Genomic DNA, 57671 nt, shown 5'->3' with positions numbered 1-57671 from the left:
GACTATTCGAAGCTGTTCGCTATTGGAGCGGTGAAGGCGAGGGACATCGAGACAATGGCAGCATTCGCCAAGCTCCTGCATGAAACCTTGCATGGAGAAATGGATCTGCATCGACAATATGCCTCAAGATTTGGAATAACGAATGAACAGCTGGAAGAAACGAAACCAACTCCGATTAATATAGCTTATACCAGTTACATGTTAAAGGTTGCACAAAATGGTTCATTAGAAGAATTGATTTCGGCATTATTACCATGTATGTGGAGCTATTGGGAGATCGGCAAAATGTTAGCTAAGGACTATCAAGGTGCTAGCAGCCACTATCTATATGGTGAATGGGTAACCATGTACGCTTCTGATGAGTTTGGCGCCCTGGCCCAGTGGCTGATCAACCTATTAGATCAGTTAACCGATGGAAAGCCTGAATGGGAGTTAGCGGTCCTTGAAGAACATTTCCTAACTACTTCCCGTTTTGAATACATTTTCTGGGATATGGTTTATCAGGGGGGCGAGTGGCCTGTCTAATTCGTCCATGTTACAAATCAATGATCTTTCGTATTCATTCGGTCCTGGTAAGCCAATTTTTGAAAAGATTTCACTTGATGTAAAAGCAGGAGAATTTGTATCCATCATTGGGGCGAGTGGTTCTGGAAAAAGTACACTATTTAAATTGGTGAATGGGCTGCTTGAACCGGATCAGGGACAAATTTTGATTAACGGCGGAAAAACTGGCAAGCGGTTAGGCAGTGTCGGCTATATGCCGCAAAAAGACCTGCTTTTACCATGGAGAACGGTCAACGAAAATGTGCTGCTTCCCTTGGAAGTCACAAAGGGAAATAAGAAAACGAAGTTACTGGAAGTAAGAGAGTGGCTGGCTCGTTTTGGGCTGGCTGATTATGAAGATGCGTATCCTAATGAACTGTCGGGAGGAATGCGGCAGCGTGCCGCCTTTTTACGAACGCTGATGACAGGAAAAGACCTGTTATTATTGGATGAACCGTTTGGTGCACTTGATTCGATGACGAAACGGAACATGCACAGCTGGTTATTAGGATTATGGGGCGAGCTGCAAAAGACGGTCCTGTTCATTACCCATGATCTAGAAGAAGCTATTCTTTTAAGCGACAGGATTTACGTTCTTAAAGTAGATGGAATTCAAGAATGGAAGGTTAATTTGCCGAGACCGAGAAGTTCAGAACTAATTTATCAAGAAGAATTTATCAGGATGAGAAGAGAACTGGAGTGGCTGATTCAACATGAAAACAACTAGATTTAAAAAATGGACAAGCGATTACGGTTTATTTTTAATTGTGATCATCCTCCTGATCAGCCTCTGGCAATGGGTGGTGAATCGAGGACTCATTCCAGCCTTTATTTTGCCATCACCTTCAGCGATTTGGGGATCATTAATAGAAAACCGTGAGCTGCTGTTTGAAGAACATTTGCCAGCCACACTGAATGAAGTACTGATTGGGTTTGCGATTTCTGTTGCTTGCGGCACACTTCTAGGAATCGGCATGCACTTTTCACGTCCGTTAGAGAAGGTGCTTTATCCGTTCCTAGTTATTTCTCAAACGATCCCGCTGATTGCGATTTCTCCGATTTTTATCATGTGGTTTGGGTATTCCATTTGGAGTAAGATCGCCGTCACCATTTTAATAGCATTTTTCCCTATTGTTGTAAGTACCTATGATGGGTTGAAATCGGGTGGTCAAGAGTATCGTGAATTATTGTTAACGATGGGGGCGAACCGCTGGACGATTTTTAAAAAAATTCAGGTGCCTATGGCCCTGCCGTCATTTTTATCAGGATTGAAAATGTCGGTTGTGTATTGTGTCACAGGGGCAACGATTGGCGAATGGCTTGGGGCGAGCCAAGGACTGGGGTACTTCAGCCGGCGCATGTCTGGGAGCTTGCAGGCAGATGCTGTGTTTGCTGCTATTTTTCTATTATCTTTACTTGGTATTATCTTATTTTTATTAATCAGTTTTATTGAAAGACAATTATTGAAAAATAAATACCACATCTAAGAGGGGAAGTAAGTAAAATGAAAAAGGTTTCAATAATCATACTAGGTTTGATGCTGCTAGTGTTAAGTGCTTGCGGGAAAAATGACGACAGTGCTGCCGAAAAGAAAGGCGATCAGAAGCTTGAAAAAGTGACATTGATGCTAGACTGGTATCCGAACGCTGTCCATTCGTTCCTTTATGCAGCCGAGGAGAAGGGTTATTTTAAAGAACAGGGCCTAGATGTTAACATCGAAATGCCGGCAGATACAAATGATCCGCTAAAACTAGTGGCAGCAGGCCAAATTGATATGGCGTTAAGCTATCAGCCACAGGTACTTGTCGCTCGCGGCGAAGATATTCCCGTTCAATCGTTTGGTGCCATTGTGCGTCACCCGCTTAATCAATTGATGGTGCCGGCTGATAGTGCGATCAAATCACCTAAGGACTTAGCAGGTCAAACGATTGGTTATCCATCGATTCCTTTGGATGAAGCAATTGTACAAACGATGGTAAAGTCTGATGGGGGAGATGCTTCAAAAATTAAGATGGTCGATGTTGGCTGGGATTTAATTCCTGCCATGGCAACAAAGAAAACAAATGCCCTTATCGGCGGTTATATTAACCATGAAAAATTGCTGCTTGATAAAGAAGGCCATCCAATGCGTACCTTAAATCCTGCTGATTATGGTGTACCTGATTATTATGAATTAGTTCTAGTCGGCAGTGAGAAGGAACTAAAGGCAAAGCCTGATGTGTTTAAGAAGTTTATGACAGCAATTGGAAAAGGTCAAAAATATGTTCAGGACCACCCGGAAGAGGGCTTGTCAATTTTACTTAACCATGAAGACAAATCATCGCCTTTAGAAAAGGACATTGAGACCAAGAGCTTAGAAATTCTCTTGCCGCTCATGGACGCAAAGGACCAATCATTCGGCTACCAAGACCCGCAAACCTGGGATCATGTCGCCAAATGGTTAATTGACAACAAAGTAATCAAATCGGGTGTCAAAGCAGAAGACGCATTCGTCAACTTTTAAACTGTGAATAGATAAAAAAAGGTGACAGGCACCACCCTTGGTGGTGCCTGTCACCGATATAATGTTTGGTAGTGTGGTCGTGTTATTAAATTCATTAGGTAAGCTGAATTCTTTGGATTCGGCTTTCTTTTTTTGTTTAGGAAGTTGATGATGGTGTTGGCACTTTGAATACCTACGCCATGACCGTAGTAACTGTCATCGCCAAAGTAGATCACATTTTCAGCACGCCAATGAGGCTGTTTAGGATCAAAGTCAGGGTTGTTAAAATGTAAAACGTCTCCAGGCAGAAACTCATCACTATAAAATTGATAAATAGGAAGATCTTCATCAAATTGCCAATCCATTAAGTAAAGCCTGTCAAATAGTGCATCAAACTGTTGGCGCCCAATTGAATAAAGGGTTGCGAGATATAATACAATTGCAATGCCAGTGGAGCATTCAGTTGCATATAGCTTCCCGTTTTTGAGGATATCCAAAATACCTACAGACGGACTCACTCCTTCCTTTAGTAAGAATCCTCCGTTCATTAACCGATCCCAATAGGTTTTATTACAAAATGCATAAGTGAAAGTCGTAAACTTTATACCGCTTTTGTTCAATTCGCGGGCTGCTTTCATCGTATTCGTACGAAATAGAAGTTCAAATTTAAGCTGATTGAGCGTTTGATACTCAAATGTGGAATAATATTTAGCCATTAAGTTAAGAATCTTTTTTTCTTCTGGTTTGGTAATTCCTTTAAGGTCTCCAGGTTCGGCAATCTGATGATTGATCTTTATCATTGGAACCCTCCCAAATACAAATATCGATTCCTTCTAAAGTATGAAACTTCAATAAAATATATTTGTTTATCATGAAATTTACTGTGGCATAGTGCAATTTTTGCTATGAACAAACGGTGTCAATCTTGTTCTAGGTAAAAAAAGGCAATATGGTTGAATTATAAAGATATATATCATACTCTTAAAAAAAGTATTATAAGTGGACTGTTACCATTCGTATTTTTTGAGGGGGGATTGGGTAATGATGAGACGGAAGAAAATAATAGGGACTGATTTGTTAAGTTCATCACTTTCACTCGGTGGTGTGGCATTGGGAAGTAAGTTAAATGAGGAAGAATCTTTCAAATTAATGGACTACTACGTTGAGCACGGAGGCAATATGATCGATTCCGCACAGGTATATGCAAATTGGCTTCCAATTGAATCAAGTATTAGTGAAATAACCATTGGCAAATGGATGAAATTAAGAAATAATCGGAATCAAATGATTGTGACAACTAAAGGGGCTCATCCGTATTTGGAGTCAATGGATATTCCCCGGTTAAATTCGCAGGAAATTATTAAGGATATTGATGAAAGCCTAAGAAGGCTTCAAGTTGATACGATTGATTTATATTGGCTGCACCGGGATGATCCCAATAAAAGTGTCGGGGAAATTCTTGAAACACTAAATGAACAGGTTAAAGCGGGGAAAATCCGCTATTATGGCTGTTCCAATTGGACAACAGAACGTAGCGTAAAATCCCAGGAGTATGCATCCGGGCATGATATACAAGGCTTTTCGGGAAACCAAATGATGTGGAGTCTTGCAGCAGCTGACCGATTAAAATTGGCAGATCCAACTCTTGTCATTATGGATAAGGAAATGAAGCAATTTCATCTAGCAACAGGGTTATCGGCAGTTCCCTATTCATCCCAAGCACAAGGCTTATTTTCCAAACTCGATTCAGGCAGTCTAACTTTCAATGAAAGTCAAATAATGCCTCTATATTACTCAGATAAAAATCGTAACAGACTAGAACGAGTCCGAAAGATGGCGATCGATCATTCACTCTCAATTACCCAAGTGGTGTTGGGCTATCTTTTATCACAGCCGTTTTCTACCATCCCTATTATCGGCTGCTATATGGTCGAACAATTAGATGAGTGTCTGCTAGCGGATATGGTTCACTTTACCAAAGATGAATTGGAATTTTTGGAGAATGATGTTTAAAGAATCCCAAAAGTATTACTTGGGATTTTTATATTTTAGGTGAGATTTTTTCATTAAAATTGTCTGTTTTGACCAAGAGTGTGGTTAATCCAACAAGGTATAATACGAATATATCTGGCTTGGTATCGTCAATAGCCTTATAATTTAAAACAGAAAAGGATGATATTCTGATATGGGAATACAATTACTTTTACTAAGTACGTTGATGTGGAGTTTTGTTAGTATATTTGTGAAAGCAGCTTCGTTTTCACTGGACAGCTATACGATTACGTTTTTTCGCTTTTCATTGGGAGTCGTTTTTTTGCTTTTATTTATTTTTATCAGTAAGACTAAATTCAAGATTACATGGAAGTCGAAATGGATTTGGTACGGAGTAGTTGGAAAAACCATCAACTATCTCTTTGAAAATTATGGTGTTTCAATTGGACATGCGTATGAACAGATTCTTGTCATTCCTTTTTATTACTATTTTCATGTTGCTCTTTTCTGTTTTTTATTTCAAAGAAAAAACAACTTACCTCTCTTTGATATCGGTAGCATTTTGTGTATTAGGTATCTCTCTGATTAGTATGAACGGTCTTACCATGAGCAAATTATTAGAGTTTGATTTTTATTTAACACTCATATTTGCAATATCTGCTTTGGGTGCTTGTTTTCATTTTGTCAGTCAAAAAATATTAATTGAAAAAATGAATGCCACTGATATGAATCTATCAATCTTCCTATGGTGCAGTCTGGTTACTACGGTTCCAGTTCCGTCTCAGTTCCAATTGCAAGGGGAATTTAATGCTATCTCTGTTTTATCCTTGACTGGTTTAGGCTTTATTACAGGCATAAGTTTCTTGATTTATGCAAAAGCATTAAAACAAGTTTCATTCATGGTCGCATCTATACTCGGTAATGCCAGCATTATATTTACTCTATTTTGGTCATGGTTATTTTTTAAAGAACCAATTACCATTTATATTGTTATCGGATCATTGTTATTTTTAGTAGGTATGTTTGTATTAGCCTTACCTGGAGCAAGGGTGTCAAAGCCTAAACAAATCGCAAATGTCAGTTAATTTAGTAACGCTTACATTTGTAATTTTCTAACTAATTTAAATATTTCGATTGACAAAGACTATTCAGATAATTTACTATAAGTTTAAGGCTAAAACGTTATAGTTAAACGTTTTAGCTAAAAAGGAGACTCTCATGACGAGTATTAAAGAGATTGCAAAGATAGCCGAAGTTTCCGTTGGGACAGCCTCATTCGTTTTAAACGGAAAAGGAGATCAAATGAGGATTTCCAAGATGACACAGGAAAGAGTTTTAAAAATAGCAAAGGAATTAGGCTACACTCCTAATATTTCTGCACGTCGTCTCCGTAGCAGTGACGAAAAAGTTCTCCCTGTTATAGCGATGCTTTGGACCAAAAATGCTCGTTCTACTCTTATCAAGCGATTCTTGGATGGCATTCAAGATAAATCATCCTCGAGAGAGCAAAATAGGGAGTTTGAGCTGTTGATCCAGCCATATGAAAATGGCCATTTAAATAAAATAAGCAGTTTAAAGACAGGGACTCGTTTTAACGGGGCTATCATTGTAGGTGCTACGGAAGCGGACATGGATTATTTAGAGACTAATGATGTAAATGTCCCAATTGTTTTTTATCAAAGAAAATCGAACAAATTTAGTACCGTTTATGCGGATAGCTTTAGGGCAGGAGAAAATGTTGCCGATGTTTTTATGAAAAAGGGCCATCGAAAAGTAGGGTTAATGGTTCCAAGATTATCTAACCAGGCTGTTACTCTGAGAAAAGAAGGCTTTGTTAGTCGTGTTACCGAGCATTCCTTGGAACTTTCCTCCGATAATATTTTAATAGGAAGCTTTTCCGAAGAGGGAGGTTATCAATCTGTTAAGGAATGGTTAACTACCAAAAAAGAATTACCAACCGCAATCTTCTCTTTATGTGATGAAATGGCAGTAGGAGCATTATCTGCTTTCCATGAAGAAGGAATTGGAATTCCTGAGGATATTGAAATGATTAGTCATGATGATTATGAAATTACCAAATTTACGATTCCAGCTTTGTCGACTGTTCATTTACCAGTTGAAGAAATGGCAGCCCAATGTATGAGGACCTTGCTTGATTTGATAGAAAAACGGGCAAAAGCGCCGATTCATTCAACTTTTGAATCCCCAATTGTCTTTCGGAAAAGTTGTGAAGCCCCCTCATAAACCAAGAAAATGGGGGGGGAGTTTGGCTAATGCTAAAACGTTATAGCAAATATAGCAAAATTTATATTTTCGGCATTGGAGGATGGGATACTAAGGTATCCAGAGAAAAGTGGTCGACCAGTTAAGAATTCTAACCCAAACGCTTAATTATATCTTACATAAACCAGTAATCGAAAAAACTTAGTTTACTATCATGATACCTTACAAGAATAGAAGGGAGTTTGAAAATGCTGAAGGTAGCTGTAGTAGGAGTCAATAACATTGGAAAAATTCATTGTAAGACCTACAGTGAAAATCCGGATGTCAAGCTAGTGGCTGTATGTGATCTTGTCCAAGAACGAGCAGAACAAATGGCTGGCCAGTATGGTATAAAATATTTTACTGATATGAAAACCATGCTGGAGAACGAAGAAATAGATGTAGTAAGTATTGCTACAGCCGGCGAAGAAAATGGAGGCCATCATTATTTGCCCGCGATAATGGCCATTGAAGCAGGAAAGGATATCCTGGTCGAAAAGCCTATATCCAATAATATCAAAGATGCCAGAGAAATGGTCCGAATGGCTGCGGAAAAAAATGTCCGCTTGGCATGCAATTTAAATCATAGCTCAGTCCCAGCAGCTTATAAAGGGAAAGAATTAATAGAAAAAGGAGAATTAGGACAGTTACTATTTTTAAATATGAAGCTGGCGATTCAAAATGTGAAAGAAGCAACTCCTTGGTTCCATATGCGTGCTCTCCATCCACATTCGATTGATGTCTTGCAATACTTCGGAGGAGAAATCAGACGTGTGCAGGCTTTTATGACAAAGGCACCTGGCCGTAGTAGCTGGTCAACCGCATCGATTAATCTTGAATTTGCTTCAGGTGCAGTAGGACATCTAACAGGAAGTTATGATGCTTCTAGACGTCATCCAATTGAATATTGTGAGGTGGCTGGGAATAAGGGGAGATTTGTCATTGACAATGTATATGAGAACTTGACTTTCTATCCTCATCAAAGTGATGAGCTATTAGTCATACGCAATTCAATCATGACTGGGGTAGGCAGTTTTAATCAAACCTTTAAGAATCGTCTTGATTGTTTCATTAAAGAGGTAAAAGAAGGTGTGGCGCCAGATAAAATTCAAGCATCTGGAGCTCATGCATTAGCCTGCCAGGAAGTAATTGAAGCTGCAATACGGTCTCAGATGGAAAATGGAGCTGTCATCGAAGTACCGAGAGTAAGGGTGGAGGCTGTGAAATAAATTATAGAAAAAATGCCCGGAAAAATATTAATTCGGGTACACCCTGAAAGGTGGTGGGACAGCAGTATTTTATATCCATATTCAAGAACAGTCCATTCGTCACCTTCAATGGTCCTTACTTTACAATAATGAAAGAATATAAGGGGAGATTAAATGGATATTACAATGACTGCCAACCAAATTGAGTTTTATCGGAAGAATGGCTTTATACAAATTAATAACATTTTGACAAAAGAAGAACTCGATGAGTTGAGACAGTATGTGGACGAATCAATGGAAGACCACAATCCATTGGCGCGAGAATCTCCAGATCGGAGCGCTTATTTTCGAGTTCTAAATCAAAAGGTCAATAGTTGGCGGGATCATGCCGGAATGTCAAAGTACAGCTTCCACCCCCGTTTCTCTAATATAGCCCTGCAATTGACCGGAGCAAATGGAATTCGATTCTTCCATGATCATATTCTTTTTAAGATGCCAGGTGATTCCAAACCTACTCCATGGCACCAAGACTTTCCCTATTGGCCAATGAATGAACCTGGTGCACTGTCTATTTGGATTACACTTGATGATGTAAACGAAGAAAACGGCTGCATGATGTTTGTTCCAGAGTCCCATAAGGCAGGAAAGTTCCAACCAATCAATTTGGCAGAGCCTGAAGATTTGTTTCAATTTTCAAAAAATACAGAGGTGAATAAACAGACGCCAGTCATTTGTCGATTAAAGGCAGGAAGCTGCACGTTTCATGATGGCTTGACTTTTCATTATGCGCATGCAAATCAGACAAACAGACCAAGGCGGGTTTTAGCCATTATTTTTTACCCTGAGGATACCACTTTTAGCGGTAAGAATCATATCGTCACCAATGAACTTGAATTGCAGGAGAATCAACCGATTAAAGGCAGATTATTCCCGTTGCTTGCAAGAACAGCGGACTGATTAAGATATCTGTTCATTCGTTGTGTCCTTGTAAAATTCAGAACATTCAGATGTATATTGATTTTTGAAAACGATCGCATCTTAGAGGATCTATACATAAGGCTTTAGAATGAAGAAAGTAATTATGGTGTGATCAATCTAAGGGGGAAAGAAAATGAAAGCGTTTAAAATGAAATTGGCTAAAGTTATGGCAACAACAGTAGTACTTGGAACCATTTTGGCTGGCTGTAGCAGCGGGGAAAAAGCATCCTCCGAAAAAGATGGACAGGTTACACTGACAATTGGGATTTCTGATACTTCTAATACTCCAGGTTTTAAGGCGGTAGTAGCGGAAATTGAAAAAGAATTAAATATTAAAACAGAAGTTGAAATTCGCCCCGGCGGTCCTGAAGGAGAAAATATTGTTAAAACGAGGCTGGCAACAGGCGAAATGACGGATCTGATTGTATTCAATTCGGGATCGCTTTTGAAGACAATCAATCCAGAGCAAAACTTGGTTGATTTATCGAAGGAGCCTTTTATGGATACAGTTATGGATACCTTTAAAGGGACAGTTTCCGATAAAGATAAAGTATGGGGGGTACCATTTAATACAACCTCAGCAGGAGCATGGCTCTATAATAAAAAAGTTTATGAGAAATTAGGTCTATCTGTTCCGAAAACTTGGGCTGATCTGATGGCGAACAATGAAAAAATTAAACAAGCCGGCATTACTCCTGTGATAGGATCTTTCGGTACAAGCTGGAACTCCCAGTTAATTCTCCTTGCAGACTACTATAATGTCCAGGCATTAGAACCGAATTTCGCTGAAGACTTTACGAACAACAAAGCAAAATTTGCCAAAAGTCCTGCTGCATTACGAGGATTCGAGAAGCTCGAAGAAGTTTATAAAAAGGGCTTTATGAATAAAGACTTTAACACCCTTACCTATGATCAAGCCATTCAGATGTTAGTAGAGGGCAAAGGAGCGCAATGGCCAATGTTATCATCTGCTCTGGCAACAATGGAAGAGAAGTTTCCTGATAAAGTGAACGATATCGGAATATTTGCCCAGCCAAGTGATAAAGCAGATGTAAACGGTTTAACTGTGTGGATGCCAAGTGGTATCTTTATTAACAGCAAGTCAGAAAAGATTGAAGCTGCTAAAAAGTGGATAGAATTTTACATTTCTGAAAAGGGTCTTGCAGCCTATGCATCTAAATCGAAAGCTGTTGGTCCAAGCGTAATCGAAGGTTCAAAAGTTGCCGACGATGCATACGAAGCGGTTAAAGATATGCAGCCATACTTCGATGAAGGAAAAGTTGCTCCAGCCCTTGAATTCGTCTCACCTGTAAAAGGTGCTAACTTGCCACAAATTGCTGCAGAAGTTGGCGGTGGAATCACAAAAGCCAAAAAAGGTGCAGAAATGTACGATAAAGACGTTGAGAAGCAGGCAGTACAGCTAGGACTTCCGGGTTGGAAATAAAATGGGTTCTCATGTAGATCTTTCTTAGTCAGAAAGAGAACTCTGCTGTAAACGCAGGGTTCTCATTTCTACGGATATAAGGAGTGATGAAAATGACGAAAATCAACAAGCATATGTATTCTTATTTCTTTATCATACCAGCAGCGATCATTTATACTGTACTTTTTTTATCACCAACCATCATGTCATTTTTCTTTAGTTTAACAAGATGGACACTAATAGATTGGGAATTTATCGGCCTTGATAATTTTAAACAATTTTTCTCTGAGCCATCTTTAATGATCGGGTTTAAAAACACATTAATTTATGCCTTCTTAACATGTGGCATTAAAGCGGTCCTTGGCCTTCTGCTGGCAGTATTCCTATGTTCGAAAATCAGGAATAAAAATCTCCTCAGGTCTGTTGTTTTTTTTCCGACCCTTCTAAGTACCATTGCCGTTGGGGTTGTCTTCAGTGCAATGATGAATCCTACGACCGGAATTATTAATAAGGGGCTTGATGCAATTGGAATTACTGGACCCAATTGGCTAGGTGACGCCTCGATTGCACTATTTTCTGTAATCTTAGTAGATGTGTGGAAAGGAGTTGGAATTGCAACTGTAATCTTTATTGCAGGAATTATGGCTATTCCTGTCGAGTATTATGAAGCACATAAAATTGATGGCGGAAATTCTTTTCAAGAATTCTTACATATTACATTACCGCTATCCCGTCCAGCGTTGAATACGGTCATCATTCTTGCTCTTATCGGTGGTCTGCGTACATTTGACTTAGTATGGGCGATGACTGGCGGCGGACCAGGATTCTCCACTGACTTGCTTTCTTCAATTATATATAAGCAATATGCTGGCGGGTTTTATGGTCTAGCTACTGCAGGAAACGTACTCTTGTTCCTATTCGTCGGTATAATTGCATTTCCTATCTCCAAATTACTTAATCGGAAAGAGGTGGATCTATGAGCCTGGGAATCAAGCAAGAAGGTGCAGAAGTATTGGGACAGTCCTATAACATTGAAACCAATTCTACAGTTATGAAAAAAAAGAATTTCAAACTGCTATCGATTGAAGTATTTGCTGTTTTTGCAGCTATTGTACTATTTGGCATTCCGTTTTACTTTGTCATTATTAACTCGTTTAAAGATGTTTCAGAATCCGCAGCTCTTAGTCTTGCCTGGCCAAGTAGTTTTCATATCCTTGAAAATTATCGGGCGGTATTGACCGCTAATAATGGAATGGTGCTAAGGGCATTTTTTAATAGTTCTCTCATTACGGTTTTATCTATTACAACGATGATTTTTGTATGCTCAATGGCCGCGTTTGTACTTGAAAGAAGAAAGGGAAAGCTTTCTGGTTTTTTTAATTCAATGGTCTTGGTAGGATTAATGATTCCTCCTGCGATAGTTCCAACGATTTGGGTGCTTCAAACTACTGGATTATTTAAAACTTTTCCCGGCATTGTCCTACTTGAAACGGCACTTCATTTTGCATTTGCATGCATGCTTTATAAGGCTTTTATGTCCACGATTCCAAGGGAACTGGACGAAGCAGCTCTTATGGACGGGTGCAGTTCGTTCAAACTGTATTTTAACATCATTCTTCCACTCTTAAAGCCTGTTACATCAACGATTATTGTTTTATCATCGATTCAAATTTATAACGATTTTGAAAATATGTTATATTTCTTCCCTGGTGCAGAAAATGCAACCGTTCAGTTGACCCTTTATAATTTCAAGGGAATGTATGGAACACAATGGAATCTGCTATTTGCTGATGTATTACTAATTTCAATTCCTCCACTAATCCTATTTATTTTCTTTAATAAAAAAATAGTTGCAGGTATGACTGCAGGCGCGGTTAAAGGGTAAGAGGCGATCTGAAAGACTGGGCATAACCTGGAACTTTCAAAAGTAAGGTTCCGAGTCCATTAAGAAGCTTACAAATGTCCGCATTGACCATGTGCATGGCGAAATAAACCAAGAATAAAGAACTGAAATGTTCTATTCTTAATTTGTAAGCGATTTCTCACCGTGGTTTTCAACCAAATAAAAATATAATCATATTTATAGGAGGAAGATTGATATGAAATTAGGTGTAAATTCAGTTTTATTCGGAGGATATGATTTAAAAACAGCAGTGGAATACATTAAATTTACTGGATACCAGGGGATTGAGCTTGCCTCTATCGTTGGTATGGCTGAGCATTTGAGCGATACAGCGAGTGATGCTGAGTTAAAAGAGATTTATAAACTAGTAGGAGAAGCTGGCTTAGATCTTTATTGTGTCGAAGCAGCAACCAACATCTTAATTCCAGAAAATCGGGAACGGACAAAAAGAGTTTTTGAAAGAGCTGCAAAACTAGGAATTCCAATGGTGACTGTTGGAAGCTCAGGTGTGTCTGACGATGAAGAAAAAACAGTGGAAAGCATTAATGCCATTGAAGAATTGGCTCATGCAGCTGGTGATTGCGGCATTCGTTTCGCCTTAAAGCTTCATTATGGACAAAGTATTTACAATACAAAGACAGCTCTTCGCCTTATGGAAGAAGTAAAACATCCGGCGTTAGGATTAAACCTTGATGCTACACATGTTGGCCGTGTTGGTGATAACCCAATCGCTGCTATTGAGGCACTTAAAGATTATATCATTCACGTACATATTCGTGATACGTTTATTGAACAATTAAAAATTGCTGAACCAGAGTTTCAAATTGCCGGCAGAGGAACTACTCCGTTGAAGGGGGTTGTTGATAAGATGGTTGAAATCGGTTATGAAGGAGCAACCGTTCTTGAGATCATCGGTGCCAAAAATTACGAGCTGCCAAAAGTGGCTGCAATCGCTGCAGAAAGCCATGGTTATTTAAGTAGGTTGTTCCAGGAAGCAAATGAAAAGAGGGGGAATGTAGTATGCTAAAAGTTGCTGTTGTGGGTGTAGGAAATATCGGAAAAATTCATTGTCGTTATTATAGTCAAAACCCAGATGTTAAGTTGGTTGCTGTTTGTGACTTAATTGAAGAAAGAGCATTAGCTATGAAGGAACTGCACGGTGTTAAGGCTTATACGGACATGAAAACAATGCTACAAAATGAAGAGATTGATATTATCTCAGTTGCTACTGCAGGAGAAGAAAATGGTGGTGACCATTTTGCACCAGCTGTTATGGCGATTGAAGCTGGCAAGGATGTTCTAGTAGAAAAACCGATTTCTAATAATATCGAAGAAGCCAGAGAACTTGTTCGTTTAGCTGCTGAGAAAAATGTCCGTTTAGTATCAAACTTGAATCACCGCTTCGTTCCTGCTGCTTATAAAGGAAAGGAACTGATTCAAAAAGGCGATCTCGGTACTCTCTTATTTTTAAATATGAAGCTGACCATTCAAAATCCGAAGGAAACAAGCCCGTGGTTCCATCTTCGTGCTTTGCATCCTCACTCAATTGATGTGTTGCGTTATTTTGCAGGCGATATCACTCGTGTACAAGCGTTTATGACCAAAGCTCCAGGACGCAGCATCTGGTCTACTGCTTCTATTAATCTGCAATTCGAATCAGGAGCAGTTGGTCACTTAACAGGCAGCTATGATATGGCAGGCCGCCATCCAATCGAGTACTGTGAAGTGGCTGGTAATAAAGGAAGATTTGTAATCGATAATGTCTATGAAAACTTCACATTCTATCCACATCAAAGTGATGAACTCCTTGTACTTCGAAATTCTATCATGACTGGCGTGGGCAGCTTTAATGAAACCTTTAAGAACCGACTTGATCATTTCATTAAACAAGTGAAAGAAGGGGTAGCACCTTCTGAGATCGAAGCTTCCGGTGCAGACGCACTTGCTAACCAGGAAGTGATTGAAGCTGCCATTCGATCTCAACTTGAGAATGGTGCTGTAATCGAAGTTCCAAAAGTAAAAAAGGGAATTTTACAAAGCTAAAAACGTTGTTTCGCTAGAAAGGGGATCAATGGATTGAGAATTAGAAGCAGTCAATATATGAATGAAAAGGAATTTCCGTTTTGTATCCGCTCCTTTACTCATACTGAGGACAACATGCCGCCCGTTCATAGCCATGACTTTGTAGAATTGGTTTATATAGCTGATGGCGAAGCGAAGCATAGTTTTGAAGGGGAGCTGTATGATATTTCTGCAGGGGATGTCTATATTATTAATCCTGGGGAAGTACATACATATGTAATTCAGCCAGGAAATAAATTGGAAATCATCAATTGCTTGTTTATGCCTAGCTTTATTGATGAGTCCTTACTTAAGGAACTGGGAATTTCCGATTCGATGGACTACTTTTATGTTCACCCCTTTCTAGATAATAATGAACGCTTTCATCATGGATTGAATTTACGTGGGCAGGATGCAGCAGATGTATTGGCTCTATTAAATAGAATGGCAGAAGAGTACAAAGGTTTACGAAAAGGCTATTCAACTTTAATTCGACTGCAGTTAATACAGTTACTTGTTCAATTATCAAGAATCTATGAGGAGCAAATACATTATAAAGAACCGACTTTTGTGCGTCATCAGGAAAGAAGAATACTCGTGCAAAGAATATGTGGATATTTGGAAAGACACTATCATCAAAAACTAACGCTAGCCATTCTTTCAGATTTATTTAATATAAGTTCCCGGCATTTAAATCGGATATTTAAAGAAGAAACTGGAAAAACAGTGATCGAGGCACTTCATGTTATACGAATAGAACGGGCGAAGCACCTGCTGATTGATTCGGATGATAAGGTAATTAGCATCGCAATGGAAGTTGGATACGATGACCCTGCGTTTTTCACCCGGCTGTTTTCCCGAAAAGTAGGTGTCTCACCAGGGAAGTATCGTGGAGAAAGTATCAATAATATTGTGGAAAGTTTAGTGAATTAGGGGATCTCGAATTTAATTTATAAATAAAGGAGGAGAATGGAAACTATGAAAAAACCTAATGTTATCTTATTCGGTATTGATAGTTTAAGAAGGGATTTCATGAGTAGTTATGGTTACCACCGCTTGACTACTCCTCATATTGATAAAATTGCGAGTGAAGGTGTTCTTTTTGAAAATCATTTCAGTCCAAGTATCCCGACAACACCCGCTTATGCAGCGATGCTGACTGGCATGGATTGTTTTGGGACTGATGTGGTTGCGCTGCGCCATGAAGGTCCACTTGGTGGCCATGTTAAAACGCTTGCTGAAATACTGGGGGGAAATGGTTACAATACAACATGTGTTGGTTTCACTGGTAACCCATCGTCTAGGGGATTTGATCATTATCTTGACTACGAGGCATGGATTCCTGATGAGACAGGACGTTGTCCTAAAGCGGAAAATTTGAATGCAGTTGCTATTCCTGAATTAAAGCGTTTGGCAGGGGAGGAAAAACCATTTTTCCTATTTCTTCGTCATATGGATCCACATTCGCCATATCTTCCTCCACGTCCTTTTGAGAGGATTTTCTATGATCAAAATGAATTTGATCCGGAAAATAAGTCAATGGACCCTGTATATAATTTTAAACCACATGCTGATTTCATGAAATCTTGGATTCCTAATGGAGTTACGGATGAGAAATATGTATGTGCCCAATATGAAGGTGCCATCGCTTATATGGATATGTGCATCCAAAATATCTTTGCTTCACTGGAAGCCCTTGGAATTGAAGAAGAGACATTGATTGTCATCACTTCTGATCATGGTGAGACACTATACGAACATGATTGTTATTTTGATCATCATGGATTATATGACAACATTTTAACCGTTCCGCTTATTCTGAAATTCCCTGGTAAGGTTCCAAAAGGAAAAAGATACCCAAATGTCACCATGATTCAAGATATTACACCTACAATCCTTGAATTGTTAGAGATCCCTACTGATATTCAATTCAATGGACAAAGTCTTGTCAGTGTCACTAAGGGAGAAGAGGCTAAAAGGATCACTGAGTTTTACATCACCGAGTGTACCTGGATGAGAAAACATGGCTGGCGCACTCCGGAATGGAAGTTGATCCAGGCGTTAGAGCCAGATTTCCATTTCAAACCAGAAATTGAACTATATAATTTAATAGAGGACCCAAAAGAGAACAATAATGTAGCAGACAAGCATCCAGATGTAGTGGCACTGCTTCAGGAGAAGATGGAAAATTATATTGCTGGTCGTGAGCAGCAAACTGGCAGAGTTAATCCAATGTATACGAATGTGAATTACCATGGGAAGGGTGGAGGTCCAATAAAATCCTCCGAAGAGGCCTATGAAAAATTGTACCTTGGCACATTAAGAAGTGCCAGAGGGCTGCAAGAAAAGGAAAAAGAAATACAGAAGCAGTAATATTAGAGAAGAACAGGTAGAGAGAGTGCTCAAAATCATTTTGACACTCTTTTTCATATTTTACTTTTTTAAGCCAGACAATAATAACCTATCCGAGGAGCGGATAGGTTATTATTGTGATGCTCAGGAGTGAATCTTCTGATCTAACCTTTCCCGTAAAGGGTTTGCATGCCATTCCTCCCATGTTAAATTGAAATTGGCAAGTATCTTCTCAATGCGCTTACGGAATGGCAGGCCATCATCGCGGAGCTGAATCATCATTGGATCTTCTTTACCTTGTAACATTTCTTGAACCCAATTATCTAAGTCCTTTTCGAATTGGTCAGCAAGATCAGGATTAACATCTGCAAGGTTAATTGTTTCTTCAGGATCATTCGCTAAATCATATAGTTCTCTAGGTGGGCGGTTAAAAACTCCGCTATCGAGAGTGCGAATAAATTTATGTTTTTTTGTCCGTATTCCCCTTGCAGCCTGCCAGGCACATTCACTTAAATAAATTTTCTTTTGGGTGCCATCAGCATGACCAAGAATGGCAGGCCATAAGCTTTTGCCATCGATTTTCCCGTGAATAGAAAGTTTTTCTTGTAGGTTCGGACTTTGTTTTGTGACCGCTTCCAAAATTGTTGGCATCAAATCAACCTGTTGTATAAAGCCGTTAACTTTTTTTCCTCCCGGAATCTTTTCAGGCCATCTCATGATTATAGGTACTCGTACGGTAGTATCATAAAGTCCACAGTGATCCCAGTAAATATCATGTTCTGTTAAACTCTCACCGTGGTCTCCAAATAGGATGAGCAAGGTATCATCTTTGATGCCTAGGTCTTCTAAGTATTCATCGATTTCCCTCAAGCGGTCATCTAAATACCTGATTTCAGCATCATATAAACAATTGATATATTCAGCGTCGGTCACAGGACCAAGTAAATCGAAATGATGATGTTTAAAAAAAGGATAGGCCAAATGATTATATGCTTTATCCATACTGGTATTCATAGAATCATAAGGATCTTTATCCTTATCATAAAAAGTAGGAATATATTCTTCAGGCGGGAGATATGGCGTATGTGCATCCCAATAATGAAGGAATAAGAAAAAGTCTTCTTCTTTATGTTCTTTAATCCAAGGCTTCGCCAATTGGTTAATGGTCTTGCCATCGATCCACCGGTTGCCGCCCGCGCTATTAATATAGTAACGGAATCCTCTTGCGAACCATTCTTTTAACTGGTATAGGTTGTCCACAGCGCCTGTTGTAAACCCTGCTTCCCTTAGCATAGTAGGCATCCATTCTGTGGATTTCGGAAGGGAAGTTAACTCTGACCCATGTGATACTACACCAGTCCGTAGCCCTACTTTACCCGTAAAGATAGAGGTATGAGCAACTTCTGTCGGAATATCAGAGGCAAATCCATTTTCAAAAAGTACACCTTCAGAAGCGATTTTATCCAAGTACGGACTTGTAGGTTTGTTATAGCCGTAACAGCCTAATCGATTTGCTCTGAGTGAATCAAGGGAGATCATGATTATCTTCAAGATGTTTTCCTCCTATGTACAGGTTTGTCAATGTCTTTATCATACTTATATATTAATTTCTATTACTATAAATTTCCTTGTTTATCAGGACAAAGAGATGGTCAATCGGGCCATATCGGTATATATACACTTTATTTAGGAGTAGCCTCTTTTCCATTTTGCCGGATTTTCTGGTCTCTTCTTCGGAAAGCAATATGTGTGGACCACATAATCAGTAGTGTTGATACACTTCCGCCAAAAATTAAAAGCAAACCTGGAAATTGCTGTACTGTGAAATAAAAAATGACACCTCCAGCAGCCATCATGATGGTTGAGTATGGTGAAATCACCATAAAAGAAAAGGCCGTTTTTATTACTTGGAGAACGGAAAGTTCGAAATGAACGAAAACAGGCCAAACGTAGAATATTGTCAAAACATAGACAAAAGTAAGCATTAAGAGAAAATAGTGAACCATCGTCATATAAATATTAGACATTTGTTGAACAAGCTTGATATCGAGATATAAAATAAATCCAGCCAGAAATAGGATGTACCCCAGTATATTGCTTTTTATAAACTCCTTTTTGTAGAGATTCCAAAATGTCTTAAAAATTGGTAGATCCCAATCCTCCAAGAACCATTTACGAATCACTCCAAACATGGCTGATGTCGCCGGAAAAAAACCAAAAACGACCAGGCCCAGTAAAGAAAAGATAATCCAAAGAAAATTTAAGTATGCTAGATTAAGAGCAATAGCAAAAATTTTTAATAAACCGCTTAATCCACCCATTTAAATGTTTTTCCTCCCACAATTATTTAATTTCACCTAAAGCGCTTTCAATAGGAATATATTTTAATATAGATTATATCAAAAAAATGGTTTTTTTTAAAAGAATTTTCTGAATAATCACAACGAAATACCTGATGGTAGTAATTAAAACAAGACAGTATCCTCCTCAAAAGGACACTGTCCACGAACGGTGCCTGTCACTATTAACAACACTGTCTCTATTTACACCAATGAAATCATGAAAAACTTTAAATAAGAAAGTCAATCAGATTTACCTTTTTTACTTATTTCTGTTTGGTAGATCTTTGTTGCAATGATACCCAAAATGGTGGTATTGATTGCATATCCAATGAGCATTTCGCTGGCGGCAATCAGGTTGGATATGGGACCGATGGATGTAATATCACCGTAACCAGTGGTCGTAAAGGTAGTAATGCTATAATATAAGAAATCATTGGCTTTGAGGGAGGTCCCCTTAAAGGCAATCTTTCCTCTTAGCTCGAAGATTAGCTGATATAAATTCGCATACGAAAGGATTATGCTAAATAGTAGCAGACCAATGAAAAAAATAATTGAAATCAGCGAATCGTCCGTTTTCGGAACTTGTTTAATGAAAAGGAATAGGTACCAGAACGTTAACAGATAAATGATAAAAACGATTACTAAAAATAAATAAATCAATTCCTTTTCCTTAACAGGAAAGAATAACAAACAAAATAACAGGAGATTCATTAATATATACAAAATCACTTTATTAAAGTTAAATAGCTTAAGTTTTAAAAAGGAAGTCTTCATTACAACCTCATAATGACTAATTTGAATGATTTTAGGTATATGTTTTACTTTTAAACCATTTATTATCCTACGCACTATATTTGAAGCCATTAAAAAGCGCCCCCACCTATTTAAGAGGAAGGGGACGCTTTTTTCACTGGTTTATAACTCGTAAGATTTTTATTTTTCATTAATTTAACATACATAAGAAAGAAGACAAAGGCACTTAAACCACGTAATACAGAGATGATTTCCATCGATATTCGCATATTGCTGATTTCAAGGAGCCAAATGCCGGCTTGTGGCGCAACAAAAGCAACAAAGGATAAAAGAACATTATATGTAGTAATGCAATAGGTTCTCTTTGCCTCGGGGGACTGCTCCAGCAATAGGTTGAACAACAGCAGGGTAGTACCGGAAACGAAAAAGCCAGAGGTCATCGACACAAATGTGATATAGAAAACATTGGTTGACAGGATATTTAACACCGGAGCAGTAGCCATACCCACCGCAACCCACACAAGTACCAAAGTGTTAGACTTTTGTTCCGCCCATTTTTTCCATAAAGGGAAAGAGAAAATTTGTACCAGCTGATTGGCAACAGAAAAAATACTAATCCAAAGAATGGTAGCATGTACATATCTGACATTATAAATATTAAATAATGCCCATGCGATTTGCCAGGTGAAGTTAAAACATAATGCGGAAATCAAGAACCACTTATACCCTCGGTCTTTAAAAATCGACCAATCCATCGAAGCTGCCTTTTGCCGGTCTGCTGGTTTTATCTGGTGTTTTTCTCGATGTTTCATGAGAAAAAATACTTCTAGTAATCCAAATAGGAAAGCTATAAGGAACAAAATTTGATAGGCCCAGGCATGATCCGTTTGACTTTTCATCACAACTCCAATGATTAAAGTTGTAACCATTCCAACAATCGTCAGCAGACGATTACGATCACTAAAAAAAGCTCCTCGGCGTTTTTCTTCTATCATCCCGCTAATCAAGGTTTGCCATCCGATGTTTGAGATGGTGCCAGGGACATTCATGAGTGCGACAATCATTAAAAATGTCCAAGCTTGATACGAGGAATGAATAAAAATCACCCCTGCCAGCAATAAAAACATAATCCTCGCCCAAAGAACAGACGTGGCAACTGTTTTCTTTTGTAGTTCCAACCGATTTAGTAGAACGGCTGCCGGTATGGTCATTAATAGTGCAACTAAGGGAGGCAGAGAACTAATTAACCCCACTTGATAATTACTAGCACCTAGAATAGAGATTGCGAATATTGGGAAATAATTGCTGGCAAGATTCACAGCAATGGTTGACACCATACCATGATAAATACTTACCTTCTCGTTATACGTCCTCATAGGCGGGTCACCCGATTTCTTTTTTAATTCCTTAGATATTATACATGGAAACACTAACCATCTAATAGAGAAATATGAAAAGATTATGAAAAATAAACAGAAAAAGAAGTAGCCCAAATAGCTCAACTCTTGCATGACTTTTCTATCAAAAAAGGAATTAGGTTTGCTTTATACATTTCTATCTGTTATAGTAAAGAAGAATTATTTTTGTGAGTCGGAAAGAACGTTAAAGTGAAATTGCACTTCGTCTGGAAGATTTGAGCAAGGATAGTAACAAATTGTGTGCAACGCACACAGCAGGAGGAACCACACATGGAACAAGGTAAAGTAAAATGGTTTAACGCAGAAAAAGGCTTCGGATTCATCGAGCGCGAAGGTGGAGACGATGTATTCGTTCACTTCTCTGCAATCCAAGGCGAAGGCTTCAAATCTTTAGACGAAGGTCAAGCAGTTTCTTTCGACGTTGAGCAAGGTCAACGTGGACCACAAGCTTCTAACGTTCGTAAAATATAATTTTTAAAGCCATTTGAAAAGACTCTCTGTTGAGAGTCTTTTTTTGTTGCTGATTTATACTCCACAGAAGCTATAATTATTTTTTGCTCATAAAAATGTTATAATCAAGAAAACACATACATATAGAATGGAGGGAATGGCTCTAATGGCTATTTTGCGTTCACAAATAGAACAGTCCGAGATCACTACATATATCCCACCCAAAGGGGACTATGAGACGTTTCGTGATGATGATCATTATAAAGAAAAACTCAAGGAGTGGGGACTCTCAACTGCAAAAAAAGAGTTCTGGTATAAAGAGCGTAACTACCAGCGTCAAGTGACTATAAAGGGATTTGAGATCTATGGAAATTCCGAAGAGTTCAACACCCTTGTCATAGAATTTCAAGATGGCAATCTTACCTGTATCCATCCGGCTTTCTTAAAAGAAATGCAGCAGTCCAGTTTTGGCAAGGAAAGCTTGATTAATCTTGAAGAGACTGGAGAACAAACGGCAAGTACGAAGGTAGAAGAAGAAGTGTCCATTCCAACAGAAACGGCCGCACCAGCCGCTTCTCCTAAAAAGGAGAAGGCCGCCAAACCTGCTAAGGAACCGAAGCCGAAAAAGGAGAAGGCACCTAAAATCGAGCTTCCTTCAGAAAAGGTTCACTTTACTGCTTCTGTTAAACAATTTGCACTAGTCTACAATCCATTTAATGAAGAAAATGATGAAGTGGTAGTCTTAGAAAATGTACAAATCGTTCAGGACCAAGCAATCGAACTAGGACTAGCCTGGTGCAGCCATAGTAAGACATTGAAAAAATTCGAATTAGCTCCAGGCGATTTGCTTGAATTTGATGGAAAAGTTGCTGCTAAAAAAATGGGGAAGGGCAAAGATGCCCCAGAGGAATTCATGGTCGATACACCGGTTCCATATAAAATAAATAACCCATCGAAAATTGTTAAGAAATAGGACTTCCCCAATGGAGGTTCTATTTTTTCTAGGAATGAAAAGATAGAGCTAATGGGGAATCTGGTTGACTTTTCTACTTTTGCTATGAAAAAGTATCCGGGGTTCTAGGCGTTTATTTTTGTGATTTAATGGAGGAATAATCATATAAAGTAGGTTATAATGTAATTTCGGACTTTATTTTTATAGGAGTATTAAATGTATGAATCAAACTTTTACAATTAAGGAAAAGACGAAGCAGATCTTTGTCTTGTTAATCCCGATCTTAATTACCCAGCTTGGGATGTTTTCAATGGTCGTTTTTAATACGATCATGTCTGGCAGGTACAGCAGTTCCGATTTAGCAGGTGTGGCCATTGGTTCCTCGATTTGGGGCCCAGTTTTCAACGGGATTAGTGGGATTTTTCTGGCCGTTTCTCCGATTGCCGCTCAGCGCTTCGGTCAAAAAAAGCCTGACGAGGTAGCTGCAGTTGTTAGACATGGTATGTATTTATCCGTTATGATTGCGATTATCATTTTTATTCTCGGCTTCTTCTTGTTAAATCCAATTTTAGATATGATGAATCTTTCGACGGAAGTGAAAGATATCGCTTTTGGTTATTTGGTTGGGCTTAGTATTGGAATGCTGCCGCTGTTTATTTTTAATGTGCTGCGGTCTTTTATTTATGCTTTAGGAAAAACGCGGATTATAATGGTTATTATGCTTTTATCCCTGCCTATCAATTTAGTGTTGAATTATGTCCTTATTTTTGGAAAGTTAGGTTTTCCAGAGCTTGGCGGTGTTGGGGCTGGCTATGCAACGGCAATCACTGATTGGGTATTTTTAGGTATGACCATCTTCATTATCACAAAACAGGAACCATTTTCATCTTTCCGGGTTTTCTCTAATTTAAGGGAGTTTTCATGGGAACATTGTAAGGAAATTTTAAAAATTGGTGTTCCGATGGGGCTTTCCGTTTTCTTCGAGACGACCGTGTTTGCGATTGTCACTATTTTATTAAGCAAATTTAATGTAACAACGATTGCTGCCTATCAGTCTGCTTTAAATGTTGTTTCTTTCATTTATATGATTCCGATCAGTATCTCGACAGCTCTGACTGTTCTCGTTGGGTTTGAAGTAGGGGCGCGGAGGTATAAAGATGCGAAACAATACAGCTGGTTAGGAGTAGGGATCGCTCTGCTCATTGCCATCGGAACCGGTTTGATCGTTGTGGCGTTTCGATATCCGGTCGCGGGACTTTATTCGAATGAAACTGCCGTTATTTATATGACCGCTAATTTCTTAATCTTTGCCCTGTTCTTCCAAATATCCGATGCCATTCAGGCAACGGCTCAAGCAGCATTAAGGGGATATAAGGACGTGAATATTGCCTTCGTCATGACACTAGTGGCCTACTGGTTCATCTGCCTGCCGGCAGGCTACTTGTTGGCTAATTACACTGGACTTGGAGCAAAAGGCTATTGGATCGGACTAACAATCGGATTACTCGCCGCAGGAATCTGCCTATCCCTCAGACTCATTCACATCCAAAAGAAAAAGTTTAACGCCGCCGTGTCGCAGTAGTGATAACACTGTAGTGGTGACACTCTAGTGGTGAGAGGCACCATTAGATACCTATTTATGTTCCTTAACAGGAAAAGGTTACTAATGGTGCCTGTCACCCTTTTTATTTATAGGTAGTTTCCTAATTCTGTAAGTGTTAAAATGGAAGCGAAAGGGTATTGAATTTATACTGTAAGTGAGGTGACCTTTATGACGAAGAAAGTCCACTTCGGTGAAGATGAGTTCGTACTTAGATTAAATGGGGTTGAAAGTGTATTTGCATTAAGGTGGCAGTTAAAGATCCCGTATACAGCCATTAAAAAGGTTTATATTGATGAATTTGATCCACCCATGTGGATGCTGCGCATGCCTGGTACTTCCATTGCACCGCTGCACATTTATGAAGGAAGCTTTAAATTCGGGGATGCTTGGTATTTCTTATCCTTCGAGCACGATGTACCGTTATTACACTTAGAGGTCGATGGTGCAGGAAAATATAAATATGTGATATTTGAACTGGAAAACCCGAGAGCTGTCATGATTGAATTGCGGAAAAGAATAAGGGATTTGGACAAGTGAAACAAAAAAACAGTGGGCGAAACGACCACCATTATAATTTCTCTGCTCTCTTTTTTAACTTTCTATTCTTAGCTACATTTTTTAATATGTATACACCTGCAAGCAAGGCTAATAAATTCAACGAATCGCCAAAATTAATGGTTAAACTGAAGCGATTATGCACCCTGATATTATTCGTATTTTTCATCGTTTTTAATTGCTCTTTTTCCTCTAGTTTATCGTTCTTCAAAAAGAACACCTCCTCTTGGACAATTATACCATATTCATTCATATGCGGATATTTATCTGTTACATGATTAAATTTTAAATATCTGTAATGACAGGCACCATTTACTGACTTTCTAACTTTAAAATGTGGGAATGGTTATTAATGGCGCCTGTCACTACTATGAAAATACTAAAAATAAGACGCCATTCGAATGAAAATGGCGTCTTACTTTTAGTTAGTTATAGTTACTTTTAGTATAGTTTTTTTAGGCCGAACCATTTGGAGAATAAACTTTGTTTTTTATCCTTAATTATGAGTTCATCCATAACTAATTTTTCTCGATGTTTGTGGATCCAATTCTGTAATTCTTGTTTATCTTTACAAAGAGTATAATATGTTTCCCCACCTTTTCCAAGAGCGTTGACAACATATCGACTTGTGTTCTCCATAATGCCCACCTTTAAAATGAATTGTATAATTTGCATTATATCAGGCTGATAAAAATAATCCATGGTTATTTTTCATTAAAAAACATCGCATTTTTATCAGGCAATGCTACAACCATTGTAGGATGTCTTATCGACAAATACAAGCCTTATTTCTTTATAGTTTGATATTCTTTAAATTTAATAAACCTCATAATAATATTATGTAAACTAAATAGATCCAATCCAAAAAAAATTAGGCCATACCCTAACATCCATAGATTTATGTGATTCATCTTCATATAATAAAAAAATCATCTAACCCGTATCTTATTATCCTTCTTAAACGTTTATAGAGCAGAGAGTGCAAAAAGGAGTGAAAATCATGTCAGCAAAGCAAAACCCATCCAGGACTGTTAATTCAGAAAAAGAGGAGAACCACTGGATTGAGTATTATCCCAAACTTCAGCGCTATTGCCGTTTTCTAGCCCAAAACAAATGGGATGGAGAGGACATCGCCCAGGAGACCTATCTGAAGGCACTAAAATATCATCGGCACCAGATGAGTACAGCCTTATTAAACAAAATTGCTTATCATCATTGGATCGACCAGCTCCGTAAAAGAGAACATGAAACGCTAGGGGATGAGCTGGACCTTTCTAGTCATGAAATAACAAAACAACTCGATGAAGTGACCACTGCTGTTGAATTACTTATTCAGAAATTCACACCCAAACAGGCCGTCATCTTTTTATTAAAAGAAGCATTTCAATATCAGCTGAAGGAAATAGCAGAGATCTTAGGCACCACTGAAATAGCGGTAAAGGCAAGTCTTCACCGCGGAAAAAAACGGCTGGAAAAAGGAACAGAGGAAGAGGAATCTTTTTCAGTTAATTCCTTTTGGGAAGAGGATGAAATAGAGCAGCTCTCCGATCTATTTTATGAGTCTTTGAAAGCACAGGACCCATCAGTGCTTATCGAAGCCATTCCTTCGATTGCGGCCATAAGCAACGTAACCCATTTCGTATCAACCAATACTCGTCATCACACTCCTTCAAGCACTCTCTGTATGGCTGCATAGCCAAAAAAAGCTTCGAGGAGGAGTTAAAAATGAGCACCATTCCATATGTAATCGAACAATCCAATCGCGGTGAGCGTTCCTACGATATTTATTCACGTCTGTTAAAGGATAGAATCATCATCATTGGAGAGGAAATCACCGACCATACTGCCAATAGTGTGGTGGCCCAGTTATTATTTTTAGCTGCAGACGACCCGGAAAAAGAGATTTCTCTGTATATTAACAGCCCAGGCGGCTCAACCACAGCCGGATTTGCCATTTATGATACCATGCAAATCATCAAGCCGGATGTACGGACGATTTGCACTGGTATGGCGGCATCATTTGGCGCTATGTTGCTCTTGGCCGGGACGAAGGGCAAACGGTTCGCGCTGCCGAATAGTGAAATTATGATTCATCAGCCATTAGGTGGTGTGAGAGGGCAGGCAACAGAAATTGAAATCACAGCTCGCCGAATTTTAAAGCTGCGAGCACAGATTAATCAGATTATCGCTGACCGAACAGGACAAACGGTTGAACAAGTAGCTAAAGATACAGACCGTGATTACTTTATGAGTGCAGAGGAAGCAAAAGCCTACGGAATTATCGATGACATCCTTTCTCCAAAATGAATATAAAAAAACAATGCGGCGTATGCAGGACCGCATTGTTTTTTTATGAATAATTTATGCAGGCTTCTTCTTGATTTTCCCTGCCCCAACCTTAAAAAAGAGTCGCAGCATCGGCGGAACCACAAAATAAATGAAAAATAGCCGGAATAATTGAAAGCCAGTGACCATCGATAAATCGGCATTCACTTCATGGGCGAGGATGGCCATTTGGTCCATTCCCCCAGGTGCGAGGCTAAGGAGGCTGGTTGATGGCGTGATATGATAAAAATAAATCAGCAGCAGCCCTAAACCTACAGAACCTGCAATCATGAACAGACCACTTAATAAGGCCAGGCTAATAATTTTTGTCTTATGTTCGAGTTTCTCCGGTTTCAGCAGCAAACCAATATAAGTCCCAATCATAAACTGTGAGACATCCAAAATCGACGGTGAAACGGCAGGTCCATGAAGTCCAGAAATCCCGGCAATTGCTGTCCCGAGAATCGGTCCTAATAAATTGGGAGTGGGCAATTTAAGTTTCCTTGCCAGAAAAGCACAAACCACACAGATGATTGTGAACCAAATGACATTTGGAAAAACAGGCACTGTTGATTGAACAACATTATCTGCCACATCTGCTGCAGTCCCGTGCGTTGGGTGATTAAACAATGGTCCCAATATTAAGAAAGGAACGACGAAAATAATCATCATCAAACGCGCAACCTGCAGAAAAGTTACCGTGGTAATATCGATGCCTTTCATTTCTTCTGCAAAAATAATCATTTGCGAAAGTCCCCCGGGTATACTGCCAGTCAAAACGGTTGGATAATCCACCCCGGTTAGTTTAGAAACAACCAACGCTATAGCCGCACAGAAACAGACAAGTAAAACCGTCATGAGCAGCATCGACGGAAGTTTAGAGATGATTTGCAGCAGCGCCTCTTTAGTAAAAGATAGACCAATCGAATAACCGACTACAATTAAACCTATATCTCGAATTCCAACAGGCCAATATAAAGGGATTTTGCTAAACCTAGCACCAATTACAACAGCTGCAATCGGTCCGAGCAGCCAGGGAATCGGCGTATGTAAGATGGTAAAGAGAGATCCCCCAATAACAGCGGTAATTAGGGTAACCAAAAAACGAATGAATTTATTATCCAAACTCTTTGCTGAATAGTTCAAGAAAAGCCCTTCTTGTATTTAAAATTTTAATCCATCTGTTATTTTACCACGGTAGTGAGTGAAAACGAAGTAAAGGGTTTGACGAAAGGACTTTTTAATAAGTTGAAGTAGTCTAACTGATAATCCCTAAAAATGCACAGTCCAATGTAAAATAGTTATTCTTCGGTTGAAATAAAGCAGAACAAAAGAAAAGAGAAAGCAGAAAGTGCTTTCTCTTCATCTTTATTCATTACTGCTGCTGCTGCTGCTTTCATCTTGGTCCGGTCCGTGCTCACCTTCACCTGGTCCAAACCCAAAAGGTCTCCTTGGCCCTAAGTTCTCGACTCGAAAGATCGCCACGATGGTTTCAATCCGAATCGCCAAAACCCGCAGACTGACCCTGCCTCTCGTTTCCAAAACAATCACATCTCTGCCGACCTCTAGCAGTCTGCCAACAAAATTACCTTGAAGGGTGACCACTTCTACTTCCTTTTTCAAAAGTTCGTGTGCAACTTCATGAAAATCTAACTCTGACACATTCATCCTCCTCCTTCACATTACAGTAAATGCAAACATTCGAAAAAGGGCATTCGTTTTAAAAATTTTTTTGTCAAACAGTCACAAATTGTTTACCATATAAAAAGTGGCCTAAAGAATTTTTTAATTTTTAGATTTTTTTATTTACATAAAACCTATTGGTATGGTAGGATTAATTTCATCAATTAATATTCTTATCGAGAGAGGCGTAGGGACTGGCCCGATGAAGCCCGGCAACCTGCAAAGCAAGGTGCCCATTCCAGCAAAATGTTTCACATTTTGGGAGATAAGGTGTCCCTGGACTTATGGTAACGCCTTTCCTCAGATCGGAAAGGCGTTTTTTGTAAAAAGGAGGCGAATCAATCTGAACGCTACTGAAAAGGAAGAACTGATTACTCATTTAGAGAAAATGCTTGTTTCTTTACAATATGGCTCTATTACACTAGTAGTTCAGGATGGAAAGATTGTACAAATAGAAAAAAATGAAAAGGTTCGTCTTAAACAAAACAAACCGCGCTGACCAGAACACTGGAGGCTGATTGAAACGTCAACCTCCAGGAAGACGCTTTTTTTATGAAAAAAGGAGGCATGTAGCATGACAGCTGCAATAACCTATCAAAATTGGCAACAAATTTCAGACACGTTCTCGTACGATGACGAGACAAAAGGGGCACTGTCCGTATTAAAGTGGGCATACAGCTCGTATCCTGACGAAGAGATTGTTTATGCATCAAGCTTCGGCGCTGAAGCCATCGTGCTAATCGACCTGATTCATCAGGTAAAACCTGATGCACATATTGTTTTCTTAGATACTGGGCTTCATTTCCCTGAAACATACGAAGTCATCGATAAAATGGAAGCTCGTTTCCCAACATTAAGAATTGAACGGAAACTTCCAAAAATGACTCTTGATGAACAGGCGGCAGAATATGGGTCTGCTTTGTGGCTGAGGGATGCCAATCAATGCTGTAACATTCGTAAGGTAATCCCATTAAGGGAGACCCTGACTGCTAGAAAAGCGTGGATCTCAGGATTGCGCCGGGAACAGTCACCAACTAGAGCCAACACGGAATTCCTAAATAAGGACGACAAATTTGAGAATATCAAAATCTGCCCATTGATTCATTGGACTTGGGATGAGGTATGGGAGTACATCAAGAAGAAGGATCTTCCATACAATACCTTGCATGATCATAATTATCCAAGCATCGGATGCTTCCCATGCACGAAGCCTGTTTCTGATGGCGGCGATTCACGTGAAGGACGCTGGTCAGGAAGCGGCAAAACAGAATGCGGTTTACATACCCGCTAATCTGAACAAACCAGTCGGGCATTCTTGGCAGTGCCCACCGCATAACAGGCTATAAATCTATCAATAAACTTTTTGGATGTTAGGCTGTTAAAGCGGGTGTAAAGGAGGGTATTCCAAATGCTCACAGTCATTGCAATTACGGTTGGTTTATTTTTTGCCATCAATATAGGTGCAAGCGGGGCAGCAGCATCCATGGGTATTGCCTACGGGGCGGGCGTTGTAAAAAAACGTCTTGCTTTGCTGCTGTGCAGTATCACGGTCTTTCTTGGTGCCTGGCTTGGCGGCGGGGAAGTCGTTAAAACATTGGGAAGTGGGATCGTGCCTAGCAGCACGTTTACAATCCCGGTGGCATTAATTGTTTTAACATCCGCAGCATTGGCGTTGTTTCTTGCTAACATATTCGGAATTCCGCTTTCTACAAGTGAAGTGGCGGTCGGTTCTGTTATTGGGGCAGGGATTGTCTATCAATCTGTGTTTGTCAGTAAACTAGTTTGGATCCTGCTATTCTGGCTGCTGACGCCATTTGTTGCCTTTGTCATTGCGATTTCCGTAACGTACCTATTAAAAAATAGATATTTAAAGAAATGGATGGAAGCTCCAAAGGCCGTACCATATCTCTCGATTCTAGTCGTTTTTATGGGATTGTTTGAAGCTTTCTCGGCTGGTATGAACAATGTGGCAAATGCCGTTGGCCCACTTGTTGGAGCCAATATTCTATCCACTGGAAATGGGATCTTCTGGGGCGGTTTATTTGTAGCCGGCGGAGCACTTTTTCTCGGCCATCGTGTCTTAGAGACGAATGGGAAGAAAATTACCACCCTTCGGCTTGAAGAGGGCTGTGTGATCTCAGGAACAGGGGCAACGATTGTCACCATTGCATCCGTTTTCGGTATCCCAGTACCATTAACACAAATTACCACCTCTTCGATTATAGGGATTGGCTTCGCTAAAAGCGGTAAATCGGTTTTGAAAAAAGGCATTGTTGTTCAACTTCTCACAGTTTGGATTGTCTCGCCGGTTTTATCCATGGTATTATCATATACAATGATTCAAATGATTATTGAACATAACTTTTACCCAGTTATCGCAATGGCGGGTGTCCTTATTTCCGTCCTGGGTGTCTCGTCATTAATGAAAAGACAAAAACCAAGTATGGCGGTACAACAGGAAATTGCGAAAGATTAAACTTGCTAGTTTCATAATTTATTCATATATAATTTTTTCAAAAAAGAAAGGACTTGATTAAAAGTGTCATTTTTACCAGCACCTCACGGAGGAAAACTAATCCAAGCATTCGACCCAGCTTATGATTTTAATAACATCGAGAAAGAAATCGAAATCGATGCAATCGCTTTGAGTGATCTAGAGTTGATTGGTGTTGGACTATTCAGCCCACTTACAGGGTTCCTTGGAAAAGCAGACTATGAAAATGTGGTTTCTAACATGCGTTTAGCGGACAATACAATCTGGTCGATTCCAGTTACATTGCCTGTTTCCAATGAGACTGCTGCAACACTTACAGTAGGTGAAGAAATCAAGTTAGTTCACCAAGGCGAGGTTTATGGTGTTATCACAGTATCTGAATGGTATGAGCCAGATTTAGATAAAGAAGCGATCGAAGTTTATAAAACTGACGAAGTCGCGCACCCAGGAGTGAAACGTCTTTATGAACGAGGACCTGTATATGTAGCAGGTGATATTGTTCTAGTGAAAAAATCAGATAAAGGCGTATTCGCTGATGTGTGGTATGAGCCAAAAGAAACACGTGCGATGTTTGAAGAGAAAGGCTGGAAAACAATTGTTGGTTTCCAAACTAGAAACCCAATCCACCGTGCACATGAATACATCCAAAAAGCAGCATTAGAAACCGTTGATGGATTATTCGTTAGTCCACTTGTAGGTCAAACAAAATCAGACGATATTTCCGCTGAAGTACGTCTAAAAAGCTACCGTGTATTGCTAGATAATTACTATCCGGCTGAACGCGTTCAACTTGGTGTATACCCTGCAGCAATGCGTTATGCAGGACCAAGAGAAGCGATTTTCCATGCGATTGCACGTAAAAACTTTGGCTGCACACACTTCATCGTTGGCCGTGACCATGCTGGTGTAGGTAATTACTACGGAACTTACGATGCGCAGCACATTTTCAGTAATTTCGCTGAAGGTGAGCTTGGTATCAAACCAATGTTCTTTGAACACAGCTTCTATTGCACAAAGTGTGAAGGCATGGCTTCTGATAAAACTTGCCCGCACAGCAAAGAAGACCGCGTCATCCTTTCTGGTACAAAGGTAAGAGAAATGCTTCGTGCTGGTGTTCTTCCTCCTGCTACTTTCAGCCGTAAAGAAGTTGTGGAAGTACTAATCGAAGGCATGAAAGAAGAAACTGCAACGGTCTAAGGAGGAAATACAACAATGACAAAAGCAACAAATATCACATGGCATAATGCAACCGTAACAAAAGCAGACCGTCATACACAAAATGGCCACGCGAGCTGTGTACTTTGGTTTACAGGTCTTTCCGGTTCAGGTAAATCAACGATTGCAAATGCTGTTTCTGGTGAATTATACCGCCAGGGGATTAGTGAATATGTCCTAGACGGCGATAATATCCGTCATGGTTTGAACAAAGACTTAGGATTTTCTGAACACGATCGTACAGAAAATATCCGCCGTATTGGAGAAGTAGCGAAGCTATTTGTCGATAGCGGTGCGATTGTAACAACAGCGTTTATTTCTCCATTCCGTTCCGACCGCGACCAGGTTCGTGCTTTGTTTGAAGAAGGCGAGTTTATTGAAGTATTCATTGACTGCCCAATCGAACAGTGTGAAGCGCGTGATCCAAAGAAGCTTTACGAAAAAGCACGCCGCGGCGAAATTAAAGATTTTACAGGAATTGATTCACCATATGAAGCACCAGAGCGTCCAGAAATTACGATTCGCTCAGACAAATTATCAGTGGAAGAATCTGTACAGCAAATTTTCAAGTACTTGCAAGAAAAGAATATTATCTAAAGTTTTAGGAAAGGATGAACAGCCATGGCTGGCAAGGTTTATTTAGTAGGTGCGGGTCCTGGGGATCCGGAATTAATTACGGTCAAGGGATTGCGCTGCCTGCAGGAAGCCGATGTCATCCTTTATGATCGGCTTGTTAATCCTGAACTATTAAAATATGCAAAAGAAGGGGCGCAGCTGGTATACTGCGGCAAACTTCCAAATTATCATACAATGAAACAGGAAACGATTAACCACTTTTTAGTGAAATATGCTAAAAAAGGCTATCAGGTGGTCCGTTTAAAAGGCGGCGATCCGTTTGTATTTGGACGCGGCGGCGAAGAAGCGGAAGAATGTGTGAAACACGATGTTCCGTTTGAAGTGGTTCCCGGGATTACTTCCGGGATTGCCGCTTCTGCTTATGCTGGGATCCCTGTCACTCATCGTTCGATAAGTAAGAGCTTTGCATTCATTACTGGCCACCAGGCTGGAGATGTGGCGGCCGATCATCAATGGCACCACTTAGCAAATGGCGTGGACACTCTTTGTATTTATATGGGTGTTTCCCATCTGCCCAATATTTGCAGGCAATTAATCGATTCCGGCAAATCACCAACCACTCCAATTGCCCTGGTCCATTGGGGGACATTAACCGATCAGCAAACGGTGACGGGAACGCTTGAAACCATTTGTGACGTTGTGAACGAAGCAGCGATTACCAATCCTAGCATGATTGTCATTGGTGAGGTTGTGAAACTTCATAAAAGGTTAAACTGGTTTCAGGAAGAAATTGTTCCTAAACTCCCGGTGGTTCATGGGTAGTGTTTGGAGGGTGCGAAGATGAAAGCCATTTTATATATCGGTCATGGGACACGCTCAAAAAAGGGGGCAGATGAGGCAAGGTCCTTTATTGCCCGTGTAAGTGAGTGTGTTGATGTCCCGATACAAGAGATTAGTTTTTTAGAGTTAACAGATCCATCGATTGAAGATGGTTTTAGGCAGTGTGTAAAAAGAGGCGCAACAGAAATAACGGTTGTCCCTTTGTTTTTATTAGCTGCCGGGCATATAAAACAAGATATTCCAAATGTCCTTGAGTCTCTTAGTGAGAGGTACCCGGATATTTCTATAGTGGTGAAGGATCCTTTCGGTGTTCAGGGGAAGATTCTGGATGCAGTCGCTGAACTGGTAAGGGAAACCGTTGGAACAATGGCGGAGCAGGATCAGGTTTTGATTGTCGGAAGGGGAAGCAGTGATCCAGATACCCTAGCTGATTTCAGTTTGATTGTCAGTGGCATGAAGAAGCGTCTAGATATTACCGGTGTTTCGGTATGTTTTCTAGCGGCTGCAGAGCCCCGGTTCCAAGCGTCGTTAACTGCGGTTATGGAAAAGGCAGAGGGCAAGGTAATTGTGATTCCTTATTTATTATTCTCAGGACTCTTGACTGCTGAGGTAACGTCTGAGATTCGGAAATGGTCGAAGCTTGGGCGGGAGATCTATCATACGGGTATCTTGAGCAGCCATCGGGTTATTCGGGATGTAGTGGTTGGAAGGGCGACTTGATGTTTGCTGGTTAAGAAAATAATTATTATCCACATAATATGAAAAACCAGTAAAAACATCTTTTAGTCCCGGTCAGATTCTAATTACAAAAATCAGTTAATTATAAAAAATTCTGTGTATTTTTAGAATAATAGTTGTCGGAAAACAAAAAAAGTGGCATGCTAGATTCTTAGAGAGACTTTTCTCATTAATTTTTTCAAAATAATAAATTTTTATTCCATGTGAGGTGGTATTGTTGCAACTTCAGGTATTGAACAGCCCGTTTACACAGGAGCAAGTAGAGCTTCTGAACAGACTCCTGCCAACCTTGTCTGAAACACAAAAAGTTTGGCTTAGCGGCTATCTTGCAGGCTCCCAATTAGGAACCGCAGCAGCCCAATTAACACAGGTTCCTGCTGAAACTCAAAAAATATCAAAAGAGGTAACAATCCTTTACGGTTCCCAAACTGGAAACGCCAAAGGATTAGCGAAAAAATCAGCTCAAACCCTTGAAGCAAACGGATATCAAGTAACCGTTACGGCTATGAGCGATTTCAAACCTAACAATCTTAAGAAGCTTCAAAACCTTCTTATCATCGCAAGTACACATGGAGAAGGGGAGCCGCCTGATAATGCGATCAGCTTCCATGACTTCATAAACAGCAAGAGAGCACCAAAACTAGAAAACTTACATTTCTCCGTTTTAGCTCTTGGAGACAGCTCCTATGAATTTTTCTGTCAGACAGGTAAAGACTTTGATGCCCGTCTTGAAGAACTCGGAGGAACTCGACTTTATCCTCGCTTTGACTGTGATGTAGATTTCGATGAACCAGCTGCAGAATGGCTGGTAGGAGTTCTTGCTAGTTTGGGTGAGGCCGCAGGCACAGCACAGGCTCCAACACAAACGGCATTAAACCAAGCAACCGAATCGGTTTACTCAAGAACGAATCCATTTAAGGCAGAAGTTCTCGAAAATATTAACTTAAACGGCCGTGGCTCAAACAAAGAAACACATCATCTTGAGATTTCACTCGAAGGTTCAGGTCTATCTTTTCAACCGGGTGATGCGCTTGGAATTTATCCAGATAATGACCCAGAGTTAGTGGATCTTTTAATCAAGGAATTAAACTTGAGCCCTGATGAAAAGGTGACAGTGAAGCAGGGAGATGTTCGTACCTTAAGTGATGCACTTCTGTCGTACTATGAAATTAGTGTTCTAACTAAACCACTTCTTCAAAAAGCAGCAGAGCTGACTGGAAACCAAGAGCTGCAAGAACTTCTTGCTCCTGGCAAAGAAGAAGAGGTAAAAGCTTATATAAATGGACGCGATTTAATCGATATAGTTCGTGACTATACACCTTGGAACGTAACAGCACAGGAATTTGTTTCTATTTTAAGAAAAATTCCAGGCCGTTTATATTCGATTGCATCAAGCTTAACAGCAAACCCTGATGAAGTTCATTTAACCATTGGTACTGTCCGCTATGAAGTACATGGGCGTCTCCGAAATGGTGTTTGTTCCACATTAGTAGCCGATCGCATAAACCCTGGGGATATCCTAAATGTATATGTTCAGGAAAACGAAAACTTTAAACTGCCACAAAACCCTGAAACACCAATCATTATGGTTGGACCTGGTACGGGTGTAGCACCATTCCGTTCTTTTATGCAGGAACGTGAAGAAACGGGTGCAGAAGGAAAAGCATGGATGTTCTTCGGTGATCAACATTTCGTGACGGACTTCCTATACCAAGTGGAATGGCAAAAGTGGCTGCAAAACGGTACATTAACAAAAATGGATGTGGCGTTTTCAAGGGACACTGATCAAAAGGTATATGTACAGCACCGTATGCTTGAAAACAGCAAGGAATTATTCCAATGGCTGCAAGAAGGTGCCGCTGTATACATCTGTGGCGATGAGAAACATATGGCACATGATGTTCACAAAACACTCATCGACATCATTGAAAAAGAAGGCAGCATGAGCCGCGAGGAAGCAGAGGCTTATCTTGCTGACATGCAGCAACAAAAACGTTACCAGCGGGATGTATACTGATTTGTGAGGGAAAGGAGTTATTTTTAAAATGGTAAACCAGACTTTCAAAGCACCGGATGGACCTCCCAGCGATGTTGAGCGAATAAAGGTTGAGAGTAAATACTTACGTGGTACTCTTAAAGAAGTGATGCTTGACAGAATGAGTGCAGGAATTCCAGATGATGATAACCGTTTAATGAAGCACCACGGCAGCTACTTACAGGACGACCGTGACCTTCGCAATGAGCGTGCGAAACAAAAATTAGAACCAGCTTATCAATTCATGCTTCGTGTCCGCCTTCCAGGGGGAGTCGCAGCACCGAACCAATGGTTAGTGATGGATGATCTTGCTGACAAATATGGAAATGGTACATTAAAGCTTACAACACGCGAAACATGGCAAATGCATGGCATTCTTAAATGGAATATGAAAAACACCATTCAAGAAATTAATGAGGCAATGATGGATACCATCGCAGCTTGCGGTGACGTGAACCGTAACGTGATGTGTTCTTCTAATCCATATCAGTCTGAACTTCATGCGGAAGTGTATGAATGGTCTAAGAAATTAAGTGAAGACCTGCTTCCTAAAACAAGAGCCTATTATGAAGTATGGCTCGATGAAGAAAAAGTAGCCGGCACTCCTGAATTTGAAGAAGTAGAACCAATGTATGGCCCAACTTACCTGCCTCGTAAGTTCAAAATTGGTATTGCTGTTCCGCCATCCAATGATATTGATGTCTTTTCACAAGACCTTGCATTCATTGCGATTGTCGAAGATGGCAAACTAATCGGCTTTAACGTTGGTATTGGCGGAGGTATGGGTATGTCACACGGTGATACCGCAACCTATCCGCAGCTGGCCAAAGTAATTGGATTTGTTAAACCGCACCAACTTTATGAAGTGGCTGAAAAGACCATTACGATTCAACGCGATTACGGGAACCGTTCCGTTCGTAAAAATGCCCGCTTTAAGTATACAGTTGACAGACTTGGCCTCGAAAACGTCAAGGCTGAACTTGAAAGCCGCCTTGGCTGGAGTCTGGAAGAAGCGAAGCCATTTAAGTTCGACAATAATACCGACCGCTATGGCTGGGTAAAAGGTGTTCAAGGAAAATGGAACTTCACCCTGTTTATTGAGAACGGCCGTGTGGCGGATTATCCTGATTATCAATTGAAGACTGGTTTACGTGAAATTGCTAAGGTACATACAGGCGATTTCCACTTAACTGGTAATCAGAACGTCATTATTGCCAATGTATCAACCCAGAAGAAGAAAAAGATCAATGAATTGATTGAAAAATATGGATTAACAGACGGCTTGCATTACTCTGCCCTTCGCCGCAGCTCCATGGCTTGTGTGGCTCTGCCAACATGTGGATTAGCAATGGCTGAAGCAGAGCGTTACCTTCCATCTCTTATCACCAAAATCGATGAGATTGTGGATGAAGCAGGCTTGCGAGATGAAGAGATCACAATCCGTATGACTGGATGTCCAAATGGTTGTGCAAGACACGCACTTGGTGAAATCGGCTTTATCGGTAAAGCGGTCGGCAAGTACAATATGTATCTTGGCGCAGCCCATGATGGTACCCGACTAAGCAAAATGTACCGCGAAAATATCGGTGAAGAAGAAATTTTAAAAGAGTTACGTGTGATTCTTCCGAGATATGCGAAAGAAAGACAGGAAGGCGAACACTTCGGTGACTTCGTAATCCGTGCTGAAATCGTAAAAGCAACAACTGATGGTACTAATTTCCACGAATAAAACTAAGAGGGGCAGGTATTCTGCCTCTTTTTTTTGTGATTTAGGAAATTATTGAATTTTCGCTTGTAGGTAACTTTTAATCAAAAGACTGTCGACGTCCAGCTCCAGCGCCTAGCCCCTCGATGGTCTACAGCCAATCCGTCCAAAAGGTTAAAATGCAACCTTCCGGCCAGCTTGTCTTATGCTTGTCGGGGCTGTTCAAGGCGCTTGCGCTTTTGTTCTTTTAGAACGATAAAATTTATGAAAAAAGAATTAAATTGCTGTACATTAACCTAAAAAAGGTGTAAAAATGGATTGATTGGTTCACATACAGAAACAATATTACTAATGTTGTTTTTTTATAGGGGGAAAAAAGTATTGAAAATAGGGTTAAAAATGAAATTGGCTTTCCTCTCTCTGCTGGTAGTGATAGCGGGTTTTTCTGCTTACATGATCTTTATTCAATCGGAATCCACACCAATAACTGCTAAGGCAGAAGAAAATTCGAAGACAGTCACTATCTATCTTGCCGGAGATTCAACCGTATCCGACTATCCAACAACCATTTTCCCGCGTACTGGCTGGGGACAGATGCTTCCAGCCATGTTCGATGAGCAAGTAAAGATTCGGAATTATGCCAAACCGGGAAGAAGCTCAAAAAGCTTCATTCGGGAGGGACGATTAAATTGGATCCTCAACAGTATACAAAAGGGAGATTATCTTTTTATTCAGTTTGGCCACAATGATGCTAAATATAGATACCAAAGCCTATATACGAATCCAAATACGACTTACAAAACGAACTTAAAAAAGTATATTGAAGGGGCGCGCGAGAAAGGTGCTTTCCCTGTTCTAATTACACCGGTTCAAAAAATGAGTTTCTCCGACCAGGGAATTGCACTAGAAACTCATGGCCGTTATCCAGACGCGATGAAGGCCTTGGCAAGAGAAGAAAATGTTCCGCTTATTGATTTATCTGAGATGAGTAAAAGCTTATACCAGCAGCTGGGTCCCGTACAAACAAAGAAATTATTTTTATGGCTGAAGCCCGGGGAGTATCCAAATTTTCCGGATGGAGCAAGGGATGCCATTCATTTTCAGAAATATGGGGCTGAGCAAATTGCTCAATTGGTGGTTAAAGGGATTGAGGAACTACATCTGCCTATCGAAGAAAATATCCTTTCTAAAGAACGTTAAAGAAGACTGCCCTAAAATGCAGTCTTCTTTCATTGAAATCAGGGAAATAATCAGTAAGTCATGATTCACTTCTACCCTTTATAAATGTTTAAATCATTTTTACAATGATTCTTCCTCGGGCCTGTCCTTTCAATAAGGTAGGAAGGACGCTTGGCAGCTGTTCTAACGTGACTTCGTCTTGAATAAGTTCATCTAAGTTTGCCGGCTTAAAGTCGCTGGCAAGACGGTCCCAAATCTTTAAGCGAGCCTCCATCGGACAATAAACGGAATCAATCCCAAGCAAATTTATGCCTCTTAGGATGAAAGGAAACACAGTAGACGGTAGCTTTGTCCCTGCAGTTAAGCCGCTTGCAGCAACTGACCCGCCATATTGAATTTGACTTAACAACGATGCAAGCGGCTCACCACCAACCGGATCGACTGCAGCAAACCATTTTTGTTTGCCAAGGGCTCTAATTTTTCCATCAAACACTTCCTCACGCGGCACAACTGTTGCTGCACCAAGCTTTTTCAAGTAATCGTGCTCACATGCTTTACCAGTACTCGCTTCCACCTCATAGCCTAAGTTAGCGAGAATGGAGACGGCAAAACTGCCCACACCGCCAGTGGCACCAGTAACAAGCACTTTCCCTTTATCAGGTGATACTTGATTTTCTTCTAACCGTTGCACGGATAGTGCAGCTGTAAATCCAGCTGTTCCAATGACCATCGCTTGCTTTAATGTTAACCCATTTGGCAATGGAACGACCCATTTAGCAGGGATTCGGGCATACTCACTATATCCGCCAAAATGAGAAACTCCAATTTCATAACTGGTAGCAATTACTTCGTCTCCTTCTTGGAAACGCGTGTCACTAGATGACACGACAACGCCTGCTAAATCAATCCCAGGAACAAACGGATAACGGGTTACGATATTACCGTTTGGGATGCTTGCCAAACTATCTTTATAGTTCACACTCGAATAGTGGACTTGAATGAGGATTTCTCCCTCAGGAAGATCGGATAAAGTAAGTTTTTTTATTTCAACAGAAAAGTTCTCCTCCTGCTTATCTGCAATAAGGGCATTAAATGGCTGTAACATGGTTTAACTCCTCACAAAAAATAGATTTAAATATATCATACAATAAAATAGTATCACTTTCCCTATAAGTAGCATGCGCTAATTGTGAAGATACTAGGAAAAATAAACTCATCATTCAAAATAAGGCGGAATGGATTGGTTAAAGAATTTTTTAAAAATAATAAAAATCAGCCAATTCTTGAGTAGTTCATCTGGTTTATTTGGCTTATTTAGAATATAATTAAGTTATAATCTTATTTTGTAATGGGACGAGGAGGTTAACTTATGAGCATAAAACATAAAAAGTATAATTTCTTACAACGTCTAGGACGTGCTTTTAAGTTAAACTTTTTAAAACTTCTCCGTTCTCCAGAAGGGGCAAGGAAGGTATCATTAGGATTCGCGCTTGGTTTTGGGTTAGAAATGTTAGTCATTTCATCAGCGTCCCTCATATATATATTATTTGTTCCGATTGTCCGATTAGGTAAAGGTTCCATACCGGCTTCCATTATCGGTAACGTAATTGGTAAATTAACCTTGCTGCCAGTTATTTTATTACCTTTTGCCAGAAAATTGGGGAAACTCATTTACCCAATGAAAGTTAATATTGGCCAACATGGTTCCTTTTCATTTGAGCGACTCATGCACGGTGATTTCCATAGTTTAGTTTATCTCATTCATGGAGGATTTCACGCATTGATTGGAATGACGATTTTTGGGATCATTCTCAGTGTAGTATCATACTTCATCGTTCATTATTTCTATGAAAAAGAACGTATAAATCGCCTTAAAAGAAGACGGACCAAGAGTGAAATTCGGATCAAGAGAATGAATAAAAATTTTATTTAACTTGAAAACGTTTGTAGCAATATAAAACGATGGAGACATAAGCTCCATCGTTTTTTTTATGCTGAGGTTTTTCGATACTGATGTTTTAATTGATAGATCATTTGTTCAGAAATGGCGGTGTATCCAGCTTCATTCGGATGAACACCGTCGGCCGATAAATTTTGTAAATGTTCACCATTAATCACTTTTGTCGTTTCAATGACAATGGAAGAGGGAAGCTTGTCTGCGACCTCATAAATATGGACATTCCATTTCGGCAGCAGCTGGTCTGCCAGGGAATACATCTGGTTATCAGGCGATAACGGGTTATATAATTCTAACAAAACAATTGTGGCATTAGGGTTTAACTCGACGACTCTAGATGTAATGCTCGCTAAATTTTTCGTGTAGGTGGATTGCAGTTGATCATAGGTATCAAATACGGATTCAAAATCGAGCCCATCAGCCGCTTTAAGAACATCATTTCCGCCGACGTTAATCGTGATAATATCTGCTTGCTTAATCGATTCATCAAACTGCCCATTTTGAACAAGCCCGTTCAATTCACCGCTTGTAATCCCGCTAATCCCTTGATTGTCGAAATCAATTTTTTTATCAGTCTGTTCGCTTAAAGAAGTAGAAAACTGCGTAACCATATTTTCTGTCTGATCGGCCCCTACACCGCGGATAATTGAATCACCTAAGGCTAAGTGATGCAGGGTGTCAGCTTTTAAGTCTTTTAAATAAGTAAAATAAGACACTTTATTGTCAGGTTGACTCGCTTTAACCGTGTGTTTTTTCATTTGGTAAAGCTGATAATGAGGATAATAAATCCATACGGCAGTGCCAAGTCCAATAACTAATACAAAACTAATCAAGTATTTCAACATTTTCATATCTATCACTCCCTGATATTCCATTATAACAAGGAAAACAACAGAAATATGCAGGAGTTGATTTCCAAAAGACTTATGCGGGGGATTAGATTCTGACCACCCGTCCGTTAAAGGTACTCTTCCAATAGCCGCTTGTCATATCGGCGATCGCCACTCCTGTGGAGGATTGGGAGCCGATGAATTTGCCGCCCCCGATATAAATCCCAACATGGCCGTCTCTTTTATACGTATCAAAGAACACAAGATCACCCGGCTGCATGTTAGCAGGAGAAACCTGTCGTCCGTCCTGTTTGATCGAATCGGTATTCTGTCCGATTTGGATCCCAGCTTCTGCAAACGCCCAATGAACGAAACCAGAGCAGTCAAACCGCCCATGGGCAATATCATCGGCACTTCTTCCCCCGCCAAACACATAGGTTGACCTGCCGATATATTTCTTGCCGGCATTAATGACCGTAAGTATATAGCCGTTTTTCGGCTGCACTTCTCCGATTATGTTTGAGGGTGCAGCTGGAGTGCCACTCTTATCCATGGAAGGGCGTTCAACCTGAATGGCGATTTCTTTAAATTCAGCCTGCTGCTTTTCAAGAGTTGTTTTTCTTTTTTCTAGATTATCTTTTAATTTGTCTAGTGCTGTCAAATTATTATGTAAGTTTTCTTCTTGAAGAACATATTTCTTCTGTTCGTTTTCTTGTTGTTCTATCAGTTCTCGATCGGCTTCAGCAATAGCCGCAAGAGCACCGGTCCGATTGAAAAAGTCACTTAAACTAGTCGAACCCATTAATACTTCTAGATAAGTAATCTGTCTATCACTGTGCTGGTAGGCAATGGCCCGTTCTTTTAAGACCTTTGTTCGTTTGCTTAGTTTCTCATTTAAGAGTTTCTTGTTTATTTCGAGTTTATGTATCTCTAGTTGCAGATCCTCTTGGTTTTGTTCCGCTTTCTGAATGGCTTGCATATTTTCTTGGAGATCCTCTGATACCTGGAGAAGTTTTTTATTTTGATCGGATAAATCGGTACTAGGAGGGACAGGGGAGTTACTTAATATTTCTGCATGAGCCTGATGATTAGTTAAAATCATTTCGCCAGAGGAAAGCAAGATGGACAAGCCAAAGAGTTTGAGAACCTTTTTGATCACCATAACACCACTACTTTCTATAAAATAAGCTGTTTTCGTTCGTAAATTCATGTTGTTGATTTTAACAAATGAGTTTATCAGAGGTGTTATGAGGGTATTACAGTTTAGTGTCAATAGAAGAAGCGGCAAAAAAAGGATGCCTGCCCAAGGCTGGACAAACATCCTTTTAATAGAAATTACATGACCGTTTCACCAAGTAACAGAACCTTTAATTGATCTTTTGAGAGCTGTTGATATTCCCACGCACGGTATAATCGTTCTAATGCTTCAGGTCCAGTGTCATCGGCTAAACGATAGGCACCGTAATGCATGGGAACGAATGTTTCTGCCTTTAGCTCTAGGAAGGCTTTCACGCTGTCTTCCGGTGAAATATGGGAAACAGCCATAAACCATTCTGGTTCATAGGCGCCAATCGGCATGAAGACCGTATCTATAGAAAAACGTTCAGCGATTTGTTTAAAGCCGCTAAAATAGCCAGTATCACCTACAAAATAAAGGGTTTCCCCTTCGGTTTGAAAAATAAATCCACCCCAGTGGGATGAATTTATATCCGTTAACGTCCGTCTTGTCCAATGCTGGGCGGGAACAAATGTAATGTTGACGCCATTATGTTCAGTACTCTCCCACCAGTTTAATTCGGTTACGTTCTGATAACCTTTCTTTAAGAAGAGTGATTTTAAACCCGCTGGTACATAATAATGAGGATCGCCTTTTAACTTTTTTAGTGTAGGAAAGTCTAGATGGTCGTAATGGCCATGTGAAATGACCACAATATCAATCGCTGGTATGTCCTCTAAGGCTATTCCAGGTGCGGTCAACCGTTTCTGAAAGCCCATTCGCTTGGCCCAGACTGGGTCTGTTAGAATATTGACGCCATTAAGCTGAATCAAAAAGGTGGAATGGCCAATCCAGGTATAAGAAGTCTTGCTTTTGTTTTCATGTATTTCTTTTACCATTTTTACCGGCGACTGTTCAATGTTGACCGATAGATCTTTAACCTTTGCTTTACGTTCTTTTTGCCATTTTCTCATGTCTTTGAATGTTTTATTATTTTCTACACCATCTAAGTTTGCATATCTTTTCACGGATCATCACCTTGGTCTCCTGGGAAGTTTTTATTAATAAAAAGTATAGCAATTAATTTATCAACCTTCAAAAATAACAAGTGTAACAGTATGGTAATAAAACATGATGTCCATAAGGAAATATTATTACGTTCATTAAAATAACGTTAAAATTTAAACGAATCTGCCGATTCGACAATATTTTAAAATAGGACTATTTATAATGATAAACAGAAGGTCAAAAATTTTTAGTCTATGAATGGAGGTTTCTAGAGTGAGTGAATTACTTAAGGAAGCTGTCCAGGAGAAAAGAAAAATTTTGATTGATCAACTAATTGAATCAGGGATCTTCAAAATCAAAAATAAGCATCTTTATGAAATGACCCTGGGTGAGCTGGAAAAAGTATATTTAAACATTGGCTCGGCAAATCAGCCGGTCGAACATACTTATATGTAAAACGTTAAATCATTCAAACATAAGAAAACCAGAGAAACCGCTCATGGGTATTGAGCGGTTTCTTTTTGTTTTACGATGTACAGCTGATTTGGATCTAATGGTTCTTTCTAGAATCAAATGATTTTGGTCCGCAAATAATAACTTTATCATCTTTTAACAAATTCAAAGTATGGGGAGAAAACGTTTAATGGAAACCAAACAAAAAGGACTGTCTGCGGGGCAGTTAACGATGATGGCCTTAGGCAGTGTAATTGGAGGCTCCTTTTTTCTAGGATCATCCGTTGCTATCCATGCAGCTGGGCCATCGATAATATTGTCCTATATTTTAGCAGGTGTTCTCGTTTATTTGATTCTTTATGCACTGTCGGAAATGACTGTTGCCGATCCAACCGTTGGCTCGTTTAGTAATTTTGCGGCCCGTGAACTGGGACCTGGATTCGGATTTGTCGTAGGATGGCTGTATTGGACGGGAACGATTTTATCGATGTCAAGTGAGGCTACCGCCATCACCATTCTGCTTCGTGAATGGTTTCCCCATCTATCAATAGCCGTGTTCGGCAGTTTTCTTATTGTAGGGGTCACGCTTGTGAATTTATTAGGAGCAGACAAATTTGGAAAAATCGTAAGCGGGCTGTCGGGGGTGAAAATATTTGCTATCATTTTCTTTATCCTTACAGCTATTGTGTTAATTGCAGGGTTCCTGCCTGGAGCAAGAGCGGTTGGGGTAGGGGAGTTGGCCAGGGAGTCCTTTATGCCTGGGGGGATCAAGGGAATCTTCGGCAGTATGTTACTTGTGGTTTTTGCTTATGCTGGTTTCGAAATCATTGGTCTTGCAGCGTCTGAAGCAAAAAATCCTCGCGATACGATTCCCAAGGCAATCCGGTATACGGTGTTTTCTTTAGTTGGGTTGTATATCTTATATGCTGCAGCGCTTCTTCCATTGATTCCAACAGCAGCCCTAAATGAAACGATTAGTCCGATGGTTGCCTCACTCGATCGGTGGGGGATTGGCTGGGCTGGTTCGGCCCTTAATCTGGTGTTGATTTCCGCAAGTTTGTCAGCCATGCTTGCTGCGATCTTTGGGTTGGGAAGAATGATTCGTTCCTTAGTAGATGAAGGACATGCACCGCTTGTTTTGAAAGATAAGAAAGATGTGCCTTATCGCGGTATCCTTTTTTCAGGGCTGGCCATGCTTCTAGGCTTAGGTTTTGGTCTATTGTTTCCTAGAGTTTATTTGGTATTAATCAGCACTAGCGGTTTCACATTGATTTTTACTTATGCAGTCATTATGGCAAGTCACATCCGTTTTCGTAAACGATCAGGCTGTCCTCCGGAAGGTATTTGCCAAGTCAAGGGATTTCCTTATACTTCTTATCTAGCCCTGGTTAGTTTAATTGTTGTCCTGTTGAGTATGCCTCTAATCCCAGGACAAGGTACAGGGCTTGTGGCTGGTCTTGTTATGATTGTTCTTTTTACAGGTATTTATTTTGTGACGAATAGAAGACTTGGAACAAAAACCAAGACGGCTGCAAGACAAGGCGTACAACAAAAGCCAGCCTTTTTAACTGAATTCTCCGAAGAACTAACCCCAAATCAAGAAGATAACGAGGAAAAGTAAGCACCACTGAAAGTTTTCTTGCTGTAATAAAGGGAGAATATTAACTTATCAGCGGTTTTTGCCGGGATATCAGCGGATTTTAGAGTTTATCAGCGATTTCTTGGACGTTATCAGCGATTTTTTAAATTTATCAGCGAATGAGATAAAAGAGCTAGTTTCTTCACAAGCCGAAGGCACTCAATAAAATGTGAGTGCTTTTTTTCATTGCATTAACCACTTCGCCCAACAGTGAATATGAATAAATAATCAGATTTGCTGGCGAATGGAGGAGAAACAATGGAAATCGAATGCCAATATCGCTTCGGGTTACCGAGAACATTGGTCTGGAAGTATATAAAAAATGCAACTCTGTTAAAAGATTCGATACCGGGCTGCAAGTCTCTAATAGAAAAATCAGCAGGGTACTACATCGCAGAAACAGAAATTAATTTGGGACCCATTCAAGACGTATTTAAATTGGAAGTCCATTTAGATGAAGAAAAGCCGCCAGCCTTATTACGGTTAAAACTAAAGGGCAATGGCAATATGGGACAAATAAAAGGCGGTGCGAAGCTGATTTTTATAGATCACCAAGGAGGAACCCTTTTAACCTGTAAGGCAAAGGGCCAGGTAACAGGGGCACTTGGATTAGCTGGAAAAAAGCTATTAGATACAGGGGCATCAAAGGGAATAGAGAACTTCTTCCAAAGATTCGAAAAAGAAATCAAACGAAGGATCTACGAGCTGAAAAAAAGAAGGAATTGAGAGCGGCAATCCTACCGCTCTTTATTTTGGAACACGTATACATTGATTCATAAGATTCCCTCTCAATGGAAAACATAATCCTGATGAACCTATTGAGGCCATAAAAATGCCAATTTTGAATGGTTGCGATTCTTACAGGTTGTTAAAGAAAAAAGTAATCGCCCGAGGGAGAGTGTTGAACAATGGAGAGTCAGTCTGAAGACAGACTTACGGCAGCGGAAATGTCAGTCTTGTGGATGCAATACATAAATGACACATGTTCCATTTGTATAAACAGCCACTTTTTAGAGAAATCAGCAAATCCTGAAGTTCGCTCGATTATTGAATTTACATTAACATCGGCAAAAAGTAATATCGCTTTTTTACGAGATTTCTTTCAAAAGGAAAAATTTCCTGTTCCAATAGGATTTACAGAAAGAGACGTTCTTCCTGAAGCACCTAAACTGTTTTCAGATACCTTTGTTTTATTGTATTTGAGACAAATGTCAATCTTGGCTATGACAGCAAGCAGTGCGGCCTTGGGACTAGTTACTCGTGGAGAAGTGGTAGATTTTCATAAAAGGGTTTTAAAAATAGCAGTGAAATTACAGGATCTTACCCGTGACTTGATGTTAAAACAGGGCACATATGTAAGACCACCGTATATTTCATTGCCAGATCGGGTTGACTTTGTTGACAAACAACATTTTTTAGCCGGATTTTTGGGTACAAAAAGATCTTTGACATCAGTGGAAATCACTCATTTGTTTTTAAATATCCAAACGAATGCAATTGGAAAAGCCTTGATTACAGGGTTTGGCCAAATTGCCAAGAGTGAAGAGGTTAGACAGTTTTTCAAAAGAGGAAAACAAATTGCCCAAAAACATATGAATCTCTTTAGTGATATTCTCATTAGAGAAGACCTTCCGGCACCGATGAACTGGGATTCCAACGTCATGGACACTACTTCTTCCATCTTTTCCGATAAGATCATGATGTTTATCACATCAGCCATGATAGCAGCAGGTGTTGGCAACTATGGAATGTCTATGGGGGCAAGTCCTCGAAGGGATTTGGGATTAAGATATGCATCGTTAATTCCGGAAATTGCCCTCTATGCAGAAGATGGGGCTAACATCATGATAAAAAATGGATGGATGGAGGAACCGCCGCAAGCAGATGATAAAGATCAATTAATTGATCATCATAAATAGATACATACAGAAAGAAGCATAGCCAAAGGAAAGGCGATGCTTCTTTTAAAAAATTAACGGAAAAAGTTATTTACAGTGTTTGTAAAGTTATTCCAAAGGTTGGTACCTTTATTTCGGCCATTGTTAAGGTCGGTTGAATAGTTTGTCATCTGTCTGAAGAAATCACGGTCATACGAAATATAAACACGATGGATTTTACTGTCGGCACGGCGAACTTGGTCTGCAATTCTTTGATCAAGTGGGGAGGAAACACTTTTGTAGTTCGCACGAGTGGTACCATCATTGGTGCCAGCCGTACCGTCATTTGTGCCTGTAAACGTGTTATCGTTGTTGGTACCATTAGTTGTCCCGCGAATTCCGATTGTTCCAGGAGCGGTTCTGCCTGTCCCAGGGTTTAATGCTGTTCCTGTATTATCAGTAGCATTGATGCCGGTCGTACTTGGATAGTTTCCGTTAAAGCCTGTTCCTGCACCACGGGCGGTTATATGGTTTTCCCGGCTGTTGGTGCCTAGGTTATTGGTTGTGCCGGTTGTCCCCATGTTGTTACGGTTGTTTGTTGTCCCAGTTCCAGTCTGAAAGCGATCATTTTTTAAACGAACCGCCACATACGCATCGTTATTTCGGACGATAACATGGGCTAAATCCACTTCTTGTAATTTTTCAACGGCCCTGCCAGCCCGGTTGGAATAGCGTAAATTATGTTCATTGACGTTATTGACATTTAAACGGTTGTTGTTTCTTACATTTTGAACGTCTAGGCGGTTATTAGTGTTTCTTAAATTGTTGTTTGTTGCGTTATCATTATTATCTGCACAGCCGGTTAATCCGACTAGGGTTGAGGCTAAAACGAAAGTAACTAAACCTTTTTTCAAGAACGTCACTCCCTAAAAATAATGTCTTACACATATATCGTCACCCATACAAAGCAAAGTATTCGAGGGGCGGCAGAGGTAAATATTGAAATAAAACCACTAAATTCTTCCCGCGCAAATTAACGGATTATGGTACGATTGAAAATGGGTTTGCTTTGGAAAATTAATTATGGGGGTAAGACCATGTACAGCTTTAAGAATGACTATAGTGAGGGAGCACATCCTCAGATTTTACAGGCGTTAATGGAGTCTAATTTGGTCCAAGAGACTGGATATGGAGAGGATCAGTATACTTTGCATGCGGTAAAGCTGATCAAGGAGAAATTAGGTCAAATAGACGTGGATGTTCACTTATTAACAGGAGGCACGCAAACCAATTTAACCGCTATTTCTGCTTTTCTAAGACCGCATGAGGCTGCTATCTCGGTGGGTTCAGGACATATTCTTGGGCATGAAACAGGAGCCATAGAAGCCACAGGTCATAAGATTCTATCTGTTGAGAGTAAGGACGGGAAGCTGACACCTGAAGGCGTGAAAGCTGTGCTTGAAGGCCATCCGGATGAACATATGGTAAAACCTAAGTTGGTATACATATCAAACTCGACTGAAATCGGCTCGATTTATAAAAAAGACGAGTTGGGACGGCTAAGTGAGTTTTGTCGGAAGAATAACCTCATTTTATATATGGACGGGGCAAGACTTGGGTCTGCGCTTTGTTCTGAGGAAAATGATCTTCATTTAAGTGATCTTCCTCAACTGGTCGATGCTTTCTATATTGGCGGCACAAAGAACGGGGCGTTATTAGGCGAAGCTTTGGTTATCTGCCGAGATTCTCTCAAAGAAGATTTCCGCTATCATATGAAGCAAAAAGGGGCGATGCTTGCGAAGGGAAGGTTATTGGGGATCCAATTTCATGAATTGTTCAGGGACCATTTGTTTTTTGATTTAGCAAAGCACGCCAATAAAATGGCTGGGATACTACGGGATGCATTGACAAAAGCAAATGTTGAGTTTTTAACGCATTCGCCATCCAATCAAATTTTTCCGATTTTCCCTGATGTGTTAATTGCTGAATTAGAGAAGAAATATGATTTCCATGTGTGGGAAAAGGTAGATGCTGAACGCTCAGCGATTCGGCTGGTGACATCGTGGGCGACGAAAGAGAACGAGGTTTTGGGGTTTATTGAGGAATTGAAGAAGTGGGTGTAATCCATAACAAAAAACCATCAAAAAAATTTGATGGTTTTTTGGGGTTTTCGAAGATCTTCTGCAACCTTATTGACTGATTAATAATTTACCTTTTTCTCTTTTTAGAGTTGTCAATCACCGCTGTTTTCCCCTTAGTCACTTTTTCCAACTCTACCTGGACATGAAACTTAATTCCCTCCACATTGGTAACACTAGAGATCTTCGCTTTTCGTCCCTTTATCTTTAATTCTTCCCCAACCGAAGGAACGCGCTGAAGGAGCTGGCTCAACAATAGGTTTTTGTTTTCAAAATAATGGACAGCAAACATTTTGGTCTCACCCAATTTCATATGAAATATGTTGGAAAGAAATCCTCATCTCAATATATGATTTCAAATAAATTAGAGACCACCATACAGAAAAAAACCAAAAAAAAGAACTCCAAGTAGAGGCCTAATAACTTTACAGACTAGTACCGGTAAAATGTTCATGGATTTATAAAAAATAAATTATTTTAGGAAAATAATACAAGCCATTGAATGACTTCCTCATACATTATTCTATGCCTTATTTTGTGTTCATTATTGAGGCGCTATGAATAGAAAGATAAGACAAGCATATGAAGGGAACCTCCGGTTATGCATGCCTTTAATCAGGGAGGTGATATAAAAGGGAAAGTTGGACAAGAACTCTTTATCAAATATTATATTAAAAACCAATAGAAAGAAGTGATTAAATTGATTGATCCAAACAACAAAGAATGGATGGACCAACTCCGTAATTCAAACGATCAGCAATTCAGTAAATTGCTTAATGATCAGATGAAAAAACGTAAACAGAAAAAATATAAAGAAGAATTGAAGAAAAGCCAAGAGGAAGCTCTCCAATCTCTAAAAGATAAATATACTGCACAGCCATCATCTCCTTTAGCAGACATGCTAACGAAGATGCTAAACCAAAAACGTTAAGTCCTTTTATGACAAGCCTATACGGTTCGTAAAAAAGTTGTTCCAAATTTTTTGGAACAACTTTTTTTAATATAGCAATGGCTATTTACAATAATAAAAATGTTAGATAACATTTCTATAGTTACTAGAGAGAAGGTAGTTTAAATGTATTTTGATTTAGATCCATCGTTATTGATTATTTTAGTTGTATTTGGGTTTTTAGCTGCATTTATTGATTCTGTTGTCGGCGGAGGCGGACTGATTGCTTTACCGGCCTTATTATTTACCGGTCTTCCGCCGGCCTCTGCTGTGGCCACCAATAAATTAGCAGGAACCATCGGCTCGTTAACGAGTACAGTAATGTTCTATCGCTCAGGAAAAGTCAATATTAAGGATGTTTATAAGCTCTTTCCCCTTACGTTCATTGGCTCGATGATTGGTGCATGGACGGTTGATTTAATTAATCCAGAAATTCTAAAGCCGTTAATGCTGGTCATGCTCGCCGTTGTTGCAGTCTATACTATTTTCAAAAAGAATTGGGGCAGTGTAACAACGGAGAAAAAATTATCATTTCGACATTTAGCATTATTCATGTTTCTTATATTTTCTATCGGTTTTTATGATGGTTTTATCGGCCCAGGAACCGGTTCATTTTTAATCTTTGCCTTTTTAATGGTTGGGTTTGATTTTTTAAAGGCGGCGGGAAATGCCAAATTTTTAAATTTTGGGAGTAATATTGCGGCACTGCTTATGTTCATGTTTTTAGGTCATGTGAATTATGCATATGGTATTCCGATGGGGATAGCCCAAATACTTGGGGCCGTCTGCGGCTCGAAGTTCGCGATTGCAAAAGGAAGCGGCTATGTAAGAGCATTGTTTATTGTGGTCACCGTTTTACTGATAGCAAAAAACACGTACGATTATCTTCATTAGGGAGGAGCTTGGGGAAATATAACGATTTTTAGGTTCCTTAGCAAACACTACCAAATTTTTAGCAGATTATGTTAAAATAGCTACATAGTAGAAGGTGGTGAGAGGAAATATGAAATTGATTGTTTACAAGAAAGATATTGAGTATTTTCTAAATAACTTCTTAGACTTAGCAGAATTTGACCAACAAGGAAACAAACATTATTTTTTATTCCAAGACCACACCCGAAACGGGGACTGGACATTAATGTATTACAAAGAAGAAAAGAAATGGACCATACATGGTAAAGGCTTGGATTATTGTGATGAGGGAGAACAGGAACTAGAGAGAAACGAACTTATACTATTTTTATTTAAAAACAGAAAGTATATAAACAACGAGTTGAGACGTATGAGGTCTGAAGTAACCTCTTAGGAAATGTTGTATACTTTTGAATACAAGTAAAATATCGAGGTGCTGAGGCATCTCTTTTTTTTGGTCAATCGTGAATTGTTTCTACTAGACATATTTCCTATTCGAAAGAGAAAGATATAAGGAAAAATATTTAAAAAATTTTTGCTAGTTTTAGTACTTACTATCCAGACAATCGAATATCTTTTTTCGTAGATAGGGCTACTTTGAAAAAAGGAGAGATTGAATGGGAATTTATGACGTAGTTATTATTGGCAGCGGCCATAATGCATTGATTGCAGCTGCCTATTTAACCCGGGCAGGGCGCAGCGTACTACTGTTAGAGAAGAATGATCGCCCTGGCGGTTTCTTACGGACAGAGGAATTGATACTTCCTGGATTTAAACATGATGTATTTGCGGCAGCACATCCGCTTTTTACGACCGGGCCTGCCTATGCAGAACTAAGAGAGGACCTGGAGAAGCGGGGGCTTCGATATTTGAATACAGATTTACCGACTGGGGTTTCAATGGAAGACGGGCGAACTGCTGTTCTTCCGACGGCATTTGATGCATTAATGGAGGAAGCTGAACGGTTGGCTCCTGGTGACGGTGCAGTTTTAGCAGAAATGTTTGAGCAATTGAATCCTTATGTTAATGATGTATTTGGCTTGTTTAACGTCGATCTATCCAGTCCGGAAGCTGCACCTGTCATTAAGCGCCTGCTTCATGAAGAGGGCGGGGCTGGTTACTCATCCTTTGCGGCATCCCTGATGACCACGGCCCGCAATACAGTTAGTTCCCTAAAATCACCAGTTATGCGGGCAATGCTGGCCTCTTGGGTGACCCATTTAGGGCGGACGCCGGATGAAGTGGGAAGCGGTATTTGGGTGCCGCTAACGACAATGGCATTGATGGGCGGAGGTATGCCTACCCCAGAAGGCGGCAGTGAGAGACTGGTTCAAGCTTTGGTAGGATTAATTAAAGATCAAGGCGGAGAGATAGTTACCAACTCCTATGTTGAGCGAATTATTGTGGAGAACGGGAAAGCAGTAGGTGTCCGGACAGCTAAAGGAAGAAAATATTTGGCTAAACACGCAGTTGTAGCAACAACCACACCGGATCAGCTATATCTATCACTCCTAAAGGATACGGAAATTTCTCCCCCACTTCGTGCACAAGCAGAAAAGTTTCGCTATGGCCGTGGCTGTGTGCAGATTCATTTAGCCCTTAAAGAACCGCCAAAGTGGACGGATCAACGATTTAACCGGGTTGGTCAGCCGCATCTGACCGACGGATTAGAGGGATTTTCCTTGGCCATCGCCCAAGGGATGGCTGATTTGCTCCCTGTCAAGCCGACTTTCACAGTGGACTGCTCAACGAATCTGGATCCAACACGTGCACCAGAAGGAAAAGCAATTATGCGGATCCAAGTGTTAGAAGTGCCGATTCGCCCCCGTGGGGATGCGGCAAATCAAATTGATGTCGGTGATGGAACATGGAATTATGATTTAACAGAGCAATTTACAGAACGTGTACTCGATGTGGTGAGCAAGCATATTCCGAACATTCCAAGTGCGGTCATCGGAAAGTACGTTGTCACTCCTGATACCATTAAAAGTTTTAACCCAAATTCAGGACCAGGTGACCCTTACGGCGGTGCACATGACTTGGCGCAAAGCTATCTGTTTAGACCGTTACCGGGACAGTCGGGTCATCAGACAGCCATTCCGAATGTTTATATGCTTGGCGCTGCGACATGGCCGGGACACGGAGTAAATGGCGGGTCAGGCTATATAGTCGCACAAAAGCTTTTATCACAATAAACATGATAGACAAAGAAAAACCTATTTCCAATGAGAGAAATAGGTTTTTTAATTTGATGAAGATAGAGATAGAAAAATACCAACAGAAGATTATCAATAAAGATGTAATAAAAATTAAGATGGTGTGGTGAAAAATCTAGGCACAAATTTAACCATCCATCATATAGTAATTTCTGTGATAACCATGTTGGGAAGGAAGTATGAAAAATGAATAACAATCAATTAGTCACATCGAAGAAAGAGGAGCGAAAAGAAGGAGGGAATGGATATAAAATCATTGAATTTAACGTCACTGATCCAACCGAAAGCTTATTTTCCATTGTTACCCCTATCAAAAAACAGTAAATGGTGTCAGGCACCAATTGGGAGTGCCTGACATTTATTTGGTTTAGGCTCTATTTTTTGTCCGTCCTGAGATAAATTTGAATAGTAGAACGACGGCTGCGACGACTAGCAGGAGGTGAATGAGTCCACCTGCTATATGGAATACTAGCCCGAGGATCCAGAATAAAATCAATAAACCAACGATTGTCCAAAGCATGATAATCCCTTCTTTCTTTATAAGATAAATGGTTTGTTGTATAGAATACCCCAAATCTTAAAAAGTATATCTAATTAAATCTATTTCCATGAAAATAATCAATATTTGTGATAATTTTAAGATAGTCTTGAAAGGAGTGACAAATAATGGTTAAGAAAATTCCAGATATTACATTGAATGATGGACTTACATTGCCGGTGGTTGGTTTGGGCACCTATAAGCTGAAAGGGAAAGAAGGGGTCCAATCTATTTTAAGTGCGATTGATATCGGATATAGACTGATAGATTCTGCTTATAATTATGAAAATGAAGGAACTGTAGGGGAAGCGGTCAGACGGAGTTCCATTCCTAGAGAAGAATTAAAGATTACCTCCAAACTGCCAGGGCGCTACCATAACTATGACAAAGCGGTTACGACTATTCAAGAATCGTTATATCGTGCCAATCTAGATTATTATGATATCTATCTCATTCATTGGCCAAACCCTATCCAGGATACATACGTGGAAGCGTGGCAAGCATTGATAGATGCCAAGAAATCAGGGCTGATTCGTTCGATTGGTGTGTGCAATTTCTTACCAGAACATATCGAGCGGTTGGAAAAAGAAACAGGCGTGATCCCGAGCATGAATCAAATTGAATTACATCCATTTTTCAATCAAGCCGGGCAACGAAAATGGCACGAAGCAAATAATATCGTAACAGAATCCTGGAGTCCATTATATCGTGCCAATGAAGTCCTGCAAAATGATATTCTTCAACAAATGGCGGACCAACATAATAAATCAATTTCTCAAGTAATCCTGCGCTGGCATTACCAGCTGGGGGCCATATCCATTCCTAAATCCGCTTCTGCTGAACGGCAGCTAGAGAATATATCGATATTTGACTTTTCACTAGATGAAACAGAGATGAACTTAATTTCCGGTTTAACTCGACAGGATGGCAGAATAAACAATCAAGATCCTGCCGTTTACGAAGAATTTTAGAAAAAAATAAATCCCTCCAAGGATTTGCATTTGGAGGGATTTATTTTTGTAAAAGGATTTCTTTAATAGGTAACAAAGCTAGATACTGATAGAAAAGGTCCAATTACCCTACTTAGTTAATCACTCGGCCTAGTTCCTGTGAACAACAATAACCAAGGGGAAAATTTACTGATAAACAGTACCACCAGTTTGTTTAAATTCTTCTGCTTTTTCCCGCATTCCCTTTGCTATTGCTTCTTCGGTATCAAGTTTATTTTCTTTGGCATAATTACGGATATCATGAGAGATTCTCATGCTGCAAAATTTAGGTCCGCACATGGAACAAAAATGGGCGGTCTTTGCCCCTTCGGCAGGGAGTGTTTCATCATGATATTCCAACGCCCGTTCTGGGTCCAATGATAGATTGAATTGATCATGCCAGCGGAATTCGAACCGGGCTTTGGATAAGGCATCATCTCTTATTTGGGCACCGGGATGTCCCTTAGCTAAATCAGCGGCATGTGCGGCAATTTTATAAGTAATCACTCCTTCGCGAACATCGTCTCTATTTGGTAGTCCGAGATGCTCTTTTGGGGTAACATAGCATAGCATCGCTGTCCCAAACCAGCCAATCATCGCGGCTCCAATGGCAGAGGTTATATGATCATATCCGGGAGCAATATCCGTTGTAAGAGGTCCCAGTGTATAGAAGGGCGCTTCCTTACATACCTCTAATTGTTTATCCATGTTTTCCTTAATGAGATGCATAGGGACATGACCCGGTCCTTCCACCATTACCTGAACATCATGTTCCCACGCAATCTTTGTTAATTCACCGAGTGTCTCTAATTCCGCAAATTGGGCTTCATCGTTTGCATCGGCAATCGAACCTGGGCGTAACCCGTCGCCTAAGGAGAACGC

At 40.0% G+C, this 57671-nt stretch carries 61 protein-coding genes and 1 riboswitch (2 of these 62 only partly in view); of the genes, 45 read left to right on the top strand and 16 right to left on the bottom strand.

The annotated features are described in order from the left end of the window. The 4 genes in view from tenA to GXK58_RS00705 are tightly spaced (at most 17 nt apart) and all read left to right on the top strand, a layout consistent with a single transcriptional unit that may run on beyond the window. Window positions 1-525 carry the 3' portion of a thiaminase II gene (tenA, locus tag GXK58_RS00720; protein WP_160718892.1) on the top strand. The gene continues 147 nt to the left of window position 1, outside the view, so the window shows 525 of its 672 coding nt (coding positions 148-672); its start codon lies beyond the left edge, outside the window; its stop codon occupies window positions 523-525. 7 nt (window positions 526-532) lie between these two features. Then, window positions 533-1270, top strand: a complete 738-nt coding sequence (locus GXK58_RS00715; protein ID WP_160718891.1) for an ABC transporter ATP-binding protein — start codon at window positions 533-535, stop codon at window positions 1268-1270. Next, window positions 1257-2030: an ABC transporter permease gene (locus GXK58_RS00710; protein ID WP_160718890.1), complete on the top strand. Its 774-nt coding sequence runs from the start codon at window positions 1257-1259 to the stop codon at window positions 2028-2030. The genes GXK58_RS00715 and GXK58_RS00710 overlap by 14 nt, the downstream gene beginning before the upstream one ends. A 17-nt stretch (window positions 2031-2047) precedes the next feature. Continuing rightward, window positions 2048-3046 carry an ABC transporter substrate-binding protein gene (locus GXK58_RS00705; RefSeq protein WP_160718888.1) on the top strand — a complete coding sequence of 333 codons (999 nt, stop codon included), beginning with the start codon at window positions 2048-2050 and terminating at the stop codon, window positions 3044-3046. Between the two features lie 50 nt (window positions 3047-3096). On the opposite strand, the gene GXK58_RS00700 is transcribed toward GXK58_RS00705, so the two are convergent. After that, entirely contained in the window at window positions 3097-3825 is a 729-nt protein-coding gene (locus GXK58_RS00700; RefSeq protein ID WP_160718887.1) for a protein-glutamine gamma-glutamyltransferase, read from the bottom strand. A gap of 241 nt (window positions 3826-4066) precedes the next feature. Between GXK58_RS00700 and GXK58_RS00695 the strand changes: the two genes are divergently transcribed. From GXK58_RS00695 to GXK58_RS00635, 13 genes are all read left to right on the top strand, one after another. Further along, entirely contained in the window at window positions 4067-5038 is a 972-nt protein-coding gene (locus tag GXK58_RS00695) for an aldo/keto reductase (RefSeq protein ID WP_160718885.1), read from the top strand. A gap of 172 nt (window positions 5039-5210) precedes the next feature. Continuing rightward, window positions 5211-5606 (top strand): DMT family transporter, encoded by a 396-nt coding sequence (locus GXK58_RS27675; protein ID WP_160718884.1) that lies wholly within the window; start codon window positions 5211-5213, stop codon window positions 5604-5606. Further along, a complete protein-coding gene (locus GXK58_RS00685; RefSeq protein WP_442862446.1) occupies window positions 5512-6102 on the top strand; it encodes a DMT family transporter in 591 nt (196 codons plus the stop codon). The genes GXK58_RS27675 and GXK58_RS00685 overlap by 95 nt, the downstream gene beginning before the upstream one ends. Window positions 6103-6235: 133 nt before the next feature. Continuing rightward, complete coding sequence (locus tag GXK58_RS00680) at window positions 6236-7261, top strand: LacI family DNA-binding transcriptional regulator (protein WP_160718882.1); 1026 nt, start codon at window positions 6236-6238, stop codon at window positions 7259-7261. 227 nt (window positions 7262-7488) lie between these two features. Further along, window positions 7489-8508: a Gfo/Idh/MocA family protein gene (locus GXK58_RS00675; RefSeq protein WP_160718880.1), complete on the top strand. Its 1020-nt coding sequence runs from the start codon at window positions 7489-7491 to the stop codon at window positions 8506-8508. A gap of 153 nt (window positions 8509-8661) precedes the next feature. Further along, complete coding sequence (locus GXK58_RS00670; RefSeq protein ID WP_160718879.1) at window positions 8662-9444, top strand: phytanoyl-CoA dioxygenase family protein; 783 nt, start codon at window positions 8662-8664, stop codon at window positions 9442-9444. 154 nt (window positions 9445-9598) lie between these two features. Next, a complete protein-coding gene (locus GXK58_RS00665) occupies window positions 9599-10909 on the top strand; it encodes an ABC transporter substrate-binding protein (protein ID WP_160718877.1) in 1311 nt (436 codons plus the stop codon). Between the two features lie 92 nt (window positions 10910-11001). Then, window positions 11002-11868, top strand: coding sequence for a carbohydrate ABC transporter permease (locus GXK58_RS00660; RefSeq protein WP_160718876.1), 867 nt, complete (start codon window positions 11002-11004; stop codon window positions 11866-11868). Beyond that, window positions 11865-12773 (top strand): carbohydrate ABC transporter permease, encoded by a 909-nt coding sequence (locus tag GXK58_RS00655; RefSeq protein ID WP_442862442.1) that lies wholly within the window; start codon window positions 11865-11867, stop codon window positions 12771-12773. The genes GXK58_RS00660 and GXK58_RS00655 overlap by 4 nt, the downstream gene beginning before the upstream one ends. A gap of 214 nt (window positions 12774-12987) precedes the next feature. Beyond that, complete coding sequence (locus tag GXK58_RS00650; protein WP_160718874.1) at window positions 12988-13818, top strand: sugar phosphate isomerase/epimerase family protein; 831 nt, start codon at window positions 12988-12990, stop codon at window positions 13816-13818. Then, on the top strand, window positions 13812-14834 hold the full coding sequence (locus GXK58_RS00645) for a Gfo/Idh/MocA family protein (protein WP_160718873.1): 1023 nt from the start codon (window positions 13812-13814) through the stop codon (window positions 14832-14834). Before GXK58_RS00650 ends, GXK58_RS00645 begins: the two co-directional genes overlap by 7 nt. A 33-nt stretch (window positions 14835-14867) precedes the next feature. Next, window positions 14868-15785 carry an AraC family transcriptional regulator gene (locus GXK58_RS00640; RefSeq protein WP_160718871.1) on the top strand — a complete coding sequence of 306 codons (918 nt, stop codon included), beginning with the start codon at window positions 14868-14870 and terminating at the stop codon, window positions 15783-15785. 45 nt (window positions 15786-15830) lie between these two features. Next, a complete protein-coding gene (locus GXK58_RS00635) occupies window positions 15831-17225 on the top strand; it encodes a sulfatase family protein (RefSeq protein ID WP_160718870.1) in 1395 nt (464 codons plus the stop codon). A gap of 123 nt (window positions 17226-17348) precedes the next feature. Here the strand turns inward: GXK58_RS00635 and GXK58_RS00630 are convergent, their stop codons facing one another. From GXK58_RS00630 to GXK58_RS00615, 4 genes are all read right to left on the bottom strand, one after another. Then, the gene (locus GXK58_RS00630) at window positions 17349-18755 is read right to left on the bottom strand and encodes a sulfatase family protein (protein WP_160718869.1); all 1407 of its coding nucleotides are present in this window, start codon (window positions 18753-18755) and stop codon (window positions 17349-17351) included. 131 nt (window positions 18756-18886) lie between these two features. After that, window positions 18887-19525 carry a YesL family protein gene (locus GXK58_RS00625; protein WP_160718867.1) on the bottom strand — a complete coding sequence of 213 codons (639 nt, stop codon included), beginning with the start codon at window positions 19523-19525 and terminating at the stop codon, window positions 18887-18889. A 261-nt stretch (window positions 19526-19786) separates the two neighbouring features. Next, window positions 19787-20410 carry a potassium channel family protein gene (locus GXK58_RS00620; protein ID WP_160718865.1) on the bottom strand — a complete coding sequence of 208 codons (624 nt, stop codon included), beginning with the start codon at window positions 20408-20410 and terminating at the stop codon, window positions 19787-19789. A 20-nt stretch (window positions 20411-20430) separates the two neighbouring features. Then, window positions 20431-21675 carry an MFS transporter gene (locus tag GXK58_RS00615; protein ID WP_160718863.1) on the bottom strand — a complete coding sequence of 415 codons (1245 nt, stop codon included), beginning with the start codon at window positions 21673-21675 and terminating at the stop codon, window positions 20431-20433. Window positions 21676-21987: 312 nt separating this feature from the next. Here GXK58_RS00615 and GXK58_RS00610 point away from each other — a divergent pair, with 312 nt between their 5' ends. From GXK58_RS00610 to GXK58_RS00595, 4 genes are all read left to right on the top strand, one after another. Then, a complete protein-coding gene (locus GXK58_RS00610) occupies window positions 21988-22188 on the top strand; it encodes a cold-shock protein (protein WP_160718861.1) in 201 nt (66 codons plus the stop codon). A 145-nt stretch (window positions 22189-22333) separates the two neighbouring features. Beyond that, window positions 22334-23140, top strand: a complete 807-nt coding sequence (locus GXK58_RS00605; protein ID WP_160718859.1) for a hypothetical protein — start codon at window positions 22334-22336, stop codon at window positions 23138-23140. A gap of 199 nt (window positions 23141-23339) precedes the next feature. Beyond that, entirely contained in the window at window positions 23340-24701 is a 1362-nt protein-coding gene (locus tag GXK58_RS00600) for an MATE family efflux transporter (protein WP_160718857.1), read from the top strand. Between the two features lie 189 nt (window positions 24702-24890). Next, the gene (locus GXK58_RS00595) at window positions 24891-25259 is read left to right on the top strand and encodes a hypothetical protein (RefSeq protein ID WP_160718855.1); all 369 of its coding nucleotides are present in this window, start codon (window positions 24891-24893) and stop codon (window positions 25257-25259) included. Window positions 25260-25290: 31 nt separating this feature from the next. Here the strand turns inward: GXK58_RS00595 and GXK58_RS00590 are convergent, their stop codons facing one another. Continuing rightward, window positions 25291-25488 (bottom strand): hypothetical protein, encoded by a 198-nt coding sequence (locus GXK58_RS00590; protein WP_160718853.1) that lies wholly within the window; start codon window positions 25486-25488, stop codon window positions 25291-25293. Window positions 25489-26277: 789 nt separating this feature from the next. On the opposite strand from GXK58_RS00590, the gene GXK58_RS00585 reads away from it, so the two are divergent. After that, window positions 26278-26973 carry a sigma-70 family RNA polymerase sigma factor gene (locus GXK58_RS00585; RefSeq protein ID WP_160718851.1) on the top strand — a complete coding sequence of 232 codons (696 nt, stop codon included), beginning with the start codon at window positions 26278-26280 and terminating at the stop codon, window positions 26971-26973. Then, window positions 26970-27584, top strand: coding sequence for an ATP-dependent Clp endopeptidase proteolytic subunit ClpP (gene clpP, locus GXK58_RS00580; protein WP_272928111.1), 615 nt, complete (start codon window positions 26970-26972; stop codon window positions 27582-27584). Before GXK58_RS00585 ends, clpP begins: the two co-directional genes overlap by 4 nt. Before the next feature lie 54 nt (window positions 27585-27638). On the opposite strand, the gene GXK58_RS00575 is transcribed toward clpP, so the two are convergent. After that, a complete protein-coding gene (locus tag GXK58_RS00575; protein ID WP_160718847.1) occupies window positions 27639-28748 on the bottom strand; it encodes an AbrB family transcriptional regulator in 1110 nt (369 codons plus the stop codon). Between the two features lie 222 nt (window positions 28749-28970). Continuing rightward, on the bottom strand, window positions 28971-29264 hold the full coding sequence (locus GXK58_RS00570; protein ID WP_160718845.1) for a hypothetical protein: 294 nt from the start codon (window positions 29262-29264) through the stop codon (window positions 28971-28973). A gap of 191 nt (window positions 29265-29455) precedes the next feature. Then, window positions 29456-29557, top strand: a riboswitch (SAM riboswitch). A gap of 95 nt (window positions 29558-29652) precedes the next feature. On the opposite strand from GXK58_RS00570, the gene GXK58_RS00565 reads away from it, so the two are divergent. The 10 genes from GXK58_RS00565 to GXK58_RS00520 all read left to right on the top strand — a co-directional run bounded on the left by GXK58_RS00565 (window position 29653) and on the right by GXK58_RS00520 (window position 40088). Beyond that, window positions 29653-29784 (top strand): YezD family protein, encoded by a 132-nt coding sequence (locus tag GXK58_RS00565; RefSeq protein ID WP_160719728.1) that lies wholly within the window; start codon window positions 29653-29655, stop codon window positions 29782-29784. A gap of 75 nt (window positions 29785-29859) precedes the next feature. Next, complete coding sequence (locus GXK58_RS00560; RefSeq protein WP_160718843.1) at window positions 29860-30576, top strand: phosphoadenylyl-sulfate reductase; 717 nt, start codon at window positions 29860-29862, stop codon at window positions 30574-30576. 117 nt (window positions 30577-30693) lie between these two features. Next, window positions 30694-31761 carry an inorganic phosphate transporter gene (locus tag GXK58_RS00555; protein WP_160718841.1) on the top strand — a complete coding sequence of 356 codons (1068 nt, stop codon included), beginning with the start codon at window positions 30694-30696 and terminating at the stop codon, window positions 31759-31761. Between the two features lie 63 nt (window positions 31762-31824). Beyond that, window positions 31825-32976 carry a sulfate adenylyltransferase gene (sat, locus tag GXK58_RS00550; protein WP_160718839.1) on the top strand — a complete coding sequence of 384 codons (1152 nt, stop codon included), beginning with the start codon at window positions 31825-31827 and terminating at the stop codon, window positions 32974-32976. Window positions 32977-32991: 15 nt separating this feature from the next. After that, complete coding sequence (gene cysC, locus GXK58_RS00545; protein ID WP_160718837.1) at window positions 32992-33591, top strand: adenylyl-sulfate kinase; 600 nt, start codon at window positions 32992-32994, stop codon at window positions 33589-33591. A 24-nt stretch (window positions 33592-33615) separates the two neighbouring features. After that, a complete protein-coding gene (gene cobA, locus GXK58_RS00540) occupies window positions 33616-34392 on the top strand; it encodes a uroporphyrinogen-III C-methyltransferase (RefSeq protein WP_160718835.1) in 777 nt (258 codons plus the stop codon). An 18-nt stretch (window positions 34393-34410) separates the two neighbouring features. Next, window positions 34411-35130: a sirohydrochlorin chelatase gene (locus GXK58_RS00535; protein WP_160718833.1), complete on the top strand. Its 720-nt coding sequence runs from the start codon at window positions 34411-34413 to the stop codon at window positions 35128-35130. Window positions 35131-35365: 235 nt separating this feature from the next. Then, complete coding sequence (locus tag GXK58_RS00530; RefSeq protein WP_160718831.1) at window positions 35366-37165, top strand: assimilatory sulfite reductase (NADPH) flavoprotein subunit; 1800 nt, start codon at window positions 35366-35368, stop codon at window positions 37163-37165. Window positions 37166-37193: 28 nt separating this feature from the next. After that, window positions 37194-38912: an assimilatory sulfite reductase (NADPH) hemoprotein subunit gene (gene cysI, locus GXK58_RS00525; protein WP_160718829.1), complete on the top strand. Its 1719-nt coding sequence runs from the start codon at window positions 37194-37196 to the stop codon at window positions 38910-38912. Between the two features lie 357 nt (window positions 38913-39269). Further along, the gene (locus GXK58_RS00520) at window positions 39270-40088 is read left to right on the top strand and encodes a rhamnogalacturonan acetylesterase (RefSeq protein ID WP_272928105.1); all 819 of its coding nucleotides are present in this window, start codon (window positions 39270-39272) and stop codon (window positions 40086-40088) included. A gap of 88 nt (window positions 40089-40176) precedes the next feature. Here GXK58_RS00520 and GXK58_RS00515 read toward each other — a convergent pair whose 3' ends face one another. Beyond that, entirely contained in the window at window positions 40177-41172 is a 996-nt protein-coding gene (locus GXK58_RS00515) for an NADPH:quinone oxidoreductase family protein (protein ID WP_160718827.1), read from the bottom strand. Between the two features lie 264 nt (window positions 41173-41436). Between GXK58_RS00515 and GXK58_RS00510 the strand changes: the two genes are divergently transcribed. Next, a complete protein-coding gene (locus GXK58_RS00510) occupies window positions 41437-42000 on the top strand; it encodes a DUF2062 domain-containing protein (RefSeq protein ID WP_160718825.1) in 564 nt (187 codons plus the stop codon). 56 nt (window positions 42001-42056) lie between these two features. On the opposite strand, the gene GXK58_RS00505 is transcribed toward GXK58_RS00510, so the two are convergent. The 3 genes from GXK58_RS00505 to GXK58_RS00495 form a co-directional block, all read right to left on the bottom strand. Continuing rightward, window positions 42057-42875, bottom strand: a complete 819-nt coding sequence (locus tag GXK58_RS00505) for a GDSL-type esterase/lipase family protein (protein WP_160718823.1) — start codon at window positions 42873-42875, stop codon at window positions 42057-42059. 85 nt (window positions 42876-42960) lie between these two features. Then, window positions 42961-44016, bottom strand: a complete 1056-nt coding sequence (locus GXK58_RS00500) for a C40 family peptidase (RefSeq protein ID WP_237389519.1) — start codon at window positions 44014-44016, stop codon at window positions 42961-42963. Between the two features lie 173 nt (window positions 44017-44189). After that, the gene (locus GXK58_RS00495; RefSeq protein WP_160719722.1) at window positions 44190-45044 is read right to left on the bottom strand and encodes an MBL fold metallo-hydrolase; all 855 of its coding nucleotides are present in this window, start codon (window positions 45042-45044) and stop codon (window positions 44190-44192) included. Between the two features lie 307 nt (window positions 45045-45351). Here GXK58_RS00495 and GXK58_RS00490 point away from each other — a divergent pair, with 307 nt between their 5' ends. The 4 genes from GXK58_RS00490 (at window position 45352) to GXK58_RS00475 (ending at window position 49089) form a co-directional block, all read left to right on the top strand. Beyond that, window positions 45352-45534 (top strand): Fur-regulated basic protein FbpA, encoded by a 183-nt coding sequence (locus GXK58_RS00490; RefSeq protein ID WP_160718821.1) that lies wholly within the window; start codon window positions 45352-45354, stop codon window positions 45532-45534. A gap of 187 nt (window positions 45535-45721) precedes the next feature. Beyond that, complete coding sequence (locus GXK58_RS00485; protein WP_160718819.1) at window positions 45722-47152, top strand: amino acid permease; 1431 nt, start codon at window positions 45722-45724, stop codon at window positions 47150-47152. A 276-nt stretch (window positions 47153-47428) separates the two neighbouring features. Further along, window positions 47429-47896, top strand: coding sequence for an SRPBCC domain-containing protein (locus tag GXK58_RS00480; protein ID WP_160718817.1), 468 nt, complete (start codon window positions 47429-47431; stop codon window positions 47894-47896). Between the two features lie 182 nt (window positions 47897-48078). Beyond that, window positions 48079-49089, top strand: coding sequence for a DUF3231 family protein (locus GXK58_RS00475; RefSeq protein ID WP_160718815.1), 1011 nt, complete (start codon window positions 48079-48081; stop codon window positions 49087-49089). Between the two features lie 53 nt (window positions 49090-49142). On the opposite strand, the gene GXK58_RS00470 is transcribed toward GXK58_RS00475, so the two are convergent. Beyond that, a complete protein-coding gene (locus GXK58_RS00470) occupies window positions 49143-49961 on the bottom strand; it encodes a YhcN/YlaJ family sporulation lipoprotein (protein ID WP_160718813.1) in 819 nt (272 codons plus the stop codon). Window positions 49962-50144: 183 nt separating this feature from the next. Here GXK58_RS00470 and GXK58_RS00465 point away from each other — a divergent pair, with 183 nt between their 5' ends. Next, window positions 50145-51170 (top strand): threonine aldolase family protein, encoded by a 1026-nt coding sequence (locus GXK58_RS00465; RefSeq protein WP_160718811.1) that lies wholly within the window; start codon window positions 50145-50147, stop codon window positions 51168-51170. 85 nt (window positions 51171-51255) lie between these two features. Here the strand turns inward: GXK58_RS00465 and GXK58_RS00460 are convergent, their stop codons facing one another. Then, window positions 51256-51477 carry a hypothetical protein gene (locus tag GXK58_RS00460; protein ID WP_160718809.1) on the bottom strand — a complete coding sequence of 74 codons (222 nt, stop codon included), beginning with the start codon at window positions 51475-51477 and terminating at the stop codon, window positions 51256-51258. Between the two features lie 408 nt (window positions 51478-51885). Between GXK58_RS00460 and GXK58_RS00455 the strand changes: the two genes are divergently transcribed. The 5 genes from GXK58_RS00455 to GXK58_RS00435 all read left to right on the top strand — a co-directional run bounded on the left by GXK58_RS00455 (window position 51886) and on the right by GXK58_RS00435 (window position 55586). Continuing rightward, window positions 51886-52116 (top strand): hypothetical protein, encoded by a 231-nt coding sequence (locus GXK58_RS00455; RefSeq protein WP_160718807.1) that lies wholly within the window; start codon window positions 51886-51888, stop codon window positions 52114-52116. 144 nt (window positions 52117-52260) lie between these two features. Next, complete coding sequence (locus tag GXK58_RS00450; protein ID WP_160718805.1) at window positions 52261-53028, top strand: TSUP family transporter; 768 nt, start codon at window positions 52261-52263, stop codon at window positions 53026-53028. A 109-nt stretch (window positions 53029-53137) separates the two neighbouring features. Further along, window positions 53138-53440 (top strand): hypothetical protein, encoded by a 303-nt coding sequence (locus GXK58_RS00445; protein ID WP_160718803.1) that lies wholly within the window; start codon window positions 53138-53140, stop codon window positions 53438-53440. Between the two features lie 223 nt (window positions 53441-53663). Continuing rightward, window positions 53664-55241, top strand: a complete 1578-nt coding sequence (locus GXK58_RS00440) for a phytoene desaturase family protein (RefSeq protein ID WP_160718801.1) — start codon at window positions 53664-53666, stop codon at window positions 55239-55241. A gap of 207 nt (window positions 55242-55448) precedes the next feature. Then, on the top strand, window positions 55449-55586 hold the full coding sequence (locus GXK58_RS00435) for a hypothetical protein (protein WP_160718799.1): 138 nt from the start codon (window positions 55449-55451) through the stop codon (window positions 55584-55586). A 43-nt stretch (window positions 55587-55629) separates the two neighbouring features. Here the strand turns inward: GXK58_RS00435 and GXK58_RS00430 are convergent, their stop codons facing one another. Beyond that, window positions 55630-55782 (bottom strand): lmo0937 family membrane protein, encoded by a 153-nt coding sequence (locus tag GXK58_RS00430; RefSeq protein ID WP_160718797.1) that lies wholly within the window; start codon window positions 55780-55782, stop codon window positions 55630-55632. Window positions 55783-55928: 146 nt separating this feature from the next. Between GXK58_RS00430 and GXK58_RS00425 the strand changes: the two genes are divergently transcribed. Further along, on the top strand, window positions 55929-56771 hold the full coding sequence (locus tag GXK58_RS00425) for an aldo/keto reductase (RefSeq protein WP_160718795.1): 843 nt from the start codon (window positions 55929-55931) through the stop codon (window positions 56769-56771). A gap of 165 nt (window positions 56772-56936) precedes the next feature. Here GXK58_RS00425 and thiC read toward each other — a convergent pair whose 3' ends face one another. Continuing rightward, window positions 56937-57671: the final stretch of a phosphomethylpyrimidine synthase ThiC gene (thiC, locus tag GXK58_RS00420; RefSeq protein WP_160718793.1), read on the bottom strand. It continues 1050 nt past the right edge of the window; the window shows 735 of its 1785 coding nt (coding positions 1051-1785); the start codon falls outside the window, past its right edge; its stop codon occupies window positions 56937-56939.

The organism is Bacillus sp. USDA818B3_A, from assembly GCF_009928415.1.
Taxonomy (GTDB): domain Bacteria; phylum Bacillota; class Bacilli; order Bacillales; family Cytobacillaceae; genus Neobacillus.
This window is presented reverse-complemented; position numbering and strand designations above follow the sequence as displayed.

Bases quoted from the DNA above. Each gene is read 5' to 3' on its own strand.
- GXK58_RS00715 (WP_160718891.1), top strand. From the start codon at position 533: ATGTTACAAATCAATGATCTTTCGTATTCATTCGGTCCTGGTAAGCCA.
- GXK58_RS00710 (WP_160718890.1), top strand. From the start codon at position 1,257: ATGAAAACAACTAGATTTAAAAAATGGACAAGCGATTACGGTTTATTT.
- GXK58_RS00705 (WP_160718888.1), top strand. From the start codon at position 2,048: ATGAAAAAGGTTTCAATAATCATACTAGGTTTGATGCTGCTAGTGTTA.
- GXK58_RS00700 (WP_160718887.1), bottom strand. From the start codon at position 3,825: ATGATAAAGATCAATCATCAGATTGCCGAACCTGGAGACCTTAAAGGA.
- GXK58_RS00695 (WP_160718885.1), top strand. From the start codon at position 4,067: ATGATGAGACGGAAGAAAATAATAGGGACTGATTTGTTAAGTTCATCA.
- GXK58_RS27675 (WP_160718884.1), top strand. From the start codon at position 5,211: ATGGGAATACAATTACTTTTACTAAGTACGTTGATGTGGAGTTTTGTT.
- GXK58_RS00685 (WP_442862446.1), top strand. From the start codon at position 5,512: ATGTTGCTCTTTTCTGTTTTTTATTTCAAAGAAAAAACAACTTACCTC.
- GXK58_RS00680 (WP_160718882.1), top strand. From the start codon at position 6,236: ATGACGAGTATTAAAGAGATTGCAAAGATAGCCGAAGTTTCCGTTGGG.
- GXK58_RS00675 (WP_160718880.1), top strand. From the start codon at position 7,489: ATGCTGAAGGTAGCTGTAGTAGGAGTCAATAACATTGGAAAAATTCAT.
- GXK58_RS00670 (WP_160718879.1), top strand. From the start codon at position 8,662: ATGGATATTACAATGACTGCCAACCAAATTGAGTTTTATCGGAAGAAT.
- GXK58_RS00665 (WP_160718877.1), top strand. From the start codon at position 9,599: ATGAAAGCGTTTAAAATGAAATTGGCTAAAGTTATGGCAACAACAGTA.
- GXK58_RS00660 (WP_160718876.1), top strand. From the start codon at position 11,002: ATGACGAAAATCAACAAGCATATGTATTCTTATTTCTTTATCATACCA.
- GXK58_RS00655 (WP_442862442.1), top strand. From the start codon at position 11,865: ATGAGCCTGGGAATCAAGCAAGAAGGTGCAGAAGTATTGGGACAGTCC.
- GXK58_RS00650 (WP_160718874.1), top strand. From the start codon at position 12,988: ATGAAATTAGGTGTAAATTCAGTTTTATTCGGAGGATATGATTTAAAA.
- GXK58_RS00645 (WP_160718873.1), top strand. From the start codon at position 13,812: ATGCTAAAAGTTGCTGTTGTGGGTGTAGGAAATATCGGAAAAATTCAT.
- GXK58_RS00635 (WP_160718870.1), top strand. From the start codon at position 15,831: ATGAAAAAACCTAATGTTATCTTATTCGGTATTGATAGTTTAAGAAGG.
- GXK58_RS00625 (WP_160718867.1), bottom strand. From the start codon at position 19,525: ATGGGTGGATTAAGCGGTTTATTAAAAATTTTTGCTATTGCTCTTAAT.
- GXK58_RS00620 (WP_160718865.1), bottom strand. From the start codon at position 20,410: ATGGCTTCAAATATAGTGCGTAGGATAATAAATGGTTTAAAAGTAAAA.
- GXK58_RS00615 (WP_160718863.1), bottom strand. From the start codon at position 21,675: ATGAGGACGTATAACGAGAAGGTAAGTATTTATCATGGTATGGTGTCA.
- GXK58_RS00610 (WP_160718861.1), top strand. From the start codon at position 21,988: ATGGAACAAGGTAAAGTAAAATGGTTTAACGCAGAAAAAGGCTTCGGA.
- GXK58_RS00605 (WP_160718859.1), top strand. From the start codon at position 22,334: ATGGCTATTTTGCGTTCACAAATAGAACAGTCCGAGATCACTACATAT.
- GXK58_RS00600 (WP_160718857.1), top strand. From the start codon at position 23,340: ATGAATCAAACTTTTACAATTAAGGAAAAGACGAAGCAGATCTTTGTC.
- GXK58_RS00595 (WP_160718855.1), top strand. From the start codon at position 24,891: ATGACGAAGAAAGTCCACTTCGGTGAAGATGAGTTCGTACTTAGATTA.
- GXK58_RS00585 (WP_160718851.1), top strand. From the start codon at position 26,278: ATGTCAGCAAAGCAAAACCCATCCAGGACTGTTAATTCAGAAAAAGAG.
- GXK58_RS00560 (WP_160718843.1), top strand. From the start codon at position 29,860: ATGACAGCTGCAATAACCTATCAAAATTGGCAACAAATTTCAGACACG.
- GXK58_RS00555 (WP_160718841.1), top strand. From the start codon at position 30,694: ATGCTCACAGTCATTGCAATTACGGTTGGTTTATTTTTTGCCATCAAT.
- cysC (WP_160718837.1), top strand. From the start codon at position 32,992: ATGACAAAAGCAACAAATATCACATGGCATAATGCAACCGTAACAAAA.
- cobA (WP_160718835.1), top strand. From the start codon at position 33,616: ATGGCTGGCAAGGTTTATTTAGTAGGTGCGGGTCCTGGGGATCCGGAA.
- GXK58_RS00535 (WP_160718833.1), top strand. From the start codon at position 34,411: ATGAAAGCCATTTTATATATCGGTCATGGGACACGCTCAAAAAAGGGG.
- cysI (WP_160718829.1), top strand. From the start codon at position 37,194: ATGGTAAACCAGACTTTCAAAGCACCGGATGGACCTCCCAGCGATGTT.
- GXK58_RS00515 (WP_160718827.1), bottom strand. From the start codon at position 41,172: ATGTTACAGCCATTTAATGCCCTTATTGCAGATAAGCAGGAGGAGAAC.
- GXK58_RS00510 (WP_160718825.1), top strand. From the start codon at position 41,437: ATGAGCATAAAACATAAAAAGTATAATTTCTTACAACGTCTAGGACGT.
- GXK58_RS00505 (WP_160718823.1), bottom strand. From the start codon at position 42,875: ATGAAAATGTTGAAATACTTGATTAGTTTTGTATTAGTTATTGGACTT.
- GXK58_RS00500 (WP_237389519.1), bottom strand. From the start codon at position 44,016: ATGGTGATCAAAAAGGTTCTCAAACTCTTTGGCTTGTCCATCTTGCTT.
- GXK58_RS00495 (WP_160719722.1), bottom strand. From the start codon at position 45,044: ATGAGAAAATGGCAAAAAGAACGTAAAGCAAAGGTTAAAGATCTATCG.
- GXK58_RS00485 (WP_160718819.1), top strand. From the start codon at position 45,722: ATGGAAACCAAACAAAAAGGACTGTCTGCGGGGCAGTTAACGATGATG.
- GXK58_RS00480 (WP_160718817.1), top strand. From the start codon at position 47,429: ATGGAAATCGAATGCCAATATCGCTTCGGGTTACCGAGAACATTGGTC.
- GXK58_RS00475 (WP_160718815.1), top strand. From the start codon at position 48,079: ATGGAGAGTCAGTCTGAAGACAGACTTACGGCAGCGGAAATGTCAGTC.
- GXK58_RS00465 (WP_160718811.1), top strand. From the start codon at position 50,145: ATGTACAGCTTTAAGAATGACTATAGTGAGGGAGCACATCCTCAGATT.
- GXK58_RS00460 (WP_160718809.1), bottom strand. From the start codon at position 51,477: ATGTTTGCTGTCCATTATTTTGAAAACAAAAACCTATTGTTGAGCCAG.
- GXK58_RS00450 (WP_160718805.1), top strand. From the start codon at position 52,261: ATGTATTTTGATTTAGATCCATCGTTATTGATTATTTTAGTTGTATTT.
- GXK58_RS00445 (WP_160718803.1), top strand. From the start codon at position 53,138: ATGAAATTGATTGTTTACAAGAAAGATATTGAGTATTTTCTAAATAAC.
- GXK58_RS00440 (WP_160718801.1), top strand. From the start codon at position 53,664: ATGGGAATTTATGACGTAGTTATTATTGGCAGCGGCCATAATGCATTG.
- GXK58_RS00435 (WP_160718799.1), top strand. From the start codon at position 55,449: ATGAATAACAATCAATTAGTCACATCGAAGAAAGAGGAGCGAAAAGAA.
- GXK58_RS00430 (WP_160718797.1), bottom strand. From the start codon at position 55,782: ATGCTTTGGACAATCGTTGGTTTATTGATTTTATTCTGGATCCTCGGG.
- GXK58_RS00425 (WP_160718795.1), top strand. From the start codon at position 55,929: ATGGTTAAGAAAATTCCAGATATTACATTGAATGATGGACTTACATTG.